This is a genomic window from Yersinia thracica, from assembly GCF_902170565.1.
In the GTDB taxonomy this organism is placed as follows: Bacteria; Pseudomonadota; Gammaproteobacteria; order Enterobacterales; family Enterobacteriaceae; genus Yersinia; species Yersinia thracica.
The window spans coordinates 1-51,398 of record NZ_CABHXX010000101.1; the positions used below are offsets into that span (position 1 = coordinate 1).

Consider the following 51,398-nt stretch of genomic DNA (forward strand, 5'->3'; position numbering starts at 1 on the left):
ATTGAATCGTGTGTAACAGATTAGGCCAATAACAAGTTACACCCCGATATTGAGTGAGAGGATATTGAGCTAGATTGGATAAGCACAGTGATTGGTGAGCAACTCTTGAGGCTGCTCGCAGGTTTGCTATAGATTAAACTGTGTTTTCATTAATGTCATCAATGGATGACTGAAAGTTTATGTCCACACTAAAATACTAATTTACTTATTATCAACTAAAAAGCATAACAAAAAAAATTGAATATCTTCAGATTATTTAATTACAAAACACCGAGTTAAGTTAATTAAAATAAACCTGTAGCGCTGTTAACAAATACAATAAGTATATGTATGTTTGCTATTTTTTTACTCTGGTTTGGGTGGTATTTTTAGGTGGTATATTTTTATTCTATATTGTTGTTATTGATATCGATAATGGTTTTACGTGCCAGGTTAGCCGAGTTTTTGAACGAGTTAGGCGAGATTGTTACCTCTATTTCCTTAGGTGCTACCCAATATTAGGTCCAAAATGAAAAAAACAAATCAGGATATGACTCTTACCCCGATCGAAGATGTTGATATGGCGGATAAGTCCGCTATCAAAAAGTTATTCATCAGCTTAAACCAGATGAATATCAATACCATGCCGATGGTATTATTTATGACCATTTCGGCCATTGTATTTATTTCGGCTTATGCCAGTTATCTGCCAAAAAACATGATTGGTGGCTTGGCGGTTATTATGACGATGGGCTTTGTGTTATCTCATATTGGCCGCCATATACCGGTCTTAAAAGATATTGGTGGCCCGGCTATTTTGTGTCTCATGGTGCCGTCAGTGTTGGTTTACTTTGGTGTTTTCCAAATCAATACACTCGATACGGTCCACTTATTGATGAAGGAGGCGAATTTACTCTATTTCGTCATTGCTAGTCTGGTGGTTGGCAGTATTCTTGGTATGAATCGCGTGGTGCTTATTCAAGGGATGACGCGAATGTTTGTTCCACTGGTGGTGGGAACCCTAACAGCCGTCGCAACGGGTTTGCTGGTGGGTAAGTTATTCGGTTTCACCCTTTATCATACATTCTTCTTTATTATCGTGCCGATTATCGGCGGGGGGATTGGGGAGGGTATCTTGCCTTTGTCATTGGCTTATTCAGCCATTCTTGGACAGACTCCGGATGTTTATGTCGCGCAGTTGGCCCCGGCCGCGGTAATGGGTAACATTTTTGCCATTATCTGTGCGGGAGTGTTGGCCCGTATTGGTCTCTGGCGCAAAGATCTGAATGGCGAGGGAATGTTAATTCGTTCAGCACAGGACAATGCGATATTCACTTCGCAAGAAAGGCCAAAACAAGCTGACTTCCAGTTGATGGGCGGCGGATTATTGATGACCTGCGCTTTCTTTATTGTGGGCGGATTATTTGAAAAAATTGTGCATATTCCCGGCCCGGTATTGATGATTTTGATTGCCGTGATGTGTAAATATGCGCAAGTTATTCCGACAAAAATGGAGCAGGGCGCGCACAGTTGGTACAAATTTGTCTCTACTACATTGGTTTGGCCCCTGATGATTGGTCTGGGGATGCTGTATGTTCCGCTAGAAAGTGTTGTCGCGGTGTTCTCCATTGGCTATGTCGTGGTGTGCGGTTCTGTCGTTTTATCAATGGCTGCGGTCAGTTTCATTATCGCCCCTTATCTAAATATGTATCCAGTGGAAGCCTCTATCGTGACCAGTTGTCACAGTGGCTTAGGGGGAACGGGGGATGTTGCGATATTGTCGGCGTCTAACCGCATGTCATTGATGCCTTTTGCCCAGATAGCCACCCGCATCGGCGGTGCATCCACCGTGATTGGCGCCACATTGCTGTTAGGTTGGATCATGTAAATGGTTTCTGCGTGAATGATATAACCAACGGTATTTCTTATTGGATACCGTTGGTTATTGAGTTTTAGCGCTCATGCTATTGGCAATACTGTTTCAATACCTCCTGTTGGTTGGGCATGAGTTTATAAAGATAAACTGGACGGCCTGTAGCACCATACAGAACTTTAGTGTTCAGAACTTCAGTATCAGAGAGGTAAATCAAATACTTACGGCAAGATACACGTGAAATTCCAATAGCATTCGCCATCTGTTCAGTCGAAAATTCGCCATCTTGCACTTCTTGAATCCATTCACAAACAGTGCGTAGTGTTTGTGCTGTGAGTCCTTTGGGTAATTTTTTTCGCTCGGCAGGGGTGGCATTACTCCGCCGTAGCAAGGAATCGACATCTTCTTGGGCGCAATATTCGCGTCGCCCTAGCAAACTCTGTTTTTCACGATAAGTCGACAGGGCTTCTTCAAAACGCGAGAATTGGAATGGTTTAATTAAGTAATCAACGACTCCATATTGCAGCGCTTTTTTGATGGTATTCACATCAGTGGCAGATGAAATAACAATAACATCGGTATGTTCACTGAATTCACGTAGGACGGGTAATAAGTCTAATCCGTTGTCTTGGCGCATGAAAACGTCTAATAGCACCAGGTCAATGGGGTGCTCTGCTGCCATTAAATGTTCCCGGGCTTGCTGCAAACTGGATACTGATCCACAGCAGTTGAAACCTGCTACTTGGTTCAGATAACACTTGTTCAGCTCAGCGACCATTGCGTCATCATCCACTATTAATACATTAATCATGATTTACCGCGCTGTTGTTGGAATTATTGTCACTAGAAGTCGTGTTATTCGAGGTGATATCGTAGGGAAGACTGATAAAGAATTGGGTAAAAACGCCAGCTTCAGAATCAAATTCAATATTGCCGCCAATACTTTCTAAACTCTGCCTAACCAGGCTTAAACCTATGCCGTGTTCATTTCCTTTGGTGGAAAAACCATTATCAAAAATACTGTTTTGTAATTCTGCTGCAATACCTGGCCCATCATCGCTGACAACACAATGTACCCGGCCATGTTGATAATGGAAGCTGACATTAATTTCCCGTTGAGATTGGTTACCAATGGCTTCCATAGCATTCTCAATCAAATTGCCTAAAACTGTAATTAAGGTTGTCGTTATTTGTTCATTATCAATATCCGGTAATAGGCTATCGTCGCTGATGGATAATGTAATGCCCAAATCGCGCGCTCGATTTATTTTCCCCAGTAAAAAGCCAGCAATCACGGGAGATTTTATTTTGCGCAGTAGGGAGCCAATTTCCGCCTGATAATTATTGGATGTTTTAACAATATAATCTTCAAGTTGTTGATAATACTTCATATGCAATAAGCCCAGAATCACATGGAGTTTATTCATAAACTCGTGCGACTGTGCTCGTAATGCATCGGCATAATGCACCATACCGGTCAGGCGCTGCATCAATTGGCTGACTTCAGTTTTATCGCGAAAAGTGGCGATGGCACCAATAATATCACCTTTCACAACCACCGGAACGGTATTGGTCAGCAATATACTGCCATTAAAGTTTATTTCCTCATCACGACGGGCAATGCCGGTTTCCAGAACTTGCTGTAAATACAAACGCACGGGCCAATATTTGCTGGCATTACTGAGTAGTAAATTCTCCATTGGCCCACTTTGTTTAAATAAACGCTTGGCTTCGTGATTAACCACAGTAATACGCGAATTGGCATCAACAGCGATGACGCCTTCTTTAATTGATTGCAGCATAGCGTTGCGCTGTTCAAATAAGTTAGATATTTCGTAGGGTTCGAAACCCAACATAATTTTTTTCAGTGTTTTCACTAAAAGCCAGGTGCCGAGTGAGCCAATAAGCGCCCCAAATAATATGGTCCACGGGATAGTCCAGCGGGTTTCACTAACAACCGAATCAATACTGGTAAGAGAAATCCCAATGGCCACTACACCTATTTGTTTCCCGTGAGACTCATAAACAGGAATAAAAATACGCAATGCTCTTTCCAGTACACCCCGGTTTATCGCGCTATTTTCTTTGCCCTGTAGCGCTGGTTGTAAATCATTGCCGATAAAATGTTGCCCGATCATCTCAGGATTAGGATGTGAATAACGAATGCCGTTCATATCAGTCACAACAATAAATAGCAGATCATTAGCCTGTTGAACTTCGCGGGTATAAGCCTGAATTTGTCGTCCTGCTTCAGGATTAGTTAATCCATTGATGATGGTCGGTGAAAATGATAAAGCCCGAGCGACAGCTACGGCTTTGTTTTGCAAACCATCTTGTGCCATCTGGCTGAGCTGAATGAAGAACAGCGAGTGAACCACCAATAGCACAGAAATAATAACGCCTGAAACCATGAGAGTGATCGACGTACTGAGTCGTAACGGCACTTTTTGCTTCCCAGCCGTTGTTGCGTTATTCATGTCATGCTCCAGAGACACCGGCCTGCGTAATCTTCAGACGTCTAAATTGATGACCGAGGTTCGGTATAAATAGTTGCAAAAAAAAACAGTATGCAAACGAAGTTACCCGGTAGTTTACGCTGTTTATTTATTAGGGTGCTAAGACTTAGAATGACTTTAGCTACATAACGATTTATATAGTTATCAAATTTACCCCCTCGAGAGATTATTCGCTCAGTGTATGAGGGGGTTGAGACTATTTGTAATTAATCAGATTGGCGCGGAGCTTGGGTGATAATCAATTCAATCTCTTTGGCCGCGAGTTCATCCTTGGCTATCGATGACAGGCTGGCATCAGTGATAACCACATCAAAATCGGTGAGAGGCAATGCCAAATAGGTGGATATCTTGCCGTATTTTGATGCATCAGCCAGTAGCACGCGCTTGCTACTTACCTCACTGACCGCCCGTTTGACCACCACTTTGTCTTCGTCCGGTGTCGATATGCCACGCGGCCCCCAGCAGGATGCTGAAATAAAAGCGATGTCGATGGAGAGGTTTCGCAGTGAGCGAGCGGCCGCATCACCGACACAAGAACGGTTCTCTCGGCACAATGTGCCACCAGAATGGATCATTTTGCATTGACAGGATTCAATCAGAAAATTAGCGATGACAAAGTCATTAGTGACCACCAATAAATCATCTCTGGCCTCTAACTGCCGAGCTAATGCCAGTGTGGTGGTTCCAGCATCGAGATAAATACAACTATTGCGCGGAATATGCAGTGCTGCCGCCATCCCTATAGCATTTTTCTGGCTGCTGTACATCTGAGTTTTATCTTGATGGGAGGGTTCAGCCGCCAGCCGTTCAGTTGATCTCACCCCGCCGGAAACCACTAACACCGCACCCTGTTCTTCCAGTTTTTGCACGTCGCGCCGAATGGTCATGTGCGATACGCCTAACCGCTCAGTCAGTTCAGTAATGCTGACCACCCCGCGTTCGGCAACCAGTGCCAGTATCTGTTGGTGACGTTCAACGGGTATCACGTTCGCTCCTTATTCAGTTATTTCGCTATAGAGACAGTGGTAATTAATGTGATTATACGCCAGCGGCTAGAGAATATTTCTCATATTTTAACGCTAACAATCACTAATTTATTCATTTCATTCCTTATTATGGTCATCACTGAGTCAATGGTGGCGTTAATTATTGTGATTTTTAGGTTTTTAATGTTAATTATTGTGGATTTACTCACAATGAATCAGATTCTATCTGTTATTATTAACATAATAAATCAAATTATCACCAAAATTAACATCAAGATATGACTTACACAGCAACACCATTAATATGTGTCATTGAGTCTGGCTTGATAAAAAATAGGAGAGTATCGGATGCGATTAGGGGTTATTGCAGATGATTTCACCGGTGCTACAGATATCGCCAGTTTTCTGGTAGAAAATGGCATGTCGACGGTGCAAATCAATGGCATACCTGATGTAGATTATCAGGTGCAAGCAGATGCGGTGGTGGTGAGTTTGAAATCGCGCTCTTGTCCAGCCGAAGAAGCTGTAGCGGATTCACTGGCGGCCTTGGCGTGGTTACAAACTCAGGGCTGCCAACAATTCTATTTTAAATATTGCTCGACGTTTGATAGTACTGCGCAAGGTAATATTGGCCCGGTCACCGACGCATTAATGGATGCTCTCGATCAGCAATACACCATTATTTGCCCAGCACTGCCCGTGAATGGCCGCACGGTATATCAGGGATACTTATTTGTTATGGGGCAATTATTGTCTGAGTCCGGGATGTGCAATCATCCGGTGACACCAATGACCGACAGCAACCTTTTGCGTATGATGGATGCACAAGCCAGAGGGCGTAGTGGTTTAATCAACAATACAGTGATGGATCAAGGCGTTGATGCAGTAAAATCACAGTTGCGTAACTTGAAAGATGAAGGTGTGCGCTATGTGGTGCTAGACACCTTAAACGAGACTCACTTGTTAATACAGGCTGAAGCGGTACGCGACATGGTGTTGGTGACCGGTGGCTCGGGCTTGGCAATCGGCCTGGCCCGGCAATGGATGAAAGGTATTGAACATCATTCACCGGCGACGTTAGCCGGCGCTCCGCAAGGTAAACTGTGTGTCATTTTATCCGGTTCTTGTTCGGCGATGACCAATCGGCAGGTTGTTCGATATATTCAGCAAGCACCTAGCCAATCAATTGATATTGCCCGTTGCCTGAATGACCCCGAATCTTATGCTAAAACATTATCTGCTTGGGTGATGGACAATGTCTCAGCGCCATTAGCTCCTTTACTATATGCCACTTCTGAACCTGAGGTGTTGCAGCAAATTCAGCAGCAGTGGGGGGCGGCGGCCAGTAGTGAAGCGGTTGAACATCTATTCGGAACATTGGCACGTCTTTTACAGCGGCAAGGAGTTCAACGTTTCATTGTGGCGGGGGGCGAAACGTCGGGTAGGGTCGCACAATCGCTGGGTATTCGGGCTTTCCATATTGGGCCAGCCATCTCCCCAGGGGTTCCTTGGGTAAAATCTACCGATCATTCCATTTCACTGGCGTTGAAGTCGGGTAATTTTGGCGATGAAAACTTTTTTGCCAGAGCACAAACGGAGTTCGCAGTATGAATGAACAGCAGGCTCGGGAAGATATGGTCAAGTTGGGCGCTTCTTTTTTCCAGCGAGGCTACGCCACCGGCTCAGCCGGAAATCTGTCATTAAAGCTGGCTGACGGTACATTATTAGCCACTCCGACCGGTTCCTGTTTAGGTGAGCTGAATGCAGAGCGATTATCAAAAGTGAGTTTGGAGGGGGAGTGGATCTCCGGTGATAAGCCCTCAAAAGAAATTAGTTTTCATCGGGCAATTTATCTCAATAATCCCGTGTGTGGAGCCATCGTCCATTTGCATTCTCTTTATCTAACGGCACTTTCTTGTTTGCAAGGTCTGGATGAAAACAATGCTATTAAGCCTTTTACACCTTATGTGGTGATGCGGGTCGGTGATGTTCCTGTGGTGCCATATTACCGCCCCGGAGATAGTCGGCTAGGCGAGGCGTTAGCAAAGTTGGCCCCGCAATATCGTGCTTTTTTATTAGCTAATCATGGCCCGGTGGTGGTGGGGGAAAGTTTGCGCGAGGCGGCAAATAATATGGAAGAGTTAGAGGAAACTGCGCGTCTGATATTTACCCTGAGCGACCGGCCTATTCGTTATCTGACCGATAATGAAGTTGCCGAATTACGGAGTTAGCTATGCCTAAATTTGCCGCTAATTTATCTATGATGTTTACCGAAGTGCCTTTTCTTGAACGTTTTAAGGCTGCGAAAGATGCAGGTTTTTCCGCCGTAGAGTTTTTATTTCCTTACGATTATCCCGCCGCACAATTGGCGGAGAAACTGAAAACCCAGGGTTTGCAACAGGTGCTGTTTAATACCTCACCCGGCGATATTCGTACCGGTGAGTGGGGGCTGGCCGCATTGCCGGGGCGGGAAAAGGACGCCCGCCGCGATATTGATTTAGCGTTGGAGTATGCGCGGGTGCTGGGCTGCCCGTCTGTCCACGTTATGGCCGGTGTGGTGCCTGTGGGGGAAGTTCGGGAAGATTATCAGCAGGTATTTGTTGAGAATATTCGTTATGCTGCAGACCGGTTTGCCGAACATGATATTAATGTCATGATTGAAGCATTGAACCCGAATATAAAACCTCATTACCTTTTTTCCAGCCAGTATGAAGTGTTGGATTGGGTTAATTTCATCGACCGCCCCAATGTGTTTATGCAGTTAGATTTATTCCATGCACAAATAGTAGAGGGTAATCTCAGCCATTTAATTACCTCGTTGGCGGGGCGTTATGGTCATATTCAGATTGCATCAGTGCCAAATCGTCATGAACCAGATGACGGTGAGATTAATTACGCTTACTTATTCGGGCTACTTGATGAGATTAACTATAATGGTTGGATCGGGTGCGAGTATCACCCCCGTGCGGGTACAGTTGCAGGATTGGGCTGGATAAAACCCTATCAGTCATAAGTCGTTAATTGTTGGTCAGTCTCGAGTATCGAAATACAGGGTATGGCGATATTCGTGGCTCTTTATCGATAATAAATGGCTAATATGTTAAGTTAATGCCAGTTTACATATTAATCTGCTGTTTTCAATTAGATAACCCCCGTTAAAAAACCACCTTCCTTATCTTTATTGTCATGATATTGCAATGGTTCTGATGTTTTTTATCTCTGGATAAACATAATCACATTATTCAAAACAACTGATATACAGCTTTCTTAAGCTAGGATATCTTACTGTGAGAATTTTATGATTAATTGATAAAGCTAAGGATCAAAGAAGCGACAAATCATTATTACTATTTCATATAAATTAAAACGTAGAGATATTTCTGTCGCTTAAAATAAGCCATAAAGGCAAGAGAAAGACAGAAAAATAAACAGACGGCAAATGGGAGATTACGATATGCCTACAGATGATAGTAAAAATGGAATTATCGACTATGTATCAACCGGGCATCTACCGGACCCAGACACTGTGGTTAAATTAGTGCAAGAAGCTCACAAGCGGTTTGGTACTGATACTGATGGGGTGGTTTCCACAGTTTATCCCGCACTAGAACGCATTCCTCCCAATCTCTTTGGTGTATGCATGGTCGGCACTAACGGTAAAGTCCATTCCGCCGGCGATGTAGATTATGAATTTACCATCATGAGTGTCTCCAAACCTTTTGTTTTTGCTTTGGTCTGTCAGGCCATTGGGGCGAAAGTCGCACGCGAAAAACTGGGCGTTAACAGCACAGGAATGGCATTTAATTCAGTCACTGCTATTGAGCGGGCATCTGATGGGCGCACTAATCCGATGGTTAACTCCGGCGCTATTGCCACCACCAGCCTGGTACCGGGCGCGACCAGTGATGAGCAGTGGAAATTCATTTATGACGGTTTATGCCGTTTCGCTGGCCGTGAGCTGACCTTGAATGAAGAAGTGTATCAATCAGCGTGCGAAACCAATTTCCGCAACCGCGGCATTGCTAATGTATTGGAAGGCTATGGCCGCCTGGGGTGTGATCCGCTTATCGCCACAGATTTATATACCCGCCAATGCTCGCTAAATGTCAGTGCGCGTGATCTGGCAGTTATGGGCGCCACACTGGCTGACGGGGGCGTCAATCCACTGACTCGTGAGCGGGTTGTGGATAATGATGTCTGCCATTACGCATTAGCGGTAATGGTAACCGCAGGATTGTACGAAACATCTGGGGACTGGCTTTATGACATTGGCCTTCCTGGGAAAAGTGGTATTGGTGGCGGGATTGTGACGGTGTCACCCGGTAAAGGTGGTTTAGGGACTTTCGCACCGTTACTGGATGGCGCGGGCAACAGCGTTAAAGGGCAGTTGGCTGCCCGGTTCTTATCTCGTAGTCTTGGCATGGACATGTTTGTTTCTGAGCCTTACACCGAAAAAAGTTGAGCGTGAGTCAGGTATAGCCCCAATAAACCGGTTAATTTGATGTGAAAGCATTTTGTGAAACCGGATTTAGCTTAAAATAATATTGTTTTTCAAAAGGATAGAGATATTTATGGCGAGTCAATCAGCTCACCGCGCAGGCGCGGAAGTTAAAGAATCTTGGGTGCCGATGATAACCATCGCATTGGCCCAAATTCTGATGTCATTTAACGTAGCCTCCCTGCCGGTAGCGTTGGGCGGGATGGTGAAAAGTTTTAATGTGCCACCGACGACGATTGCAACCGCGATCGTGATGTACTCACTGTCTGTTGCCGGTTTCGTTATGTTGGGTGCCAAACTCAACCAGCGCTTCGGGCCATTGGTCGTATTCCGCAGCACTGTCCTGTTATTTGGTATCGCGCAGGTCATGATGACATTCAGCCCGAATGTCACCGTGATGATTAGCGCTCAGGCATTAAGTGGCCTGGCCGGCGCAGCTTTGGTGCCCGCTTTGGTGGCTTTGATTGCTGAAAACTACCGCGGTACGCAACAGGCTACGGCTCTGGGTGCTTTGGGTTCTGCCCGTGCGGGTGCCGGTGTAGCGGCATTCATGATCGGTGGCGTTCTGGGGACTTACATCGGCTGGCGTCCAGCGTTCGGTATCTTGATTGTGTTATCTGCAATCATCTTTGTGTTGAGTTTCCGTTTGAAATCTGACCAAGGCCGTCCGGAAGTGGGCATCGATATATTCGGTGTGATTCTGGCGGCATCGGCGATTATTTTGCTGTCGTTTGGTTTTAACAACCTGAACCGCTGGGGCTTTGGTCTGGTTCGTGACGGTGCGCCATTTGATTTGCTGGGCTTCTCACCGGCACCCTTTATGATTGTGCTGGGTATTGTGTTGGGTCAGGCATTTGTGGTCTGGACTCGCCGTCGTCAGGAACAAGGGGAAACTCCTTTGCTGGCACTGGAAGTGCTTAGCTCACCGACGGAGAAAGCGGCGGTATTCGCTATGTTCGCCGTGGTGGCGCTGGAAGCTATGCTGAACTTCTCGGTTCCGTTGTACATTCAGATAGTGCAGGGCAGTACGCCGATGGCAACCGCCATTGCCATGATGCCATTTAACTTGTCAGTGTTCTTCTCCGCGATGCTGATTGTTCGTTTCTACAAGAAATTGACACCACGTAAAATCGGCCGTTATGGTTTCATCACCTGTACTATTGCTCTGTTATGGCTGGCATTTGTGGTGCGCAATAACTGGAGTGAGTTCGCTGTACTGTTTGGTTTAGTGGTGTTTGGTCTCGCTCAGGGGGCTTTGGTCACTTTACTGTTCAACGTATTGGTCAGTGCTTCACCGAAAGAACTGGCGGGCGATGTTGGTTCATTGCGTGGTACCACGAACAACTTGGCAAACGCCATCGGTACCGCAGTAGCCGGTGCTTTGTTGGTCGGTTTGCTCAGTGCCAACGTGATGCGCGGTGTGGCTGAAACCCCAATCCTGACGCCAGAAATTCAGGCGCAAGTGAATATGGACAGCATCAACTTCGTGAGCAATGACCGCCTGCAAGGCGTGTTAGCGCAAACCACGGCAACACCTGAACAGATCGCTGAAGCCGTGCGAGTCAATGAAGAAGCTCGTCTTCGTTCGCTGAAGTTTGGCTTATTGATTATGGCGTTGTTATCACTGCTGGCTATCTTCCCTGCCGGTCGTTTACCTAATTATCTGCCAGGAGAATTACCTGCGGACAATCTGCCTAAAAAAACCGCTAAATAAGTGGTTGGTAAAGTTAAATAACGGGCAGTAAAAAGAGACTGCCTATCTGTTATGAACTGACAGTGTGTTGCGAATACAACCACTGTCAGTTTTTTTATTGGCCTGCTATTGGTAGTCAAATAATTTGCCGATGGCACTGTGTCTCTAACAGGTTATCGAACTTACCAAACAGATTTTTATAAATCGCATCCCGCCACACCGATAGGATACGATATCCGACAGAGGAGTATCCGCGATCCCTCCCCATTGATATATTAAATCAAGTGCCTGACGACGGAGCGGCTGATTAATTAGAAAATTATCCGTTATTAATGGCACGAGAACTTTCCACCAGGCAATAAACAGATTGGCGGTATTACCTAAGGGTATTGTTCGCATATCTTCAACATTTAGTTTGGTTTCTGCAATAAGACGCTGCTTCATTTCCCAGGCTCGCACACCTATATCGGCACCGCCGTCACCAATATTGTCATAGCCTGAACTGAAGTTTTGGCGGTTATTGGGATTCCACCGAGTGCCGGATGAAGGATTAAGAATGCGGAGGGCTGCGCGGCGGGTAGAGCAACATCTTGCCATTGATTCTTTTCATCAATGGGAAATGTATTAACACCACCTTTTATATTAAGGTCAGGTAATGTTCCGACCAGTGCCCAGCCAATATCACCATTCTTATCAGCAACAAACATATTTAGCGCGGGCATACCAGAGTTTGTCGCAACATCTATGGCCTGAGATGCCGTAAAGTCTTGGTTAATCGTTAGAAAGTGTAGATCAATATATGTGGGGCCAATTCCATGGTCAGTATTCATAGGTATTATTGAATGCTGCGTGAATAAGTATCATTGAGGGCTATCATTGCTGTGTAAAAAGCAAGCAATTTATTGTGGCAGATTTTGTTTTATTTTCGCTAACGAAAAAGAAAATAAAACATATGAAAGGAGAAACAAGAATACCGATGCAGGTGACGCAACACGGTGAGCAAGGCAGCTTGAGGGGGAAGGCGCTTACGCGCCAAGACAGTTGAGAACTTATTGTGCCTATGTGAGTATCGTGATTGAAGGAAACTGCAAATGATGCATAAATTCGCGTAAAATCAGTAAACGTGCGGCAAATTCATTATCTGCGGGTATCCCCTCAGAGGCTGCCGGTCTGCCCATCATAACCGCAGCTAGCCGGTCAAACAGCCGCTCAACAGATTCCAGTGACATCACTATTTCCGCTTGCATGGGTAAACCCGCAAGTTGTGCAATTTCGGCTATATAATGATCGGTGGTAATCAATTGTGAGGTTTTATTCACAGCAGAACTGATTCTAATCACTTCATCTTCAACCACCATAATGGCGGTTTCCATCTCATCTGCCGTGGGGGGATTATGTTTGAAATAACTCAACGCAACATGATTCGAGCCAACAGTAAGAAGCTGTTCAGAGAAAATTATGTCAGAATTATCGGTGATCACCGTTGTCGATTCATGACCAATAGATAGCAGCGTTATTAAACAATTGCCATCGATAGTGGCGCGAACATGTTCATATTCCGCTTGAATGTTATTCATCACTAAACCGCCTTGTTCATTGCTATTACTGTCTCTTATCTTGCGGGATGCGCCGCATTTTTTAAACAAAAATTCAAAAGACTAAATATTTTTTGATACGGATCAAGACACATTTCCGTTGTTTAGTGTTAATGTTAATAAATCTCATTATCAACTTCATGTGCGTCACACATTATGCGAATTTGGCACAAGTTTTTTCTGCTTTGCTGCTGTTGGTGGCTATCCAGTTCTATGGCGTGGGCGACGCCAGATTATCAGCAGTGGAACAATGATATCCAATCCCGCCTTGATAAAACCTCTCAGTTGTATCAACAGCAGAATAGTGATGAGGCTCGCACCACGGTGCAAATGGCGTATTTTGAAGTGTTTGAGAATCTGGAAGGGCCGATTCGTATCAATATTTCGGCGCAGAAAAGTTATCAAATGGAAACCGCTTTTGGTGAAATCCGGCGCATGATCGGTGAGGGGAAACCGCAAGCCGAGGTTGATAATAAAATTAACTGGCTGAAAGGTGAGTTAACCGCCGTGCTGCCAGTCCTGACTGATGGGCATAAACTGACCGCCGAACAGCAGCATGCTGCGTATGAAAATAGCGATATTGCGCTCTACTGGCAGCAGAGTTTCAAGATTATCGATGACTTATTGGCGCAGGCTATCAGTGAATACCAAGAGGGTAAATTTGCCGCCGCCAGCCAAAGTGTGCAGCAGGCGCACTATCTGGGGTTTAAAAACTCTGAAATGGAGATGTCGGTGCGCGGGAATCGCTCAGCGCAACAAGCGGCAGCGATTAATCAACAATTTACCGCTCTCATCGATTTAACCAGCAAACCCGACCAAATAACAGAAGTTGCTTACCGTGTCACCGGGTTACTTCAGACCATTGAAGATACACTGCCGGGCTTACCGACGACGCGCGAACAGCAACAAATTAGCGCCGATCAGCCTGTTGTAGGGCAATCTTCTACATCAAACGCTAACCCCGATGGGCAGGTGAATGCCGACTGGGCGGCGGTTTCGAGCAAAATAAATCAGGCGATTACCCATGCCATCAGTCAGTACCAGAATGGGCAAACCACGCCAGCAATGATGGCCGTTCAGGATACCTATTTTGATTTATTTGAAGCCAGTGGCATGGAGAATAAAGTTGGCTCGCGCGATGCTGCGTTTAAATCAACATTAGAAGGTCATTTCACCCGTTTAGTTAGTTTGATGAAAGCCGGCCAGCCAGTTGAACAGTTACAAACAGAAGCTGCCGCCTTGCAAAAAGACTTGAGCAGCGCGGTCGAGATGCTCGGGGGCGGGGATGAAACTGATTGGAGCCTGTTCATTTACAGCCTGCTTATCATTGTCCGCGAAGGGCTGGAAGCCTTGCTGATTGTGGCCGCTATTATCGCCTATCTGGTCAAAAACAATCATCACGATAAATTGCCACTGATTCGCCAATCTGTCGTGGTGGCTTTAATTGTCAGTGTGTTAACGGCCTTTGTCTTCCAATGGTTATTTGCCAATTCAGGGCAAAGCCGTGAGTTACTGGAAGGCTTCACCATGATGATTGCCGTGGTGATGCTGTTCTCCATGAGTTATTGGCTACTATCAAAAACAGAAGCACGCCAATGGAAAGCTTATTTGGAGGGGAAATTCTCCAAGTCACTCAGCAGTGGCTCAATGATAGGGCTATGGCTGACCAGTTTCCTGGCGGTATATCGCGAAGGCGCTGAAACTGTCCTGTTCTACCTGGCTTTAATGGGTGACGCCAGCACAACCAGCGGCCATTTATCTATTTTGGCCGGTTTTGGCGTTGGCTGCATTATCTTGCTGCTGGCTTATCTGGTGATGCGTTTTACTGTCGTCAAATTGCCGCTTAAACCTTTCTTTATGTTTACCGGCGGCTTTATGTACCTGATGGCATTTGTGTTCGCCGGTAAGAGTGTTCTTGAATTGATTGAAGGCAAATTATTTGAGCCAACATTGCTACCCGGCGTGCCAGAAATTAGTTGGTTGGGGATTTACCCCTATCTGGAAACCTTGATTCCTCAAGGAATACTGCTGATTGCCGCGTTGGTTGCGCTGTGTGTCATGCAGCGGCGTGGTCGCGCTATTTCGGCACAGTAATATTTCCGTTTAGCCATTGTCTCGGCTTAGCAATATCGCAACTAGCAATATCGCAACTCGTAATATCGCAACTCGTAATATCGCAACTCGTAATATCGCAACATAGTGGCCCGGCATGATGCCGGTATGAATAACGAAATGTACTTATCATTTGATACCTGAGGGTGTGCTACATGACTATGAAGAAAACGATTATTGCCAGCAGCATCATGGCCAGCATTTTTGCAGCACCGGCTGCCTTTGCCTTTAAAGAGTACCCAGCGGGTGAACCTATCAAAATTAATGATATGGAAATTGCTGCGGTTTACTTACAGCCGATTGATATGGAACCTCGCGGTATGGGCTTGCCAGCAGCGAAAGCCGATATCCATTTAGAAGCAGATATTCACGCCACTGAAGGCAATAAGAACGGTTTTGGCGCTGGTGAATGGATGCCGTACCTGACTATTGCCTATACCCTGGTGAATACGGATACTGGCGCTAAACAAGAAGGCACCTTTATGCCAATGGTGGCTAGTGATGGCCCACATTATGGCGCTAACATCAAAATGATGGGCGTAGGCAATTACAAAGTTACCTATCATATTAGCGAGCCATCCAAAGCAGGTTTGCATCGCCATACCGACAGCGAAACCGGTGTCGGCCGCTGGTGGAAACCCTTTGATGTGAGCTACGACTTTAAATACACCGGTCTGAATTGATAACAATAACCGCGATGATTGAAACAGTTATCGCGGTTTTTCTTCATATTGAACGGTCAGATAAAGGGTGTTATCCGTTTTCTGTAAAGTTGAGCAGTGATAACTGGCAGGTGTTGTGATTCCTCCAAGGTGTGCTGATGAGTTACTTTTTTGTTTCCGTATTACAAGCTTTTTTACCCGTGGCGTTGTTACTGGGGCTAAGTTGGGCGGTTAGGCCCGCGCCTGCACTAAATCGGGTCGTATGGATAACTATACTCATGGTGGTCTTGGGAATGTGGGCCGGAGCCCATTACCCTAAATCGCAACAATTGCAGTTAGCTCTGGCAGGGGTTCAACTCCTCGCATTGCTATTATTCTTATTAAGTCAATTTACTCCTCGTCGCTCATTAGGCTATTGCTGGCAAGCTTTGTTGGTCTTGGGCGCCGCCTTTAATTGGGGAAATAACCCCAATCTGGGGGCCTTTACCAATACTCACGTGATCAATACCGATTTGCTGCTCAATTTGGCAGCCATTGTGGTGGCATTCACTTGGGTAATCTTCTGTGCGGTATTATTGCTGATGATGATTAGGCAACTGCCGCGTGGTCGCTGGCCATTGTTAACGCTGCTAACGTTCTTGCTGATTTTGCCACTCAGTGGCGATGCAATCCTGCTGTTGATGAAGTTACAGGTGTTGCCATTAACCAAATCACTGCTCAGTTATGTTGCTTTAGTCACCAATGGGCATGCCTGGTTGAGCTACCTTTGTGCGCTATTGTTGGCGATAACAACTCTGTGTTATTTAATGCCGTTGCGCCGTGCCAGTAAAGTGGTCGCCGGAAACTCAGAACCCATTGCCCATCGCAAGGCACTGGCAGGTTATCGTAACGTACGCAGAGTTTTTATTTTCGCCTTACTCGCCTGGATTGTGGTCGCTGGTGCCCAATTTTATTGGGATAAAGTCGCCTCTCAACCGCCTCAATTATCTGAAGCTTTACCCGTCACACTCGCCGCCGATGGTTTGGTGCATATCCCTGTCGAGCAAGTACGGGAGGGTAAATTACACCGCTTTGTCTGGGTGGCTGATGATGGTAAAGCTGTTCGCTTCTTTATTATCAACCGCTATCCTGACCGTTTGCGTCTCAGTGTGGTTTTTGACGCCTGTTTATTATGTGGTGATCAGGGCTATGTGATGGAGGGCAATCAGGTCATTTGTGTTGCTTGTGCGGTGCATATTTTCATTCCGTCTATTGGTAAAGCCGGAGGATGTAACCCGATCCCGCTGGAAGATTGGAAAAGTGATGATAAAGAGTTGGTCATTCCCAAAGCTTCTCTTGAGGCGGGCGTTAATTATTTCACGACCGTGATTACCTTAGATGTGATTGATCCAGTTGATAAAACGCACCTGACCAACCAAAAGGCCGAGTTCAAATATAGCTATGGGGATAAAACCTACTTCTTCTCATCCGAGGCCAATTATAATCGTTTCCGCGCACATCCGGAGCAATTTGTCATCCCAGTTATCGGTGCTGAAGACCATGACTCGCAGGAGAACCCATAATTATGCTGTGGCGAATGCTCAAGCAGTCTTGGTTCAACAATGTCCGGCGTAAGTCGCTGGCCGTATTTACGGTGTTTCTGGCCGCCGGGCTTATCTCTTCACTGTTGGCGGTTTCGATAGACATTGGCGATAAAATGTCCCGTGAACTGAAGTCCTATGGCGCCAACATTCTGATTGAACCCGCCGGTCAAGTGGCATTGCCCTCACTGTTTGGTGAGAAAAGTAACCCGCTCACAGGGCAGGATTTTTTGGATCAGGCCGAATTACCCAATATTAAAGACATTTTTTGGCGTAATAACATTGTCGGTTTTGCCCCATTGCTGAGTGGTGAAACCGAGGTCAATGGTCAGGATATTCCGCTATTAGGCACTTATTTTAATCAGCCCGTTGATGTGCCTGATGAAGAGGACTATCACACCGGTCAGCAAATTATCAGCCCCTATTGGCAGGTGACTGGTGACTGGCCACAAGAACCGGTCAAACCTGATGCCCAAGAGGTACAGGCTTTATTGGGTAAGCAGCTCGCACAGCAAACAGGTTGGAAAATCGGTGATGAGTTAAACCTCAAGGGGGCATCTGGCCCGCTGAAAGTGAAGATAAGTGGCGTGCTAAGCAGTGGGGGTGAAGAGGAGGGGCGGCTCGTGTTGCCGCTGGCCGCCGTACAATCGCTGCTTGGGTTGCCGGGGAAAGTCCAGGCTATCAGGGTCTCGGCCCTGACGGTGCCGGAGAATGAATTATCGCGTAAAGCGCGCGAAAATCTTGAAGCCCTCAATGCCGAAGAATATGACTTATGGTATTGCACTGCCTATGTATCTTCCATTGCACACCAATTAGAAGAGGCAATATCTGGTGCCGTGGTTCGGCCTATCTGGCAAGTCGCCGCGTCAGAGGGACTGGTGATTGAAAAAATACAGCTATTGTTGGTGGTGGTCACATTGGCGGCCCTGATTGCTGCGGCCATGGGGATAGCATCACTGATGACCAGCACGATTATGGAACGGGCTAAAGAAATTGGTTTGATGAAAGCCTTGGGCGCTCGGCAGTGGCAAATTTTGATGCTGTTTTATCTTGAAGCCGCAATCAGTGGCTTGATTGGCGGTCTGGCGGGGTGTTTAGCTGGGTGGGGGTTGGCAAAAACTATCGGTTTGATGTTGTTTGGCGCTCCACTGAGTTTTGCCTGGATGGTCGTACCATGCGTGCTGGTTATTTCTGTTTTGATTGCTGTGATTGGGACGTGGTTCCCCGCTCGGCGCATTGCTCGTCTTTATCCGGTGGAGGTGCTTTATGGCCGTTAATCATCGGGCTACACAGCATAAAGGGCTGGATGGCATGTTCTGGCGCTTAGTATTACGAGCGCTGCGTCTGCGCATGCAGCGGGTCAGTGTTGTATTCGCAGCATTGACCGTCGGCGCAGCGATTGTCACGGCAATGTCAGCCGTTTATTTTGATATTAATGCCAAAATGAGCCAGGAATTGCGCACGTTCGGTGCAAATTTCTACATCGGCCCAGGGCACGGCAACTCGTTTGAACAAGGGCAGTTTCAGCCCATTATTGATGCTGCGCCGAAAGGGCTTATCAATGCCTCAAGCCCCTATATTTATGGGATGGCACGCACTGAGCTGGAAAAAGTCGTGCTGATGGGGGTGTGGTTTGAATCTTTACAACAATTAGTCCCTTATTGGCAAGTGACGGGTAACTGGATTGGTGTCAGTTTTGATGACCGTAATGCCATGATTGGCGTCAAACTGGCCGAGCGTTTGCACGTTAAAGTCGGCGATACCATCACGTTGGTAAATGGGAGTGAGCGGCAGCGTTTACAAGTTAAAGGTATTGTAGAAGCCGGTGATGCCACCGATAACATGTTGATTATCAATCTGGAACTGGCGCAGAAATGGCTGAATCAACCGGGGCGCATCAGTAATGCATTGCTGAGTGTCAGCAATGATGTGGGCCAGGTCGAAACCTTTGCCAGCCATCTTCGTGAGCAATATCCGAGTCTTGAGATCAGGCCAATTCGTAAGGTTTCCGCCTCTGAAGGGCAGGTTCTCGACAAGATAAAAGGGCTGATGGGGCTGGTCTCAGTGGTTATCCTCATTCTGTCATCGCTGTGTGTCAACACCACGTTAATGGCAATCGTGGGCGAGCGTTCGAAAGAGTTCGCTTTACAAAAAGCGCTGGGTGCCAGTGGCGGCGATATTATTCGCCAGATGTTGACTGAAACCTTGATCATCTCGCTGGCGGCAGCCGTTTGTGGCGCGTTGCTAGGTTATGTGCTGGCGCAGGTATTGGGGCAAACCGTCTTCAGCGCGGCGATTGCTTTGCGCGCACCGGTATTGCCGCTAACGTTGATATTGTCATTGTTAGTGGCCGCAGTGGCGGCAATTGTTCCCACTCGACGAGCTATTCATATTGAACCTGCTAAAGTCTTGAAAGGAGAGTAGCAAATGACATCGCCACACACATGGGTGCAACCTGAATACACCACGGATGCGGTTATTGAAACTCGGCATTTATACAAACGTTTTGGGCAGGTGACGGCGCTGGAAGACATCAATATCCGCATTAATCGTGGCGAATTTGTCGCGATTATGGGGGCATCGGGTTCAGGTAAAACCACGTTAATGAATATTTTAACTTGCCTCGATACCGTGAGTGAGGGGCAGGTATTGCTCGATGGCATTGACGCCGCGGGTCTTGATGAAGAAGGGCGCAGGAAATTCCGCGCAGATAAGATTGGGTTGGTTTTCCAGCAATTCCATCTTATTCCTTATCTGACTGCGCTGGAGAACATTATGTTGGCGCAGCATTATCACAGTGTGGTGGATGAAACTGCTGCCCGGCAAGTATTAGAACAGGTGGGGATGACGCCACGTATGGGCCATTTACCTAGTCAGCTTTCTGGCGGTGAGCAGCAGCGGGTATGTATCGCGCGCGCACTGGTCAATCAGCCGCCCATTATTTTTGCTGATGAGCCTACCGGTAACCTTGATGAGGAGAATGAACAGCGGGTATTAGATTTGCTAAATCATATCCATCAGCAAGGTAGAACTATTGTTATGGTCACTCATAATCCGGATTTAGGCTGTGTTGCTGACCGGATAATCCGGCTCCAGCATGGTAAATATCTTAAGGAAGAGAGTCGGCATCATGTGGCGTAATCAAATAAAAATATTGAGTTTATGCGCTTTACTGTTGTTGCTGAGTGCTTGTAAGCAAGAAGAAGTGGCTGTGGGAGAGGCCGCGCCTCCATTGGCAGCTTATGATCTGCAAGGCAAACCCGTGGCACTCGAACAATGGAAAGGCAAACAGGTTTACCTCAATTTTTGGTCAGCAAACTGTGGTGGCTGTTTGGCTGAAATGGCCGCTTTGGATAAACTGAGCCAACAATATCAGCAGGATATCGTGGTGGTGGCGATTAATACTGATCCAGAACAGGTGGATATCAATCCGCTGCTGGCACAGCGTAGTATCAGTTATCCCGTTATTCGCGATCAACTGGGTATCACTCAGGAGCGCTATCAGGTTATTGGCACGCCGACCTCTTTTTTGATTGACCGCAACGGCAAAGTCACTGAGTTACATCAGGGGGCACGTAACGAAAAAGATCTGGCCACATTGTTCCAACATTGGGCGGCGGGAGCATAATGAGAATCTTACTGCTGGCTGCATGCACCCTGGTGTTTAGCGCCACCTCCCAAGCCGCCACTGACGGTGAACATATCTATAAACAAACGTGTTCAAGTTGTCATGGCCGTTTGGCCGATCGAAAAGGGCTGGATAAAGCGCCGCCACTCATATCGCTATCCCGTGATCAAATCGTCGATGGCCTGACTGCACGACGTGACGGCAAGATTGTCGGCAGAGGCAATAAGGCCAAAGCACATCTGACCGACGATGATATACAAAAATTGGCAGACCATATAGAGAGCTTAAAAGGAGTTAAAGCTAAAGCTCCGTGATGTAAAATACTCTCTATTATTATGATTTTTTTGATTAAATAAGCTGAGTTCCTACTGTGTCCTTATCTGTTTGGGCGACTTCATTTAATAGGATTTATGCTGTATTATATGTTGCATATAAAATACATCTTTAAATTATCTGAGGAATAACAGAATGGGAAATACATCAGCCTTGCTTTGCTATAAAAAATTGCCGGTCTGGGATAGTGCTGGCGTACCCGCGATGTTTCGTGAAAAGCACAATACTAAAGCCGGGACGTGGGCCAGGCTGACTCTCCTGAGTGGAGAGATGGACTTTTTAATCCTTGATGAAGCGGGTAACACCCTGGAAAGGCACTCATTTTCTTGTGAGCATCAACCCCCTTTTATTGAGCCGCAAGTCTGGCATCGTATTGCCGCCTGTTCAGATGATCTGCAATGCCAGCTCAGTTTTTATTGCACGCCGGAAGATTTTTATCATAAGAAATACAATTTAACCCCAACACATTCCGAAGTGATTGAGGCGGTGAAAACGGTCAAGCCGGGTAAAGCACTCGATTTAGGCTGTGGTTCCGGACGTAATTCGTTGTATCTGAATTTATTAGGTTTTGATGTGGCCGCGCTGGATAAAAATGGTGAAAGTATCAGTCGGTTACAACAAATCATTGAGCAGGAAGAACGGCAAAACATAGCGGTCAACACTTATAATATCAATGAAGCTAGTCTGGATAATCGCTACGATTTTATTCTCTCGACAGTGGTGTTGATGTTCCTACAGCCAGAGAGAATTCCGCATATTATCAATAATATGCAAGAGTGTACCTTACCCGGCGGTTACAATCTGATTATCTCGGCCATGTCTACTGATGACTTCCCTTGTACTGTACCTTTCTCTTTCACCTTAAAATCGGGTGAGTTAAGTCATTACTATAAAGATTGGGACATCATTAAATATAACGAAGATGTTGGGCAGCTACATAAGACCGATGAGCAAGGTAACCGGATAAAACTGCGTTTTGCGACCCTGCTGGCGCGAAAAAACTAATTACGCGGTACTCACGTGCGTTCATCGGGCGCGCTGGGCAAGGTTACTGTGCAGTCAATTTCGGAAAAGAAAGGTATTCTGTCGGTGAGTTATCGGATTGATTAATCGCTAACTATCAATGACAAAATCCATTTCTGTTATGACCAAAATGGCGCAGTATTTTAGCATTTAATGCTGTTGAGAATTATTAATTAACTTCATTGATAATCATTATCACTGAATGTAATAATGTCATCCATATGAGTCCCGCGGAGTATGGATTGTGTCGAATACAGCTGAGGTAATTTATCCTTCAACAACGGCGATTTCTGATGAAGTCGCCAGTTTGTTTGCCCGTACATTCGTGCACTTTTCCGAATCGTTTTATATCGATGCTGTTGAAACTTCTGAAGAAAGTGTATTACTGGAACAGTGGGCGGCAGAAGATAATTTAGCCATATTGATGCAAAACTATGAAAAGCATTACTACGACGGTACCGAGCTTAATCCGCATCATAAAGCGTTGCACTCATTATGGGGACAATGGTATTTCGGTATGGTGATCCCGCCGATGATCTTGATGTTACTGGCATTACCCAGAGTAATAGATACCCGCCCGGAAAGAGTTCGGGTGAAGTTTCATACCACAGGACGGCCCGAAATTATCTACTATCAGCATGGTTGGTTAGATAAACTTAGTTGGTTAGATAACCCTAGTAGGCTAGATAAATCACCGTCATCTTTATTGGAACGGCTCTATTTATTACTCGATCATCATATTATTCCTGTTATGGCGAGAATAGAGCGCCAGCCAAAAGCTAATATCCGGCTGATATGGAATAACCTAGGTTATTTGATGTTTTGGTATCTACGCGAATTTGCGAATAAGCTGGGCCATATTGAGGGTTATGACACTCTTATTGAAACCCTTTTTCTCACTTCAAGCTTGCCGGATGGACGAGACAATCCCCTCTATCGCACTGTTATTCCAAGAAATGGTGCTATGGAACGCCGCACTTGTTGCCAACGGAATAAACTGCCGGGTGTCGGCAGTTGTCATGATTGCCCGTTAGAGTCTCGCTCATAACCGGTATATGATTCAGCTTACAGATAAAGTAAGCCTTGAAGGATATTTCGGTGAATAAAGAAAAAATTGCCCATTTAGATGCGGTCAGTCGTAAAGCCCGTGTAGTCATGGAACGCGAAGGGCTTGACGCTCTGGTGGTCACCGTCTGCGATAACTTCTATTACCTGACCGGTTTCGCCAGTTTCTTTATGTATACCTTCCGGCACACTGGTGCGGCTGTCGCCATTATGTTTCGTGATGAAAGTATTCCGTCTCACATCATCATGAATGAGTTTGAAGCTGCCAGCACCCACTTTGATATGCCCAACATGGTGCTGAAAACCTTCCCGGTATGGGTTGATGTTGATGACCCGCGGAACCCACTTAATCATCAGAAAAAGCGCGAACGGCCTATTGGCCCGCCAGTGGAAGCTGTTTTTGGTTTAGTGAAAGACGCCCTTGCGAGTGCAGGTGTGTTGGATAAAACCATTGCAATTGAATTACAGGCTATGTCTAACGGCGGTAAAAGTGTGTTAGATAAAGTCGTTCCGGGGCTAAAGTGGGTTGATTCAACGCCGCTGTTCAATGAAGTCCGAATGGTCAAAAGCCCGTGGGAGATTAAACACCTGCGTAAAAGTGCTGAAATTACTGAGTTCGGTATCGCCAGTGCCGCTAAGCATATCCGTGTGGGTTGCACGGCAGCAGAATTGACCGCCGCATTTAAAGCCGCCGTCATGACTTTCCCTGAGACCCATTTCTCTCGCTTTAATCTTATTTCTGTCGGTGATAATTTCTCACCTAAAATGTTTGCTGATGAGACCCCGGCAAAGTTCGGAGATTTAATTAAGTTTGATTGCGGGGTAGATGTGGCGGGTTATGGTGCGGATCTTGCCAGAACATTTGTGCTGGGGGAGCCGGATGAACTTACGCAGCAGATATACAACACCATAAGAGCCGGGCACGAACATATGCTATCAATGGTGGCTCCGGGCGTTAAGTTAAAAGATGTATTTGACACCACCATGGCGGTTATTAAAACGTCCGGTTTGCCCCATTATAACCGCGGTCATCTTGGCCATGGAGATGGTGTATTTTTGGGGCTGGAAGAAGCGCCTTTTGTCAGCACGTTGGCAACGGAAACATTTCTCCCTGGAATGGTGTTAAGCCTAGAAACACCTTATTACGGCATCGGCATTGGCTCGATTATGCTGGAAGATATGATTCTCATTACCCATAATGGTTTTGAATTTTTAAGTAAATTGAATCGCGATTTGTGTCGTTATAATTAATTTGTGCGCAGTGTCTCATTTTATCTGAATTAAACTCACTTCTAAAACAGACCCTTTTATCTTTTAATTGGGTCTATTTTAATACGACCACAGCATGGTTGAAAATATATAAAACAAGAAAATTCTCATATAAAATATAGAGTTAAAGTTTATTTTTATTTAATCTCCCGGCATAGGGGCTATTAATATCATTAGGAAATGAAGCTATTATATTTATTATTATAACGTTAGTTATAATTTCGCTTGCTTATGACTTTGTCACTCTACGTGTATGAAACTATAAATAATATTCTGTTAAATTAATGTTATAGGTATAAATCTTCCCCATAAAGGGTCTGAAAATCACATCTTGTCATCTTTTTTTGCAGAACACTGTGTCGCAGGATTCACTTAGTAAAAATATTTAGTCTCTAAATTTTGTTTTTTGGTAGAACATTTATCTAAGAATAATCTTAAATCAATCCGAATTAACGCCTATACTACATTTTCGCCTCTATTAATGTCTGGAATAACAATATTCTATAATAATTAGACAATAGTATTTTCTTTCAACTATCCTATGTAACATGCTGTAATACATTCCAAGGGCTTCATTTCATCATAATTCCAGAATGAAAAATGGATGTTCGTGAAGTAGCTTTTCTTGAAAATCAAACAAGTTGCTGGCTTAAGGGTTATATAATGTATAACGCATTTACGACACTGCTGCGCCCGTTGCACCGGCACAGAATTACTTTATTAGCGCTATTAATTTCCGGCCTTTCAGTTAATCCCGTTTTGGCAGATACACAGTATGATTCATTAATCATCAAAGCCAGAGCTGGGGATACCGCACCGGTCCTTGATTATTTACAAAAAGAATCTAAAGCAGGGCCACTTAATAGCGGTCAAGTTGACGACTGGCTGCAAATTGCGGGGTGGGCTGGGCGTGATCAGGAAGTCATTGATGTTTACGAAAAGTATCACTCTTCAATAAATCTCTCCTCACGTGGCTTGGCTTCTGCGGCGCGTGCTTATCGTAATGAAAAACGTTGGGATCAAGCTCTGGCACTGTGGCAAAGCAGCTTAAAGAAAGACCCCACTAACCCCGATCTTATCACCGGCATGATCATGACACAGGCGGATTCTGGTCGTGGTGGCGAGGCTTTACAACAGGCAAAAGAGTTAGCTGATCGTAACCCTTCTGCACAAAACTATATGACCTTGTCTTATCTGAACCGGGCCACCAATCGCAATTATGATGCATTACAGGCCTCCAGTGAGGCGGTGCGACTGGCACCCGAGTCTGAAGAAGTATTAAAAAATCACCTCGAGATTTTGCAAAGAAACCGTATTGCCGACCCTGCATTACAGCTTGCCAAAGAAAATCCAAAATTAGTCACTGCGGAGCAATATCGGCAGCTTGAGAGAGATGCCGCTGCTGAGCAAGTTCGCATGGCGGTGTTGCCAACCCGTAGCGAGACTGAACGTTTTTATATCGCCGATCAGGCATTGGCGGATTATCAGGATTTATTAGCCCGTTGGAGCAAGGATCCACAAGCGCAAGACGATTATCAGCGAGCGCGAATTGATAGGCTCGGTGCATTATTGGTTCGCCGTCATACCGAAGAACTGATTAAAGAGTATGAAAGCATGGAAGCTGAGGGCTACAAAATGCCTGATTATGCCCGCCGTTGGGCCGCTTCTGCTTATATTGATCGCCGGATGCCGGAAAAAGCCGCGCCGATCCTCACCAGTTTGTATTACGCCGATGGTAAAACATTCCGCAACAGTGATGACCTGCTGGATGCTGATGATCTCTATTACGCTTTGAATGAAAGTGAGCAATTGGATAAGGCTCATCAATTTGCCAAGAACTATAGCGAACAAACGCCTTATCAGGTGGGGGTGTATGGTCTGCCGGGCAAAGAACCCAATGATGACTGGATGGAAGGTCAAACCTTGTTGGTTCAATCGCTGGTGGCCCTTAATGACCTGCCAGCAGCCCAGAAAAAACTGGAGACTCTCTCCAGCACGGCTCCTGCTAACCAAAATTTACGTATTGCCTTAGCCAGTGTTTATCTGGCCAGAGATTTGCCGCGTAAATCGGAACAAGAGTTAAAGGCCGTCGAGTCGCTGGCACCACGCAGCCTGATTTTGGAACGAGCGCAAGCTGAAGCGGCGATGGATCTGCAAGAGTGGCATCAGATGGAGTTATTGACTGACGATGTGATTGCGCGCTCTCCGGAAGATGTGCCGTCGCAGGAATTAGACCGGCAGCGCAAAATTCATAATATGTATGAATTGCGGGTGACCGGTAACCGCGTCATATCTTCTGGCAGCCCCATCACGGGTGACAAAGATTACGGCCTCGAGGCGATTTTATATAGCCCACCTATTGCCGAGAACTGGCGCGTATTTGGCGGCGGGAGCTTTGATAATGCCCAATTTGAAGAAGGGAAGGGTATCAATCGTGCGACCCGATTAGGGGGCGAGTGGACTTCCCGTGACCACTGGGCTGAAGCTGAAGTGAATAATCAGAATTATGGTTTTGGCAATAAAACCGGATTCCGTTTATCAACCTGGTATGACTTTAATGACCATTGGCGCGTGGGTGGTCAGCTCGAAAGATTGGCAAAAGACACCCCGCTGCGGGCGATGAAAAACAACATCACCGCCAACAGTGCCTCTGCATTTGTGCTGTGGAAAGCCGATGACCGCCGTGATGTTGAATTTAATGTCACCCCGTCTGATTTCTCTGACGGTAACAATCGGTGGGAATACGAATTGAATGGGCGTCAGCGTATCTGGACCGGTCCTTATCTGACGGCAGATTTCAATTTAGGGTTGGCAGCCAGCACCAATACCAAAGAAGACGTGATTTATTACAATCCAAAACGTGATTTCACTTATGTGCCCGCGGTGACCTTAAATCACATTATGTATCGCCATTATAAAACTATCTGGAGCCAGCAAGTGCAACTGGGTGTCGGTGGCTACTGGGAGAAAAACTACGGCAATGGCCTGGTGACCACGGCAAGTTATGGCCAGCGTGTGCAATGGAATGATGTTGTCGATACCGGATTGGCTCTAACCTACGACAAGCGCCCTTATGATGGGGTCCGTGAGCATGACCTCTCACTCGCTTTCGATTTGAATTACCGTTTCTAAGGGAAATCGCTATGGCGAAGATACAATTTTTTATTCGGATACTGGCTGTCGGATTGGTGACGCTGCTGGCGTCGGTCTGTTATGCAGAAAAACCCGTATTTGTCCCACCGGCCGAGCGCGCATTGCCGCTGAGTGAAAGACCGTGGCAGAAGAATACGTTTGTGGTCATTGCTTACCATGATGTTGAAGATGATTCGGCAGATCAGCGCTATTTATCGGTAAGAAGCAGTGCACTAAGTGAACAACTCGCCTGGCTAAAAGACAATCGCTATAACGTTGTCTCTGTTGACCAAATTCTGGCAGCGAGGAATGGGGGAACCCCGTTACCGAACAAAGCCGTATTACTGACTTTTGATGATGGCTATAGCAGTTTTTACAATCGGGTTTACCCGTTATTAGAGGCGAATAAATTGCCAGCGGTATTGGCTCCGGTGGGGACATGGATTGATACCCCGGCCAATAAAAAGGTAGATTTTGGTGGTTTAAGCACGGATAGGGATCGTTTCCTGACCTGGAAACAGATCAGTGAGATGGCCAAGTCCAATCTGATTGAAATCGGGGCGCATACTTATGCCTCGCATTATGGCGTGATAGCGAACCCGCAAGGGAATACCGAACCTGCTGCCGCTAACCTGATATATGACCCGAAGACGAAAAAGTATGAAACTGAAGCTGCATTCAAACAGCGGATGGAAAAAGACATTTCATTGATAACCGAGCGAATTATTAAAGCGACTGGCAAACAGCCACGGGTCTGGGTCTGGCCGTACGGCGCACCCAACGGCACTGTTTTGAATATCTTGCGCCAGCACGGTTACCAAATGGCGATGACTCTGGAACCGGGTATTGGCAACGTCAATGACTTGATGAATATCCCGCGTATTTTGATCAGTAATAATCCGTCATTGAAAGATTTTGCTCAGTTAGTCACCTCGGTTCAGGAAAAGGACATCATGCGGGTAGCGCATGTTGATTTGGATTATCTCTATGATCCTGACCCAGTACAGGAAAGAGAGAACCTTGATAAATTAGTCCAGAGAATCTCTGATTTACGTGTGACCACAGTATTTTTACAAGCCTTTTCCGACCCGAAAGGGGATGGCAACATTCGGCAGGTTTACTTCCCTAACCGCTGGATACCAATGCGTCAGGACTTGTTTAACCGCGTGGCATGGCAGTTAGCTTCACGTCCGGATGTGGATGTCTATGCCTGGATGCCGGTACTGGCATTTGAGATGGACCCATCTTTACCGCGGATTAAACGTATTGATCCGAAAACCGGTAAAACCAGCATCGATCCTGACCAATATCGCCGCTTATCGCCGTTCAATCCAGAAGTCCGGCAACGCATTATCGATATTTATCGCGATTTGGCCTATAGCGCCCCCATCGACGGCATTCTCTATCACGACGATGCGGTAATGTCTGATTTTGAAGATGCTTCACCGGACGCGATTCGGGCTTATGAAAAAGCGGGCTTCCCTGGATCTATTGCCACTATCCGGCAGGATCCCGAGACGATGCAGCGCTGGACCCGCTATAAAAGTCGATATCTGATTGATTTCACCAATGAGCTGACGCGGCAGGTGCGCGATGTCCGTGGCCCGCAAGTCAAATCAGCCCGTAATATGTTCGCGATGCCGATTTTGGAACCGGAAAGCGAAGCATGGTTTGCGCAGAATCTTGATGATTTCCTGGCGAACTATGATTGGGTTGCCCCGATGGCCATGCCGTTAATGGAGAAAGTGCCATTATCAGAATCTAATGAGTGGTTATCTCAGTTGGTCAATAAAGTTGCTCAGCGACCGGGGGCACTCAATAAAACCGTATTTGAACTGCAATCAAAGGACTGGACCAAACCTGAGGGCAACAATGCCATCAGCGGCCCGATACTGGCGGGATGGATGCGCCAATTGCAGTTAAATGGCGCGCAAAATTTTGGTTACTACCCGGATAACTTTATCACTGGCGAACCACCGCTAAAAGATGTCCGCCCTGTGCTATCTTCTGCCTGGTACCCTTTATATGATCGATAGAATTATTGCATTACTCATCCTATGCCTGGTGCTGAGTATCCCTGCGGGTATGATCTTGCTCTTTACCGGCGACGTGCTGTTGAATTTTGTCTTCTTCTATCCGCTCTTTATGTCCGGTATCTGGATAGCTGGCGGGGTCTATTTCTGGTTTCGTCGGGAAAGACATTGGGCGTGGGGCGATGATGTTCCCCCGCCAGAGCTGAAAGGCAACCCGTTGGTTTCTATCCTCATTCCTTGCTTTAACGAGGGTCTGAATGCGCGGGAAACCATCCACGCGGCATTGGCACAGAGTTATACCAACATTGAAGTTATTGCTATCAATGATGGTTCCAGCGATGACACGGCACAAGTGCTGGATGCCATGTTGACTGAAGATCCTCGTCTGCGTGTTATTCACCTGGCTCATAATCAGGGCAAAGCTATTGCCCTGCGGATGGGAACAGCCGCCGCGCGCAGTGAGTATCTGGTGTGTATTGATGGCGACGCCTTGCTGGATAAGCATGCGGTGCCTTATCTGGTTGCACCGATGATTGCCAACCCACGGACGGGGGCAGTGACGGGGAACCCGCGCATCCGCACGCGCTCAACCTTGATTGGCCGTGTTCAGGTCGGGGAATTCTCTTCTATCATTGGGCTGATTAAGCGGACTCAACGGGTTTATGGACAAGTTTTCACTGTTTCCGGTGTGGTAGCCGCTTTTCGTCGTAGAGCATTGGCGGATGTGGGCTACTGGAGCCCGGATATGATAACCGAAGACATTGATATCAGCTGGAAACTCCAGATAAAGCATTGGTCAGTGTTCTTTGAACCCCGGGGTTTGTGCTGGATTTTAATGCCAGAAACCTTAGGTGGCTTGTGGAAACAACGGCTGCGCTGGGCACAGGGTGGGGCGGAGGTCTTCCTGAAGAATATGTTCAAGTTGTGGCGCTGGCGTAATCGCCGGATGTGGATCTTGTTCCTGGAATATTCACTGTCAATCACTTGGGCCTTTACTTACCTGTTCAGTATCATCCTGTTCCTGCTGGGGATGGTGATAACATTGCCGCCAGGAATTCATGTGCAAACGATCTTCCCGCCCGCGTTTACCGGGATGGTATTGGCGCTGACCTGTCTGTTGCAGTTCGCTATCAGTTTGGTGATTGAACGGCGCTATGAACCTAAATTGGGCAGTTCACTGTTTTGGATCATCTGGTATCCGATGGTTTACTGGATGCTGAGCTTGTTCACCACCGTGGTTTCGTTCCCAAAAGTCATGCTGAATACCAGACGTAAACGTGCGCGCTGGATAAGCCCAGACCGCGGCATCGGGAGGGTTAAACCATGAGTACAATTCTGATTCATACCGAGCAGCGGCTCATCCCGCGTTTGATTGACATTATTATTACAGCATTAGCTTGGTTTGGTTTTATCTTCCTGTTTGTGAAGGGTTTTCTGGATATGATCCACCGAGCCCCGAATATGGGGCCGGTTCCGTTTAGAATGTATATTCTGGCCGGTCTGACGACGTTAGTTTTATATGCAGCCATTGCAGCATTTAATGCCATGGTGCTAATTGTCTGGGCCAAATATAACCAAGTGCGTTTTCAAGTTGAGCGCCGTGGGCATCGGCCTCATTTGGATGATGAAGAACTGGCGAATAGCATGGAAATGTCGAGTGAGATTATTGCGCAATTAAAAGCTGGCTCTTGTCTCACCTTGTATAACGATGAACACGGGCAACTATTGGAAGTCAAAGAAGGGTTACAACTTCCTGAGGTTGCACCGGTAATTAATTTACGCCGAGGTTAAGAGCTATTTTTCTCTGAATACCTGATTGCTAACTTATATCGGGTATTCAGAATTTACTTTATGTCATGCCCCCAAATTAACTCGATAAAACTCCGCTTTCATTTACCCCTTTGGCTTATATATTGCTATGATTTACCAGACATTATGGCGATGATAACCCTTTGATATTCTTCTGACAGTGACGTGACAACCGGAGCACACAGTGAATCAAAATCATTTCGGACAAATTATTGGAGCAGAGTTGCCGCACTGGCAATCTGCACTGCGACCTCAACCAGACGATTTACCGGGGAATTTTTGCCATCTGGTTCCCGTTGACTCAGATAAACATGAAATATCTTTGTATCAGGCTTATCACATGGCCGCCGATACCAGTGATTGGACCTATTTTTATTGTGAGCGGCCAGAAAGTGAAGCGGAATTTCAGCAATATCTGCAAACATTAATTAATGCTCAAGATGCTTTCCACTATACGGTAGTAGAGGCGCAATCTGGCGTGGCTTTAGGGACGGTTGGCCTACAGCGAATTGATGAAAAAAATGGTGTGATTGAGATTGGTTCAGTGAATTGGTCACCGCGCTTAAAACGTCATTCAGCCGGTACCGAAGCTATCTATTTACTATTACATTATGTCTTCGACAAATTAGGTTATCGCCGTTGTGAGTGGAAATGTGATTCATTGAATGGGCCGTCAAATGCTGCCGCAATACGATTTGGTTTTCAGTATGAGGGGCAATTTCGGCAGGCAATTGTGACCAAAGGGCGCAATAGAGATACCAATTGGTACGCCATCACTGACCGCGAATGGCCGCTCATTAAACAGGCATTTAATGATTGGCTGGCAAGAGATAACTTTGATAATGAAGGCAAGCAAAAGACACGTTTGCAGGATTTACGCATCAGCCGCTAATGGTCACCAAATTAATTAAGATTAATGCTATCTTATTGTCTATTTAGGTTATTTTTAATTACCGCCTGTGCTTAAAAAACAAACAAAAAAAGCAGGGGCGAAATAACCAAGCCGGTTAATGGCGGGAGCTAAGAGAGAGTTAATAGTATCGCGGGATATTAAAAGTAATTAGAGTAAAAAAACGAGCAGGCGGAAATGTTATATTTTTTTACATTTTGCTATCGCGAATTTTACGAATGTCATTATACTGTAATTATCTGGCGGTATTTTTCACTCGGTGCATTGTTTAAGCTGATTATAGTTTAGGCTATTGTTTATCACTGCGGGGATCGCTAATGGTAGAGTCCATGATTGGGCTGTTAAGACAAAACCAAAGTTTCAATCAAGCGACTCGTTGTTACGAGGGCTTTCCCTCCGACTCTAAAATTCCAGCATGTTCGTCATCCTTGTTTCCAGTATCAACATCACGTCATCACTCCCTTGCGATATTGTTTTCATCCGGCTTATTGGGCTGGGGTGCTAACTTTATTCGCATTTTCATTGGCTATTATTGGCTGCAAAGGAAGCCAAAAACCTCATCTGAATGTGAAACATCATCGTGCGGGCAATGTTTGTTCGGCGGTAGTTGAATCAAACTGAAAGGTGCCACTATGGGAAGACAGAAAGCAGTGATCAAAGCTCGTCGTGAAGCGAAACGCGTTATTAGACGTGATTCACGTAGCCATCGCCAGCGTGAGGAAGAAAACGTGACATCGTTAGTGCAAATGGGCGGTGTTGAATCAATAGGTATGGCGCGGGATAGCCGTGATACCTCCGTTATTCAGGCGCGTACGGAAGCTCAAGGTCATTACTTATCAGCCATAGATAGTAAACTACTCATCTTCGCCACCGGTGAAGCAGGGTGTGGTAAAACCTTTATCAGCGCAGCCAAGGCCGCTGAAGCATTAATTCATAAAGAAGTTGATCGGATAATTGTGACGCGACCGGTGTTACAGGCAGATGAGGATTTGGGTTTCCTGCCCGGTGATATCTCTGAAAAATTCGCGCCTTACTTCCGCCCGGTGTATGACATTCTGCTGCGCCGCCTCGGATCTTCTTTCATGCAATATTGTCTACGGCCGGAAATCGGTAAAGTTGAAATTGCGCCTTTCGCGTATATGCGCGGGCGTACCTTTGAGAATGCGGTGGTGATCCTCGATGAGGCACAAAACGTGACCGCCAGCCAAATGAAGATGTTTCTGACCCGTCTCGGTGAAAATGTTACGGTCATCGTTAATGGTGATATCACCCAATGCGACCTGCCGCGTGGCGTGAAATCAGGTCTCAGCGACGCATTGGAGCGCTTTGCTGATGATGAAATGATTGGCATAATCCGCTTTGATAAGCAGGACTGTGTCCGATCTGCGCTCTGTCAGCACACTTTGAATGCCTATTCATAATTCAAGTTTATGAATGGATGACCCAATAAAAAGGGCAGGCGCCATAAACGCTTGCCCTTTGCTTATCCCCTTTGGGGTATATTTATGAAGAGGTCAGTCTTATTAATAACCGCTACAGCATAATAGTCATCATATAAGCGGCAAACAGCGCCAAATGCGCGGTGCCGTTGAGCACGTTAGTTCTGCCGGTAGAGAATGAGATTTGTGACAGAATCAAGACACTGACCATCACCACGATATGCGGTGCTTCCAGACCAAAGTTCAACTCTTGCCCAGTCAGTACGGCAATTAAGGTTACCGCTGGCACGGTCAGTGAAATGGTGGCCAGCACTGAACCGAAGAACAGGTTCATTGCCCGCTGAACCTGATTCGCCAACACCGCTTTTAATGCTCCCAACCCTTCCGGTGATAGGATAAGTAAGGCAATCAGGAAACCGGTAAATTTCGCCGGTGCGTTTAACTCGGTCAGCAGTGCTTCCAATGGGTTAGCATCAAATTTGGTGACCGCGATAACCGCAACTAAATGAACTAACAGCCAAACTGTGTGCCACAGGCTACTGTGAGAAGAGGGTTTACCGTGGTGAGGGTCATCACCATCATCTTCATGTTCGTAGACAAACAAACTTTGGTGGGTTTTGGTTTGAATCAGCAGGAAAACACCATACATCGCCGCTGAAATTGCCGCGACGACCAGTGATTGCGCCACACTAAAACTGCCATCTGGCAACGTGCTGGGTAATACCAACACAATGATAGCTAACGGGAAGATAGCCATCAGATATTGTTTAATGCCGACTAAATTGACGTGCTGAGTAGCAAATTTACGCCCACCGAGCAGCAAGGACACCCCGACCAATCCCCCGATAACAATCATGATGATGGAATAGAGTGTGTCGCGCATCAATGCAGGGGCCGCATCGCCTGTCGCCATCATCGCCGAGATCAAACTGACTTCCAGCACCACCACGGACAGGCTGAGGATCAATGAACCATAAGGTTCGCCCAAACGGTGTGCCAGAACGTCAGCATGACGAACGACACTGAAAGCACTGCTCAGGATACCGACCAGTGCAATCAGGTTGATAGTGATAATGGCAGCAAAATTGCTGGTATCTCCCCAAATATTAAGGATAACCAGCGCAAAAATAGGCAGGAGAAGGGAATATTCCTGATGGCGAGATTTAGATCGGCCAGGATCATTTTGCGACTTCATTTCGAGCACGCTCCTAATAACTTTACTGCGCTAAATGGGCATTAGAGCCATTTAACGATAATTAAGTGCCGTATTGCAGGCTAAGTAGCTTTAAGACTAACAAATAACAGGGAATTGTCGCAGGAAATTTACAAGGTTTTAACGGGGAAAGGCAAAAAAAGAGTCAGTAAAATGGACACGACAAAGTTATGTCCATTGATTTTACAGATATTAATGAGATCTAGTCGTCAATATTGTCCATCACTTCATGGCGTTTGTGATGATAATCCTCTTCATTCAGACCCTCACGCCAATAAGGGACGGCATAGAGTTGCTGGCGATCACAGCTTTTTTCACGGCGCAGGTAACGGCGTAACTGCACCACCATCCGGTCTTCACCCGCCAGCCAAAATGTCGCTTCTTCCATCGGCAAATCCAGTGTGCAGAACTGGGTGACAACCTCATCGGTTTTCTCGGTACCGCCAATGACCCAGCTAAGTTCCACACCCGCCGGCTTCACCAGGTTTAGTACATCTTGCGGAGTATCGACACGAATAATGGCATGCCCTTGCGCACTGGCAGGTAGCGTTTCCAACAATGCGGCGATGGCGGGCAGTGAAGAAGGGTCTCCAACCAGATAACTGTATGTTGCCGCAGGTAGCATGGTTTCAGGCCCGCCAGGATTGGTTATCCCTATCCAATCATCCACTTTGGCATGACGAGCAAAATTGACCGCCGGGCCGCTATGGTCATGCAGGGCAAATTCAATGTCTATTTCACCAAGTTCAGGACGGACGGCGCGAACAGAATAAGTTCGAACAATGGGGCGCACATCTGCTGCGGGCCATTGTGGGCCTTTTTCGCCAAGAACCGGTAATTCCGGCTGTGTTTGATGGGCTAATGGCAGGAAAACTTTCAGATGCGCGCCAGCACAATCTACTGGGTAGTTATGCAATGTTGGGCTGTGGAAAGTGATTCGACGTAAATGTGGGGAAGTGTCTGTTACCTTTTTTACCTGCACCAGACGCGGAGGGGTTGGACGATATTTGGGGGTTGCTGTGGTTGATTTTGTGGTCACAGTCTTTCCTTCTGATCTTATAGTGTCTTATAAGGAATGAACTATACCATCAACCAATGTTAATGATAATTATTTGCATAAAAGTAATTTTCATAAAAACAGATGACACAGAACAAGTTGCATAAGAACACTATAAGAAACACCCAAGCGGCATTGATCGTGGTGGGAGCAGGGCAAGGTGCTATATTAAAAAGTTATTTATTATAGCCGATTTTGTTTTTGAGCATTTAGCTGAGTCAAATTTACCATTTTCTATAAATCTTTATTTTTTTGAAAAATAAGGCTATTTCTCAATTTTACGTCTAAATACACCTTTTTATGGTTACCATTCACTTTGCTTAGTATAAAAAAACATAAGCAACGGTTTTTTTGTATTTGTTTGTCATCCATATCCCCCGTAAATCTATTGCTAGCCCTCGGACTTGAAGCCGCCGCAGCATTATTGGTGACGTTCACTCACCGCCTATCTGTAACGCCAGATTCTTTGGGTATATCAATCAGAATGAAATGAAAGGGGCCTGGTATGAATTTCCAACAGCTTAAAATTATTCGGGAATCAGCCCGTTGCAATTACAATCTGACAGAAGTGGCAAACACACTATTTACTTCGCAGTCCGGTGTCAGTCGGCATATCCGCGAGCTAGAAGAAGAATTGGGCATTGAGATATTCATCCGGCGAGGAAAGCGGCTGTTGGGGATGACTGAACCGGGCAAAGAGTTACTGACCGTCGCGGAGCGTATGTTAAATGATGCCAATCAAATCCGCCGCCTGGCAGATGTATTTAGCAATAATGATAGCGGGCAGCTACATATAGCGACCACACATACTCAAGCGCGTTATAGCTTACCGCGGGTGATTAAAGAGTTTCGCTTGTTGTATCCGCAGGTCAAGTTGGTGATTAGCCAGGGAAATCCGCAAGAAATTGCCGCGATGTTGCAATCCGGCGAGGCCGATATTGGCATTGCCACTGAATTATTGATGAGTGATGAATCTGTCGCGGCATTTCCTTATTATCGCTGGCACCATGCGATTGTGGTGCCAGAAAATCACCCATTAACACAAGAATTGAACATTACTCTGGAAACCTTAAGTACCTTGCCATTAATTACTTACCGGCAAGGGATAACGGGCCGTTCACGTCTGGATAATGCTTTTAAAAATGCAGGATTAACACCCGATATTGCTCTCAGCGCACAGGATTCTGATGTTATTAAAACCTATGTTGAGCTGGGTATGGGCGTAGGTATTTTGGCGGATATGTCTTATGAATCACACCGCGACAAAGGTCTGGTGCGGCTCAATGCTGAGCATCTGTTCGATGCCAACACGGTATGGTTGGGATTAAAACGGGGTCAGTTACAACGTAACTTTATCTGGTTCTTTATCCAGCTCTGTAATCCAACACTTTCCCTGCATGATATTAAAGAAAAAGTGTTGGCAGAAGCGGTAGATGAAGTGGTGCTTGATTACGAAATTTAGCCCATTGGTAAAATGGCCTGACGATTCTGACAAAATCGTCAGTCAAGGTCATCATTGTCCGGGGTAAATCGTACTCGTATTTCTGTCCCGCCTGATTCCCGTTGGCGAATATCACAATGCCCATTCAGACTGGAGGCTCTATCCTGCATAATCATCAGGCCGTAATGATTTGACCGCTGACTGGCTTGGCCAATCCCACAGCCATTGTCGATGATTGACATGACGATATCACCTTGCTCGACTATGACGTTGACGGCGGCCTCACTGGCACGGGCATGCTTATAAATATTATTCAGTGCTTCCCGCGCGATATTGACCATATGAATGGCTTGATGGTTAGGAACCGCATCTGGCGGTAAGTTGAAATCGAGTGTAATAGGCAAATTGGCGCGCTCGCTGAATTCATTGACCAATGTTTGAAGTGCGGCCTGTAATGTCGCGGCATTGAGTTTCAAGCGGAAGGTGGTCAGCAACTCACGCAGTTGGCGGTAAGCGGTATTAAGTTCATCGCGCATTTGCTTAATCAATAACTTACTGGGTTCTGGCAAGTCCGGAACCTGAATTTGCAAACAGCTAATTTGTATTTTTAGACAGGAAAGTGACTGAGCGATGGAGTCATGCAGTTCGCGAGCAATGGCGGAACGCTCCTCCATAAGCAGTAATTGCTGCTGGTGTCTGGCCTGACTTTCCAGTGCCAATGTGCTGGTCAATTGCTCGACTAACATATTCACTAATTGTTGCTGATCTGAGTTGAGCGGGTTCTCTGAAGGAAGCTTTGCCAGTAATAAGCCATATTGACCCAACTTATCGGACAAACTCCAACTAACAGATTCCCGTGATGCCGCACGATCCGCAACAATAGATGAACCGCTAATGGTTAATTGAGTCGGGCGATTTTGCGGCGGCAAATATTCACCATCCAAAGCATCAGTCAGTTGTGAGCGGTAAAGGTGATTTTCATATAGACAAATTTGTACATTTTCCAGTGGTGTCAGGGTTTGTAATTGCTCAATCACTGGCACCAAACGTTCACTGAGTGGCTGACGGGTATGCAACTGGCGGCTGCTATGATAAAGGAAAGCCAAAACTTGGTTTTTTTGTTGTAAATCAGCCGTTTTTTGGGCGACACGCTGCTCCAGATCACTATAAATTAATGAAAGTTCCTGTGACATGCGGTTTAATGCGGCCCCCAGCATCCCCATTTCGTCTCGCTGATAGGGCTGAGTGAAGCGCTTGCTGAAATCACCACGTCCAATTGCGTTCGCCATCGAGATCAATTGCAGCCATGGGCGCAATAAACGGCGGCGGAGATAATAGATAGTTGCGATCATCAGCCCCAGAGTCAGCACAATGAAAACCAACTGAATCATAGTCACCAGCAATAGGCGCTGCTCGGTTTTATGGTCAATAGCGAGTACCAATGCATCCAGTTGGTGGACAAAATCGGCCACACTGGTCGCGACATCATCGGGCTGCTTAGCTCGTAGCAGTTGTGGTTTTAAGGTGGTTTGCCAGTAACGTTCAATTTGCTGGTATTGGCTAGTTAAGCCCTCCCGTTGGAGTGCAAGCTGTAAATCACCGCTGGTTTTATCTTGCTCCAGCGCCGCCAGATAGGGCAAATCCCCCTTATCTAGCGGCACCATGGAAAGCAGCCGGTAACTTTGCATGCGCAGGGAACCTGCTTTATTGATTGCATGCGCATTACCTTGAATGCTTTGAGCCATCCATGACGAAATTGTCATACCCGCCAACCCCAACATGCCCAGCAGTATCATCAGTAAAGCAATCTGATTAACTAATGGAATTAGGTAACGTTTCATAAAGTGGCATTCCTTTAACCTATAAGCGTGGCAACCTTGCCGTGTTTGATCCCGCAATATTAGCGTTAGTGGGATTTCATACCGGCGGCAGTCATCATCATACGGAACAGCATGGAAACTGCCAATAAAGCCAGCACACTGCCGCACCAGATAAGCAGCATCCAACCGATTCTCTTCCACCACGGGGATTTTACTGGCTCAAGTGGTTGGGAAGGTGATGGTGATTTCATCATTCAGTGATAACCCTGTTCGTGATTGATTTTTCCCCGGAACACATAGTAGCTCCAGAAGGTATAAACCAGAATGATTGGGATAATAAACAGCGCGCCCACCAGCATGAATCCCAAACTTTGTGGTGGGGCGGCTGCTTGCCATAAGGTAATTGATGGCGGAATAAGATAAGGCCAAATGCTGATACCTAATCCGCTATAGCCCAAAAACACTAACAACAAGGTCAGCAGGAACGGGGCATAATGCCCGCCATGTTTGACGGTGCGCAGTAAAGCCCAGCTTGCCAATAGCACCAATAATGGGACGGGCAGGAACCAGAAAATATTAGGTAAGCTGAACCAGCGCGCTGCAATTTGCGGATGAGCCAGCGGTGTCCACACGCTGATAATGATAATAATGAGCAGCATCATCAATGTCAGTGGTCTTGCCAGCTTATGCATTACTTGCTGCACATGACCGTCGGTTTTCATGATGAGCCAGGTACAGCCAAGCAGAGCATACGCAATGACCAGACCCAAGCCGCAGAACAGTGCAAAAGGGGTGAACCAATCAAATGGCCCGCCACTGTAGCTGCGCCCGGTGACTGGGAAGCCGTGAATGAATGCACCTACAACCATGCCCTGCGTGAAAGTGGCAATCAGCGAGCCGCCAATAAAGGCTTTATCCCAGATATGCTGTTTTTCCTGGCTGGCTTTAAAACGAAACTCAAATGCAACACCACGGAAAATGAGTCCCAGTAGCATTAAAGTCAGCGGAATAGCCAGTGCATCAAGAATAACCGCGTAAGCCAGTGGAAATGCCCCCAGTAGCGCCGCGCCGCCCAGTACCAGCCAGGTTTCATTGCCATCCCAGACCGGGGCGACGCTGTTCATCATTAAGTCCCGATCCCGGCTATTTTTAACCAGCGGGAACAGAATGCCAATCCCTAAATCAAAGCCATCCATCACCACGTACATCATGGTGCTGAAGACAATAATGACAAACCAAATCAATGGAAGATCAATGCCCATCATGAGCTCCTATTTTGGTTATTGTCAGACGTCAATACATCGCCATCAGCATTAAGCGGTTCACGAATTGCTGACAGAGGGCGAGCTGGCGTGGCGTGTTGACCGGGGCCACCTTTATCTTGTTGATGACCTTCATGCGCTTTTGGCCCTTTGCGGATGAGCCGCATCATATAGGCATAGCCCACACCAAAGACTGAGCCATACACCAGGATAAATATCAGTAAGCTGATGCTCATATGTATCTCACCATGGGATGAAACTGCATCACTGGTGCGCTGTAAACCATAAACAATCCACGGCTGGCGGCCTACTTCGGTGGTAAACCAGCCCGCCAGAATAGCAATCAACCCCGATGGCCCCATCCACAGTACAAAATAAAGAAAGGGACGCGACTGATACAGACCACCACGCCAACGGAGCCATAAACTCAAAAAACCGGCTAAAATCATCAACATACCTAACCCGACCATAATGCGGAAAGACCAAAAAACAATGGTTGAGTTCGGGCGATCTTCCGGTGGGAAAGATTTCAGCGCTGGGATCTGTTTTTCCAGACTGTGAGTCAGAATAAGACTCCCTAAATAGGGGATTTTCAGTGCGAAATGGGTTTTCTCTTGCTTCATGTCCGGCCAGCCAAACAGGATCAGTGGCGTCGGTTCACCGGGTTTATTTTCCCAATGGCCTTCAATAGCGGCAATTTTAGCGGGTTGATATTCCAGTGTATTCAGACCATGGGCATCACCAATAACGGCTTGCAGCGGGGCGACAATCAAGGCCATCCACATTGCCATCGACAGCATTTTTCGCATCGCAGGGGTATCGCGTTTGCGCAGTAAATGCCAGGCGGCAGAAGCACCGACAAAGAATGCTGAGGCCAGAAAAGCGGCGGTTGACATGTGCAGCAAGCGGTAGGGGAAAGAGGGGTTGAATATCACTTTTAGCCAGTCAACCGGCACCACTTGCCCATTAATCACTTCAAAGCCTTGAGGTGTTTGCATCCAGCTATTGGAAGCCAATATCCAGAAGGTCGACATGAGGGTTCCCAATGCCACCATGCAGGTGGCAAAGAAATGCAAACCGGGGCCAACACGATTCCAGCCAAATAACATCACACCGAGGAAACCGGCTTCGAGGAAGAAGGCTGTCAGGACTTCATAAGTCAGCAGCGGGCCGGTGATGCTGCCGGCAAATTCAGAGAAAAAGCTCCAGTTAGTGCCAAACTGGTAGGCCATCACCAGACCAGACACGACCCCCATACCAAAGTTGACGGCAAAGATTTTTGACCAAAAATGGTAAAGATCGCGGTAATCCTCATTTTTGGTTTTTAGCCATAAACCTTCGAGAACCGCCAGAAAACTGGCCAGCCCAATAGTGATAGCGGGGAAGATGATATGGAACGAAATGGTGAAAGCGAATTGGATCCTGGCCAACTCAAGAGCGGTTAAGCCAAACATAGCGACCTCGCTGTAAACATGGTACTGCCTCATCAATCTAGAAAATAAATCGCGCCATATTGATTATTCGGGAGAGCTGCAACGGGCGATTATTTCGGGTGTAAACTTGGCAGTTAGTTAACCATAAGTTAAAGTGGCTATAATAGTGACAATTAATTCAATCTTACCTATAACAGTTGGCTTATGACGCGATATGAACAGTTAGCGCAACAAATTCGGGCGCAAATACAATCCAAGGTCTGGCAAGCGGGCGACAAACTGCCTTCATTGCGGGAAAGTTGTAAGCAATCGGGGCTAAGCTTAATGACCGTGGTGCAGTCTTATCAGTTACTGGAAAGTCAGGGCTGGATCGTGGCGCGCCCGCAATCGGGATATTATGTTGCTTCACGCCCGACCCAATTGCCTCAGCCACAGCGCGGCAAAAAACTGCATCTGGATGAGCAGGTAGACATTAATACCTTTATTTTTGATGTGCTACAGGCGGGGAAAGATCCGGCCATTATGCCTTTGGGTTCTGCCTTTCCAGACCCCAGTTTATTGCTGCAACCCCGCTTGTCACGTGCGCTGGCCAGTGTCGCGCGCAAAATATCGCCACAAAGCTCAATGACTAACTTGCCGCCGGGCAATGAAAGTTTACGGCGCAATATTGCTCAGCGTTATGCCGCCAGTGGGATGAATGTTTCACCGGAGGAAATTGTGATTACCGCCGGTGCGATGGAGTCGCTTAGCCTGAGTTTACAGGCGGTTACGCAACCCGGAGATTGGGTAGTGATTGAGTCGCCAGCATTTTATGGTGCATTGCAGGCCATTGAGCGTTTGCGCTTAAAAGCCATCGCCATCACCACTCATCCGCAGCAGGGGATGGATCTCGATGCGCTTGAGCAGGTCATCAGTCAGTACCCCATCAAAGCCTGTTGGTTAATGACGCATTTTCAGAATCCGCTGGGCTGCACTATGTCTTGGCCACAGAAAAAACGGCTGGTGGGTCTGCTGCAACAAAATAATATTTCGCTGATTGAAGATGATGTTTATGGCGAATTGTATTTCGGCGCTGAGCGCCCGTTGCCGGCCAAAGCCCTCGATCAACACCGGCAAATTCTGCATTGTTCCTCTTTTTCTAAATGTCTGGCTCCGGGGTTCCGTGTGGGCTGGGTCGCGGCGGGCGAACACGCGCAGCGGGTGCAACATTTGCAATTGATGAGCACGGTTTCCGCCAGTGTTCCGACCCAGTTAGCCATTGCTGATTATCTCAGCCAAGGGGGGTACGATACTCACCTGCGCCGCTTGCGCCGCATCATGGAACAGCGGCTCAATGCGCTGCGCCAGGCGGTGGTGGAGCACTTTCCCAAGAATGTTAAAATCAGTCACCCCGCGGGAGGATATTTCTTATGGCTGGAACTGGAACCGCCTTTCAATGCCAGTGAGTTATACCAGCGAGCACTGGCGCAGGGGGTCAGTATTGCACCGGGGCGAATGTTTACCACCGGCAAGCAATTTGATCACTGTTTTCGTCTGAATGCTTCATTTGCCTGGTCGGAACAAAGTGAAAAGGCCATTCGTATTTTGGCTATGTTGATAACTCAACTGACAGGTGGTGACGATAGCTGCTTGCGTTAGCCCGGCCGCCTTTTCTTAATACCTGCGACTGATCCTCAATACTCTGTTTCTCAATAAAATTAAGACTTCTCAATACTCTGCTTCTCAATACAATCAAACTGACGGCTCCAGAAAATGGAGCCATAGCCACATTTTCTTCTGCTGAAATGACCGGTTTCTTTTTACTTTCGCTGTTGTAATAAATAAATGTGTTATGCATAAACGACTTAATTCCACACTTCTTACCCACTTATTCAACAGCAGAAATGCACTTAATTGATGCGCTCAATGCTCATTTATAGGGCGCTAAGAATAGCTATTGTTGATTTTATGTTGCCATAGTGTGATCTGACAGAGCAAAAATAAAAATTGGTGTTGAATGCATATAATTTCGAGAAAACCCACGTAACAGGCCAGTTTAGCTAATTAAATACAGTATGAATGCTGGCTATTTGCATAATTATGCATTTTAAATATTTGTTTTAATGGGGATTATACATTTTATTCACATTCTGGTCGGTGTGGCACGAAAGCTGCTCTACACTTTATATCAGGTGAATATATTTCATTCTTTATTATTTCCAGAATAAGAGATTTTGTTGGGCGGCAGAGTGGTTCCTCACGACAAATTTCTCACCCTTATTTACGCTGATTAAAGAGGTCTCTATGGAACAGCTAATCCCGGTTACCCGACAGTCTTTTGATGAATGGATAGTCCCGACCTATGCTCCGGCAGATTTTATTGTGGTACGTGGTGAAGGGGCATTGCTGTGGGATCAGCAGGGTAAATCTTATATCGATTTTGCCGGGGGTATTGCTGTCAATGCCTTGGGGCATGGGCATCCTGCCGTGAAAGCTGCATTGATTGAGCAAGCAGACAAAGTATGGCATTTGGGCAATGGCTATACCAATGAGCCGGTACTGCGCCTGGCAAAGCAACTGATTGATGCTACTTTCGCCGAGAAAGTGTTTTTTTGTAACTCAGGGGCCGAAGCCAATGAAGCGGCGCTGAAACTGGCACGCAAATATGCATTGGATAATTTTGCCAATAAACCGGGGCAGCAAGGGGAAAAGAATCAGATTGTCGCCTTTAGAAACGCGTTTCATGGCCGGACACTATTTACTGTTTCGGCAGGCGGACAGCCAAAATACTCACAGGATTTTGCTCCGCTACCGGGGGGAATTAGCCACGGTATTTTCAATGACCTGGCCTCTGCTGAGGCGCTGATCAATGACCAAACCTGTGCGGTGATTGTCGAGCCGATTCAGGGCGAGGGCGGTGTGTTACCCGCGGAAACCGAGTTTCTCCATGGCCTGCGGGCACTGTGTGATCGCCATAATGCCTTATTGATATTTGATGAAGTACAAACCGGGGTCGGCCGCACCGGCGAGCTGTATGCCTATATGCATTATGGCGTCACGCCTGATGTCCTGACCAGCGCTAAAGCCCTCGGCGGCGGGTTCCCAATTGCGGCAATGTTGACCACCACCCAATATGCCAGCGCCCTGAATGTGGGGAGCCACGGGACAACTTACGGCGGTAACCCGCTGGCGTGCGCGGTGGCGGGAACTGTTTTATCCCTCATCAATACACCTGAGGTACTGGCGGGTGTGAAAGAAAGGCATCAGTGGTTTTTAGAGGGATTGGCAGACATTAATGCTCGCCACAAAGTTTTCGCCGAAATCCGTGGACGCGGCTTATTGATTGGCTGCGTGCTCCACAGTGATTACGCCGGTAAATCTAAAGACATCATTCAGGCTGCCGCCCAACATGGGCTAATCGCCTTGATTGCTGGCCCTGATGTGGTGCGCTTTGCGCCGTCACTGATTATTTCACGACAGGATATTAAAGAGGGGTTAGCCCGACTTGCTCTGGGTATTGAGCAGGTTTGTCGTAAGGCTAAGCCGTAACACATAAGCCGTAACACTTCGGCAGTCAGCAAGGACCTTGAATATGATGAGAGTTCGCCCGGTAGAGCGCCGTGATTTAGCCGATATCTTTGAGTTGGCTGGAAAAACCGGTGTTGGCATGACCTCACTGCCACAAAATGAGCAGCATCTCGAAGCGAGAATCGAGCGTGCATTGAATACCTGGCAAGGTTCTTTGGCGGTAGGCGAACAGGGTTATCTGTTTGTGTTGGAAGATACTGAGCGGGATAAAGTCGTGGGGGTCAGCGCCATTGAAGTGGCGGTGGGAATGAATGACCCTTGGTATAACTTCCGCGTGGGAACTCTGGTTCACGCCTCCAAAACGCTCAATGTGTACAAATCAGTCCCGACCCTATTCTTGAGTAATGACCACACCGGCTACAGCGAACTCTGCACATTGTTTCTTGATCCTGAATATCGTAAGGATAAAAACGGCCCTTTCTTGTCAAAAGTCCGCTTTCTGTTTATTGCCGCATTTCGTCAATATTTCTCCCGCAAAGTGATTGCCGAGATGCGCGGTTACACCGATGAACAAGGGCGCTCGCCATTTTGGGAAAACGTTGGCCGCCACTTTTTCGCTATCGAATTCGCTAAAGCGGATTATCTGAGTGGGACGGGGCAAAAAGCATTTATTGCTGAATTGATGCCAAAACACCCGTTGTATGTGGATTTTCTGGCCGAAGAAGCCCGTGCGGTGATAGGTCAGGTTCACCCACACACGGCACCTGCGCGGGCGGTTCTGGAGACTGAAGGCCTGCAATATCAAGGGTATGTCGATATCTTTGATGGTGGCCCGACATTGGAAGCCAGTATTGATGAAGTCCGGGCGGTGCGTGATAGCAGCCAGCGAAAAGTCGTTATCGATGATAGTGATATTGACCCAACTGCCACCGCCTGGTTAGTCACCAATGACCGTTACCAATATTTCCGTGCAATATTGATTCACACCCATCTATCAGACGAAATGCTGCATTTAACCACTGAAAATGCAGCCGCACTGGGGGTCATTGCCGGTGATTCGGTTCGGATAATTAGCCTTTTTGCTCCGGAGACAAGAAAATGACCCATCCAGCACTGTTTATTCAGGGGGAATGGCGCACCGGCAAAGGTGCCCATTTCGACAAACATGACCCTATGGATCAGCAATTATTATGGCAAGCGCGTGCCGCTGACAGCACAGATGTTGCCGCCGCCTGTCGTGCGGCGCGCGATGCTTTCCCAGCTTGGGCACGGACGCCACTGGAACAGCGGGTCGCCATTGTTCAGCGTTTTGCCGCATTACTCGAACAACATAAACAGCAATTGGCGCGCACCATTAGCCTGGAAACCAGTAAACCACACTGGGAAACCCTGACCGAAGTGCAGGCCATGGTGGGCAAAGTGGCCATTTCATTGCAAGCCTATCAAACCCGCACCGGCAGCAGCCAAACCCCGATGGCGGATGGCGTTTCAGTGCTACGGCACCGGCCACATGGCGTGTTGGCAGTATTTGGCCCTTATAACTTCCCCGGACATTTACCGAATGGACATATTGTCCCTGCATTGTTAGCGGGCAACACGGTGGTGTTTAAACCCAGCGAACTGACCCCGGTGACAGCAGAAGAAACTGTCAAATTATGGCAATCGGCCGGTATCCCTGCTGGCGTGCTTAATTTAGTGCAGGGCGGGCGAGAAACCGGCGAAGCACTGGCGGCTCAACCTGATATTGATGGCTTGCTGTTTACCGGCAGCGCCAATACCGGCTACCACTTGCATCAAAAACTGGCCGGGCAGCCAGAGAAAATTTTGGCGCTGGAGATGGGCGGAAATAATGCGCTGATCATTGAGCAAGTGAAAGACCGTGATGCAGCAGTCAACCTCGCGATTCAGTCTGCGTTTATCTCCGCCGGTCAGCGCTGTACCTGCTCGCGCCGTCTGTTAGTTAAACGCGGTGAGCAAGGTGATGCATTTTTACAGCGTTTTGTGGCGGTGGCTAAAGCGCTGCGTATCGGGCACTGGGATAGTCAACCGGCTCCCTTTATGGGGGCGGTAATTTCCTCTCAGGCGGCTGAAAAAATGCTGGCAGCTCAACAACATCTGCTGGCGTTAGGGGGGCAATCCTTATTGACTATGACTCGCCCCGATAGCCAAAGCGCCGTTTTGACACCGGGTATTATTGATATTACCGGCCTTAGTGAGGCTCCTGATGAGGAGTATTTTGGCCCGCTGGTGAGTGTAATTCGCTATACCGATTTTAGTGAGGCACTAAAAATAGCGAATCAAACCCGATTCGGTTTAGCCATTGGTCTGGTTTCAGAGGACAGAGAACAGTTCGAGCAACTGCTCTTGGAGGCGCGTGCGGGTATTGTTAACTGGAATAAACCTTTGACGGGAGCCTCAAGCGCGGCTCCCTTTGGTGGGATCGGAGCTTCAGGGAATCATCGGCCAAGTGCATTTTACGCCGCTGATTATTGTGCCTGGCCCATGGCGTCACTCGAAAGTGAAAGCTTGACGCTGCCAGTTACCTTGTCACCGGGGATTTCTTTTGATTTACCGGATTAACTCATTTACCTGATTAGCCCTACGACATAATGAGAACATAGGCGCGAGTGGAGAATACGATGGCAGGATATGAAGTGAACTTCGATGGATTGGTTGGGCTGACCCATCATTATGCGGGGTTGTCTTTTGGCAATGAAGCCTCTGCCAAACATCAAAATGCACTCTCCAACCCGAAGCTAGCGGCAAAACAGGGTTTGCTGAAAATGAAAACGCTGGCTGACTTAGGGTACAAACAGGGCATATTGCCACCGCAGGAACGCCCCGCGATAGGTTTTTTACGCCAACTGGGATTCAGTGGTTCAGATGAACAAGTCTTGAGTGAAGTGGCGCGCAAATCTCCGCGCCTACTGTCGGCGGTGAGTTCAGCATCATCCATGTGGACGGCGAATGCGGCGACAGTTTCACCCTCCGCTGACAGTGCGGATAGCCGGGTTCATTTTACTGTTGCAAACTTGAATAATAAATTTCATCGGGCCATTGAGGCCGATACAACGTCAGCAATATTAAAAAGTGTTTTCAATAACCATCGTCATTTTGTGCACCACGATGCCTTGCCTTCGGTCGAGTTATTTGGCGATGAGGGCGCGGCAAATCATAATCGTCTGGGGGGCGAGTATGACCACCCCGCGATCCAGGTCTTTGTTTATGGTCGTCAAGGGCTTGAGAGCGGAACAGCACCCAGCCGATATCCTGCCCGACAAACATTGGAGGCCAGCGAGGCCGTGGCGCGTTTACATCTGTTAGATCCTGACCGGGCTATTTTTATTCAGCAAAATCCAGCGGTTATCGATCAAGGAGTATTCCACAACGATGTTATCGCGGTCAGTAATCAAAATGTGTTATTCCACCACCAACACGCATTCCTGCCCGATATTCAGGTAATGGATAGTTTGCGTCGCAAGATGGCGAGAATTGAGCAACAGCTGGTCACCATCGAAGTGCCCGCGGCGCAAGTTTCTGTCGGACAAGCGGTATCGACTTACCTGTTTAACAGCCAATTATTGAATAAACCCAATGGCAAGATGCTGCTGGTGATCCCACAAGAATCACAAGAAAGCCCAGCGGTGTGGGGATATCTATCTGAACTGATAAACAGCGGCGGCCCAATTGATGAAGTTAGGGTCTTTGACCTGCGCGAAAGCATGCATAATGGCGGTGGGCCAGCCTGTTTGCGCTTGCGTGTCGCGCTAAATGAAACAGAGTTGGCGGCGGTGAATAGTCGGGTGATGATGACCCCGGCATTGTTTGTCGCGCTGAATAATTGGGTCGACAAACATTATCGCGATCGTTTGCAATTTAAGGATTTAGCAGACCCGCAGTTGGTGCAAGAAGGGCGACAAGCATTGGACGAACTGACGAAGATACTTAACCTTGGCTCAATATATCCGTTCCAGAATCATTAATAAAAACAAGACTATTATCCAATAAATCAGTCATCCAACGGCATGTGCCATAAAAAGTATAAGTAAATTGAAGGAGCGATGATGCTAGATTTTTTATCGGTCACACTCTCGGGGAATTCACCACAGGTTACCGGCGGTGAAACACCCAATCTTAAGTGGCACTGGCTGGATGAGGGGGTGTTGATGCTGATACCCCACGGCAGTTATTCGCAGTCAGTGGTGTTATCGGCGGGTATTCATGGGAATGAAACGGCTCCGATTGAGATTCTAAACCAATTGGTCTCAGACCTATTAACAGGCAAATTGCCGTTGGCAATACGTTTGTTGGTCATATTAGGCAATCCACCGGCTATCAGAGTCGGAAAGCGCTATCTCATTGTCGATATCAATCGCATGTTCGGTGGACGTCATCAAAATTACTTACCGACTGATGAGGCTCGACGGGCTGAAACTCTCGAACAAAGGGTGGGGGAGTTTTTTGCCGCCGACTTACAATCCACACGGCTACATTATGATTTACACACGGCGATTCGCGGTTCTTATCATACTCGATTTGGCTTATTGCCATATCGAACCACGCCATATTCAGCGGCTATGTTGCGTTGGTTAAAAGATAGTGAGCTAGAGGCATTAGTCATGCACACCGCCGCAGGAGGAACTTTCGCCCATTTCAGTAGTGAATTTTGTCAGGCGGCAAGTTGCACACTGGAATTAGGAAAAGCGCTGCCCTTTGGGGAAAATCAACTCGAACAATTTAGTTCTATCACTGCCGGTTTGCGCGCATTAGCCGGTGGTGAGCAGCTGCCGGAGCGCTCTGGCGGGGCAATAATATTCTACCGTGTGGTGAAATCACTGCTTAGGCAGCATGCAGATTTTAAACTGTGGGTGGCGGATGACACAGTGAATTTCACTCGCTATACGCAAGGGACATTGTTGGCAGAACAGCTTAATGAGCATTATTACGTTGAACATGAATACGAATGGATCTTGTTCCCAAACCCAGGGGTCGCGTTGGGGTTACGTGCTGGGATCATGTTGGTGCAGATGGATGAGAGTGAATTAAAAAAATATAAATAAGGGCATATTACTAATACCGCCCTAGATAGTTACCTAGGGTAATATCACTTACGGGCGTTCAACTTAAGTTAAATTTAAAGTGATATATCGGTTTTAATATTCAAAAAAGTTAACGATTAACATCAGTAGCTCACTTTTTATTCATCAAATAAGAAAATATCTTATTTCATTTGCTATAAATAATCTGTCGTTTATTAAAACCCATCAAATTAGCAAACATCCTAAGCCCCTACTTTCTATAAACCTATCAAAGTCATTTATGTTTTATTTTTTCTTTGTTGCACCAAGTTGGATATTCAACCCTTTATTTATTGTGTTTTAAATAGTCGATAAATTGCTTTGAATATATAAAAAATGGAATAGAAGTGTGATATCCACTCCATTTTACAAATCTAATCACTCAAAAGAACAAAAAAGAAACAAATTGAAATGACTTTGCACCTAAATGGTGCTAATGCACTGTTTTAGTT

At 46.8% G+C, this 51,398-nt stretch carries 41 protein-coding genes and 2 pseudogenes; 32 read left to right on the forward strand and 11 right to left on the reverse strand.

From position 1 onward, the window contains the following. The first annotated feature begins 508 nt into the window (after positions 1-508). On the forward strand, positions 509-1,867 hold the full coding sequence (locus FTA91_RS15120) for a 2-hydroxycarboxylate transporter family protein (RefSeq protein ID WP_050113418.1): 1,359 nt from the start codon (positions 509-511) through the stop codon (positions 1,865-1,867). 76 nt (positions 1,868-1,943) lie between these two features. On the opposite strand, the gene dcuR is transcribed toward FTA91_RS15120, so the two are convergent. The 3 genes from dcuR to ygbI form a co-directional block, all read right to left on the reverse strand. Next, positions 1,944-2,663, reverse strand: a complete 720-nt coding sequence (dcuR, locus tag FTA91_RS15125) for a two-component system response regulator DcuR (RefSeq protein ID WP_145536090.1) — start codon at positions 2,661-2,663, stop codon at positions 1,944-1,946. After that, positions 2,656-4,329: a sensor histidine kinase gene (locus tag FTA91_RS15130; RefSeq protein ID WP_050113420.1), complete on the reverse strand. Its 1,674-nt coding sequence runs from the start codon at positions 4,327-4,329 to the stop codon at positions 2,656-2,658. The genes dcuR and FTA91_RS15130 overlap by 8 nt, the downstream gene beginning before the upstream one ends. Before the next feature lie 245 nt (positions 4,330-4,574). After that, entirely contained in the window at positions 4,575-5,354 is a 780-nt protein-coding gene (gene ygbI, locus FTA91_RS15135) for a DNA-binding transcriptional repressor YgbI (RefSeq protein WP_050113421.1), read from the reverse strand. 348 nt (positions 5,355-5,702) lie between these two features. Here ygbI and otnK point away from each other — a divergent pair, with 348 nt between their 5' ends. The 5 genes from otnK (at position 5,703) to FTA91_RS15160 (ending at position 11,566) form a co-directional block, all read left to right on the forward strand. Further along, positions 5,703-6,965: a 3-oxo-tetronate kinase gene (otnK, locus tag FTA91_RS15140; RefSeq protein WP_050113423.1), complete on the forward strand. Its 1,263-nt coding sequence runs from the start codon at positions 5,703-5,705 to the stop codon at positions 6,963-6,965. Further along, positions 6,962-7,585 carry a 3-oxo-tetronate 4-phosphate decarboxylase gene (otnC, locus tag FTA91_RS15145; protein WP_050113424.1) on the forward strand — a complete coding sequence of 208 codons (624 nt, stop codon included), beginning with the start codon at positions 6,962-6,964 and terminating at the stop codon, positions 7,583-7,585. The genes otnK and otnC overlap by 4 nt, the downstream gene beginning before the upstream one ends. A gap of 2 nt (positions 7,586-7,587) precedes the next feature. Beyond that, complete coding sequence (gene otnI, locus FTA91_RS15150) at positions 7,588-8,367, forward strand: 2-oxo-tetronate isomerase (RefSeq protein ID WP_145536089.1); 780 nt, start codon at positions 7,588-7,590, stop codon at positions 8,365-8,367. A 441-nt stretch (positions 8,368-8,808) separates the two neighbouring features. Next, positions 8,809-9,816, forward strand: a complete 1,008-nt coding sequence (gene glsA, locus FTA91_RS15155) for a glutaminase A (protein WP_050113426.1) — start codon at positions 8,809-8,811, stop codon at positions 9,814-9,816. A 109-nt stretch (positions 9,817-9,925) separates the two neighbouring features. Continuing rightward, positions 9,926-11,566, forward strand: coding sequence for an MFS transporter (locus FTA91_RS15160; RefSeq protein ID WP_050113427.1), 1,641 nt, complete (start codon positions 9,926-9,928; stop codon positions 11,564-11,566). A gap of 440 nt (positions 11,567-12,006) precedes the next feature. Here FTA91_RS15160 and FTA91_RS15165 read toward each other — a convergent pair whose 3' ends face one another. Then, positions 12,007-12,375: a penicillin acylase family protein gene (locus tag FTA91_RS15165; protein ID WP_050113429.1), complete on the reverse strand. Its 369-nt coding sequence runs from the start codon at positions 12,373-12,375 to the stop codon at positions 12,007-12,009. A 228-nt stretch (positions 12,376-12,603) separates the two neighbouring features. Then, positions 12,604-13,122 (reverse strand): hypothetical protein, encoded by a 519-nt coding sequence (locus tag FTA91_RS15170; RefSeq protein WP_145583561.1) that lies wholly within the window; start codon positions 13,120-13,122, stop codon positions 12,604-12,606. A 174-nt stretch (positions 13,123-13,296) separates the two neighbouring features. On the opposite strand from FTA91_RS15170, the gene FTA91_RS15175 reads away from it, so the two are divergent. The 19 genes and pseudogenes from FTA91_RS15175 to phoH all read left to right on the forward strand — a co-directional run bounded on the left by FTA91_RS15175 (position 13,297) and on the right by phoH (position 34,117). Beyond that, positions 13,297-15,234: an FTR1 family iron permease gene (locus FTA91_RS15175; RefSeq protein WP_050113431.1), complete on the forward strand. Its 1,938-nt coding sequence runs from the start codon at positions 13,297-13,299 to the stop codon at positions 15,232-15,234. Positions 15,235-15,407: 173 nt separating this feature from the next. Next, on the forward strand, positions 15,408-15,935 hold the full coding sequence (locus FTA91_RS15180; RefSeq protein ID WP_038633586.1) for an iron transporter: 528 nt from the start codon (positions 15,408-15,410) through the stop codon (positions 15,933-15,935). Between the two features lie 137 nt (positions 15,936-16,072). Beyond that, positions 16,073-17,476 carry a Fe-S-containing protein gene (locus FTA91_RS15185; protein WP_050113432.1) on the forward strand — a complete coding sequence of 468 codons (1,404 nt, stop codon included), beginning with the start codon at positions 16,073-16,075 and terminating at the stop codon, positions 17,474-17,476. 2 nt (positions 17,477-17,478) lie between these two features. After that, positions 17,479-18,771 carry an ABC transporter permease gene (locus FTA91_RS15190; protein ID WP_145536086.1) on the forward strand — a complete coding sequence of 431 codons (1,293 nt, stop codon included), beginning with the start codon at positions 17,479-17,481 and terminating at the stop codon, positions 18,769-18,771. 34 nt (positions 18,772-18,805) lie between these two features. Continuing rightward, complete coding sequence (locus FTA91_RS15195) at positions 18,806-19,918, forward strand: ABC transporter permease (RefSeq protein WP_186377372.1); 1,113 nt, start codon at positions 18,806-18,808, stop codon at positions 19,916-19,918. A 3-nt stretch (positions 19,919-19,921) separates the two neighbouring features. Then, positions 19,922-20,635, forward strand: a complete 714-nt coding sequence (locus tag FTA91_RS15200) for an ABC transporter ATP-binding protein (RefSeq protein WP_050113435.1) — start codon at positions 19,922-19,924, stop codon at positions 20,633-20,635. Continuing rightward, positions 20,625-21,122: a TlpA family protein disulfide reductase gene (locus FTA91_RS15205; protein WP_050113436.1), complete on the forward strand. Its 498-nt coding sequence runs from the start codon at positions 20,625-20,627 to the stop codon at positions 21,120-21,122. Before FTA91_RS15200 ends, FTA91_RS15205 begins: the two co-directional genes overlap by 11 nt. After that, positions 21,122-21,436, forward strand: coding sequence for a c-type cytochrome (locus FTA91_RS15210; RefSeq protein ID WP_050113437.1), 315 nt, complete (start codon positions 21,122-21,124; stop codon positions 21,434-21,436). The genes FTA91_RS15205 and FTA91_RS15210 overlap by 1 nt, the downstream gene beginning before the upstream one ends. A 154-nt stretch (positions 21,437-21,590) precedes the next feature. After that, positions 21,591-22,460, forward strand: coding sequence for an SAM-dependent methyltransferase TehB (tehB, locus tag FTA91_RS15215; protein ID WP_050113438.1), 870 nt, complete (start codon positions 21,591-21,593; stop codon positions 22,458-22,460). Positions 22,461-22,466: 6 nt separating this feature from the next. Continuing rightward, positions 22,467-22,565, forward strand: a pseudogene (locus tag FTA91_RS20495) (alanyl-tRNA editing protein); the annotation flags it as partial. 157 nt (positions 22,566-22,722) lie between these two features. Further along, the gene (gene fhuF, locus FTA91_RS15225) at positions 22,723-23,526 is read left to right on the forward strand and encodes a siderophore-iron reductase FhuF (protein ID WP_145583564.1); all 804 of its coding nucleotides are present in this window, start codon (positions 22,723-22,725) and stop codon (positions 23,524-23,526) included. A 50-nt stretch (positions 23,527-23,576) separates the two neighbouring features. Beyond that, complete coding sequence (locus FTA91_RS15230) at positions 23,577-24,794, forward strand: M24 family metallopeptidase (RefSeq protein WP_050113440.1); 1,218 nt, start codon at positions 23,577-23,579, stop codon at positions 24,792-24,794. 681 nt (positions 24,795-25,475) lie between these two features. Then, entirely contained in the window at positions 25,476-27,944 is a 2,469-nt protein-coding gene (gene pgaA / locus FTA91_RS15235) for a poly-beta-1,6 N-acetyl-D-glucosamine export porin PgaA (protein WP_145535624.1), read from the forward strand. 11 nt (positions 27,945-27,955) lie between these two features. Beyond that, positions 27,956-29,980 carry a poly-beta-1,6-N-acetyl-D-glucosamine N-deacetylase PgaB gene (pgaB, locus tag FTA91_RS15240; RefSeq protein WP_050113442.1) on the forward strand — a complete coding sequence of 675 codons (2,025 nt, stop codon included), beginning with the start codon at positions 27,956-27,958 and terminating at the stop codon, positions 29,978-29,980. Next, positions 29,970-31,304: a poly-beta-1,6-N-acetyl-D-glucosamine synthase gene (gene pgaC, locus FTA91_RS15245; protein WP_050113443.1), complete on the forward strand. Its 1,335-nt coding sequence runs from the start codon at positions 29,970-29,972 to the stop codon at positions 31,302-31,304. Before pgaB ends, pgaC begins: the two co-directional genes overlap by 11 nt. After that, a complete protein-coding gene (gene pgaD, locus FTA91_RS15250) occupies positions 31,301-31,768 on the forward strand; it encodes a poly-beta-1,6-N-acetyl-D-glucosamine biosynthesis protein PgaD (protein ID WP_050113444.1) in 468 nt (155 codons plus the stop codon). Before pgaC ends, pgaD begins: the two co-directional genes overlap by 4 nt. A gap of 202 nt (positions 31,769-31,970) precedes the next feature. Continuing rightward, positions 31,971-32,678 carry a GNAT family N-acetyltransferase gene (locus FTA91_RS15255; RefSeq protein ID WP_050113445.1) on the forward strand — a complete coding sequence of 236 codons (708 nt, stop codon included), beginning with the start codon at positions 31,971-31,973 and terminating at the stop codon, positions 32,676-32,678. 335 nt (positions 32,679-33,013) lie between these two features. Beyond that, positions 33,014-33,317, forward strand: a pseudogene (locus FTA91_RS20585) (hypothetical protein). 11 nt (positions 33,318-33,328) lie between these two features. Beyond that, on the forward strand, positions 33,329-34,117 hold the full coding sequence (gene phoH, locus FTA91_RS15260; protein ID WP_050113446.1) for a phosphate starvation-inducible protein PhoH: 789 nt from the start codon (positions 33,329-33,331) through the stop codon (positions 34,115-34,117). A gap of 112 nt (positions 34,118-34,229) precedes the next feature. Here the strand turns inward: phoH and chaA are convergent, their stop codons facing one another. Continuing rightward, positions 34,230-35,330 carry a sodium-potassium/proton antiporter ChaA gene (chaA, locus tag FTA91_RS15265; RefSeq protein WP_050113447.1) on the reverse strand — a complete coding sequence of 367 codons (1,101 nt, stop codon included), beginning with the start codon at positions 35,328-35,330 and terminating at the stop codon, positions 34,230-34,232. Positions 35,331-35,550: 220 nt separating this feature from the next. Then, positions 35,551-36,387: a siderophore-interacting protein gene (locus FTA91_RS15270; RefSeq protein WP_050113448.1), complete on the reverse strand. Its 837-nt coding sequence runs from the start codon at positions 36,385-36,387 to the stop codon at positions 35,551-35,553. Between the two features lie 523 nt (positions 36,388-36,910). Here FTA91_RS15270 and cbl point away from each other — a divergent pair. Next, positions 36,911-37,867, forward strand: coding sequence for an HTH-type transcriptional regulator Cbl (gene cbl, locus FTA91_RS15275; protein WP_145535626.1), 957 nt, complete (start codon positions 36,911-36,913; stop codon positions 37,865-37,867). A 38-nt stretch (positions 37,868-37,905) separates the two neighbouring features. On the opposite strand, the gene narX is transcribed toward cbl, so the two are convergent. From narX to FTA91_RS15295, 4 genes are all read right to left on the reverse strand, one after another. After that, complete coding sequence (narX, locus tag FTA91_RS15280; RefSeq protein ID WP_050113450.1) at positions 37,906-39,687, reverse strand: nitrate/nitrite two-component system sensor histidine kinase NarX; 1,782 nt, start codon at positions 39,685-39,687, stop codon at positions 37,906-37,908. 65 nt (positions 39,688-39,752) lie between these two features. Continuing rightward, positions 39,753-39,920 (reverse strand): DUF2474 domain-containing protein, encoded by a 168-nt coding sequence (locus FTA91_RS15285; protein ID WP_072082522.1) that lies wholly within the window; start codon positions 39,918-39,920, stop codon positions 39,753-39,755. Beyond that, complete coding sequence (gene cydB / locus FTA91_RS15290) at positions 39,921-40,928, reverse strand: cytochrome d ubiquinol oxidase subunit II (protein ID WP_050113451.1); 1,008 nt, start codon at positions 40,926-40,928, stop codon at positions 39,921-39,923. After that, positions 40,928-42,382 (reverse strand): cytochrome ubiquinol oxidase subunit I, encoded by a 1,455-nt coding sequence (locus FTA91_RS15295; RefSeq protein WP_050113452.1) that lies wholly within the window; start codon positions 42,380-42,382, stop codon positions 40,928-40,930. Before FTA91_RS15295 ends, cydB begins: the two co-directional genes overlap by 1 nt. A 183-nt stretch (positions 42,383-42,565) precedes the next feature. Between FTA91_RS15295 and FTA91_RS15300 the strand changes: the two genes are divergently transcribed. The 6 genes from FTA91_RS15300 to astE all read left to right on the forward strand — a co-directional run bounded on the left by FTA91_RS15300 (position 42,566) and on the right by astE (position 50,928). After that, on the forward strand, positions 42,566-43,999 hold the full coding sequence (locus FTA91_RS15300; RefSeq protein WP_145535630.1) for an aminotransferase-like domain-containing protein: 1,434 nt from the start codon (positions 42,566-42,568) through the stop codon (positions 43,997-43,999). Between the two features lie 645 nt (positions 44,000-44,644). Further along, entirely contained in the window at positions 44,645-45,889 is a 1,245-nt protein-coding gene (locus tag FTA91_RS15305) for an aspartate aminotransferase family protein (protein ID WP_050113454.1), read from the forward strand. A gap of 43 nt (positions 45,890-45,932) precedes the next feature. Further along, positions 45,933-46,970 carry an arginine N-succinyltransferase gene (gene astA, locus FTA91_RS15310; RefSeq protein WP_050113455.1) on the forward strand — a complete coding sequence of 346 codons (1,038 nt, stop codon included), beginning with the start codon at positions 45,933-45,935 and terminating at the stop codon, positions 46,968-46,970. After that, positions 46,967-48,448, forward strand: a complete 1,482-nt coding sequence (gene astD / locus FTA91_RS15315; protein WP_145583566.1) for a succinylglutamate-semialdehyde dehydrogenase — start codon at positions 46,967-46,969, stop codon at positions 48,446-48,448. The genes astA and astD overlap by 4 nt, the downstream gene beginning before the upstream one ends. 59 nt (positions 48,449-48,507) lie before the next feature. Further along, a complete protein-coding gene (gene astB, locus FTA91_RS15320) occupies positions 48,508-49,851 on the forward strand; it encodes an N-succinylarginine dihydrolase (RefSeq protein WP_050113457.1) in 1,344 nt (447 codons plus the stop codon). 81 nt (positions 49,852-49,932) lie between these two features. After that, positions 49,933-50,928 (forward strand): succinylglutamate desuccinylase, encoded by a 996-nt coding sequence (gene astE / locus FTA91_RS15325; protein ID WP_050113458.1) that lies wholly within the window; start codon positions 49,933-49,935, stop codon positions 50,926-50,928. Positions 50,929-51,398: the final 470 nt, after the last annotated feature.

What these genes read in the sequence shown, in the direction of transcription:
- FTA91_RS15120 (WP_050113418.1), top strand. Translation starts at nt 509, where the DNA reads ATGAAAAAAACAAATCAGGATATGACTCTTACCCCGATCGAAGATGTT.
- dcuR (WP_145536090.1), bottom strand. Translation starts at nt 2,663, where the DNA reads ATGATTAATGTATTAATAGTGGATGATGACGCAATGGTCGCTGAGCTG.
- FTA91_RS15130 (WP_050113420.1), bottom strand. Translation starts at nt 4,329, where the DNA reads ATGAATAACGCAACAACGGCTGGGAAGCAAAAAGTGCCGTTACGACTC.
- otnK (WP_050113423.1), top strand. Translation starts at nt 5,703, where the DNA reads ATGCGATTAGGGGTTATTGCAGATGATTTCACCGGTGCTACAGATATC.
- otnC (WP_050113424.1), top strand. Translation starts at nt 6,962, where the DNA reads ATGAATGAACAGCAGGCTCGGGAAGATATGGTCAAGTTGGGCGCTTCT.
- otnI (WP_145536089.1), top strand. Translation starts at nt 7,588, where the DNA reads ATGCCTAAATTTGCCGCTAATTTATCTATGATGTTTACCGAAGTGCCT.
- glsA (WP_050113426.1), top strand. Translation starts at nt 8,809, where the DNA reads ATGCCTACAGATGATAGTAAAAATGGAATTATCGACTATGTATCAACC.
- FTA91_RS15160 (WP_050113427.1), top strand. Translation starts at nt 9,926, where the DNA reads ATGGCGAGTCAATCAGCTCACCGCGCAGGCGCGGAAGTTAAAGAATCT.
- FTA91_RS15165 (WP_050113429.1), bottom strand. Translation starts at nt 12,375, where the DNA reads ATGAATACTGACCATGGAATTGGCCCCACATATATTGATCTACACTTT.
- FTA91_RS15170 (WP_145583561.1), bottom strand. Translation starts at nt 13,122, where the DNA reads ATGAATAACATTCAAGCGGAATATGAACATGTTCGCGCCACTATCGAT.
- FTA91_RS15175 (WP_050113431.1), top strand. Translation starts at nt 13,297, where the DNA reads ATGCGAATTTGGCACAAGTTTTTTCTGCTTTGCTGCTGTTGGTGGCTA.
- FTA91_RS15180 (WP_038633586.1), top strand. Translation starts at nt 15,408, where the DNA reads ATGACTATGAAGAAAACGATTATTGCCAGCAGCATCATGGCCAGCATT.
- FTA91_RS15185 (WP_050113432.1), top strand. Translation starts at nt 16,073, where the DNA reads ATGAGTTACTTTTTTGTTTCCGTATTACAAGCTTTTTTACCCGTGGCG.
- FTA91_RS15190 (WP_145536086.1), top strand. Translation starts at nt 17,479, where the DNA reads ATGCTGTGGCGAATGCTCAAGCAGTCTTGGTTCAACAATGTCCGGCGT.
- FTA91_RS15195 (WP_186377372.1), top strand. Translation starts at nt 18,806, where the DNA reads ATGTTCTGGCGCTTAGTATTACGAGCGCTGCGTCTGCGCATGCAGCGG.
- FTA91_RS15200 (WP_050113435.1), top strand. Translation starts at nt 19,922, where the DNA reads ATGACATCGCCACACACATGGGTGCAACCTGAATACACCACGGATGCG.
- FTA91_RS15205 (WP_050113436.1), top strand. Translation starts at nt 20,625, where the DNA reads ATGTGGCGTAATCAAATAAAAATATTGAGTTTATGCGCTTTACTGTTG.
- FTA91_RS15210 (WP_050113437.1), top strand. Translation starts at nt 21,122, where the DNA reads ATGAGAATCTTACTGCTGGCTGCATGCACCCTGGTGTTTAGCGCCACC.
- tehB (WP_050113438.1), top strand. Translation starts at nt 21,591, where the DNA reads ATGGGAAATACATCAGCCTTGCTTTGCTATAAAAAATTGCCGGTCTGG.
- pgaA (WP_145535624.1), top strand. Translation starts at nt 25,476, where the DNA reads ATGTATAACGCATTTACGACACTGCTGCGCCCGTTGCACCGGCACAGA.
- pgaB (WP_050113442.1), top strand. Translation starts at nt 27,956, where the DNA reads ATGGCGAAGATACAATTTTTTATTCGGATACTGGCTGTCGGATTGGTG.
- pgaC (WP_050113443.1), top strand. Translation starts at nt 29,970, where the DNA reads ATGATCGATAGAATTATTGCATTACTCATCCTATGCCTGGTGCTGAGT.
- pgaD (WP_050113444.1), top strand. Translation starts at nt 31,301, where the DNA reads ATGAGTACAATTCTGATTCATACCGAGCAGCGGCTCATCCCGCGTTTG.
- phoH (WP_050113446.1), top strand. Translation starts at nt 33,329, where the DNA reads ATGGGAAGACAGAAAGCAGTGATCAAAGCTCGTCGTGAAGCGAAACGC.
- chaA (WP_050113447.1), bottom strand. Translation starts at nt 35,330, where the DNA reads ATGAAGTCGCAAAATGATCCTGGCCGATCTAAATCTCGCCATCAGGAA.
- cbl (WP_145535626.1), top strand. Translation starts at nt 36,911, where the DNA reads ATGAATTTCCAACAGCTTAAAATTATTCGGGAATCAGCCCGTTGCAAT.
- narX (WP_050113450.1), bottom strand. Translation starts at nt 39,687, where the DNA reads ATGAAACGTTACCTAATTCCATTAGTTAATCAGATTGCTTTACTGATG.
- FTA91_RS15285 (WP_072082522.1), bottom strand. Translation starts at nt 39,920, where the DNA reads ATGATGAAATCACCATCACCTTCCCAACCACTTGAGCCAGTAAAATCC.
- cydB (WP_050113451.1), bottom strand. Translation starts at nt 40,928, where the DNA reads ATGGGCATTGATCTTCCATTGATTTGGTTTGTCATTATTGTCTTCAGC.
- FTA91_RS15295 (WP_050113452.1), bottom strand. Translation starts at nt 42,382, where the DNA reads ATGTTTGGCTTAACCGCTCTTGAGTTGGCCAGGATCCAATTCGCTTTC.
- FTA91_RS15300 (WP_145535630.1), top strand. Translation starts at nt 42,566, where the DNA reads ATGACGCGATATGAACAGTTAGCGCAACAAATTCGGGCGCAAATACAA.
- FTA91_RS15305 (WP_050113454.1), top strand. Translation starts at nt 44,645, where the DNA reads ATGGAACAGCTAATCCCGGTTACCCGACAGTCTTTTGATGAATGGATA.
- astA (WP_050113455.1), top strand. Translation starts at nt 45,933, where the DNA reads ATGATGAGAGTTCGCCCGGTAGAGCGCCGTGATTTAGCCGATATCTTT.
- astD (WP_145583566.1), top strand. Translation starts at nt 46,967, where the DNA reads ATGACCCATCCAGCACTGTTTATTCAGGGGGAATGGCGCACCGGCAAA.
- astB (WP_050113457.1), top strand. Translation starts at nt 48,508, where the DNA reads ATGGCAGGATATGAAGTGAACTTCGATGGATTGGTTGGGCTGACCCAT.
- astE (WP_050113458.1), top strand. Translation starts at nt 49,933, where the DNA reads ATGCTAGATTTTTTATCGGTCACACTCTCGGGGAATTCACCACAGGTT.